The 57,671-nt window shown below is 60.1% G+C and carries 54 protein-coding genes and 1 pseudogene (2 of these 55 running past the window's edge); 10 read left to right on the top strand and 45 right to left on the bottom strand.

The window, feature by feature from the left end; translation table 11 throughout:
* Window positions 1-739 carry the 3' portion of a catalase KatA gene (gene katA / locus L085_RS11745; RefSeq protein ID WP_015378563.1) on the top strand. It extends 698 nt beyond the left edge of the window, so only the last 739 of its 1,437 coding nucleotides appear in the window; its start codon lies beyond the left edge, outside the window; it ends in the stop codon at window positions 737-739.
* 43 nt (window positions 740-782) lie between these two features.
* Here the strand turns inward: katA and menE are convergent, their stop codons facing one another.
* From menE to L085_RS11675, 14 genes and pseudogenes are all read right to left on the bottom strand, one after another.
* Window positions 783-2,168: an o-succinylbenzoate--CoA ligase gene (gene menE / locus L085_RS11740; protein ID WP_044030805.1), complete on the bottom strand. Its 1,386-nt coding sequence runs from the start codon at window positions 2,166-2,168 to the stop codon at window positions 783-785.
* Window positions 2,156-3,139, bottom strand: a complete 984-nt coding sequence (gene menC, locus L085_RS11735) for an o-succinylbenzoate synthase (RefSeq protein WP_044030804.1) — start codon at window positions 3,137-3,139, stop codon at window positions 2,156-2,158. The genes menE and menC overlap by 13 nt, the downstream gene beginning before the upstream one ends.
* Window positions 3,139-3,996: a 1,4-dihydroxy-2-naphthoyl-CoA synthase gene (gene menB, locus L085_RS11730; RefSeq protein WP_033635308.1), complete on the bottom strand. Its 858-nt coding sequence runs from the start codon at window positions 3,994-3,996 to the stop codon at window positions 3,139-3,141. Before menB ends, menC begins: the two co-directional genes overlap by 1 nt.
* An 11-nt stretch (window positions 3,997-4,007) precedes the next feature.
* The gene (gene menH / locus L085_RS11725) at window positions 4,008-4,778 is read right to left on the bottom strand and encodes a 2-succinyl-6-hydroxy-2,4-cyclohexadiene-1-carboxylate synthase (protein WP_044030803.1); all 771 of its coding nucleotides are present in this window, start codon (window positions 4,776-4,778) and stop codon (window positions 4,008-4,010) included.
* Window positions 4,775-6,451 carry a 2-succinyl-5-enolpyruvyl-6-hydroxy-3-cyclohexene-1-carboxylic-acid synthase gene (gene menD, locus L085_RS11720; protein ID WP_044030802.1) on the bottom strand — a complete coding sequence of 559 codons (1,677 nt, stop codon included), beginning with the start codon at window positions 6,449-6,451 and terminating at the stop codon, window positions 4,775-4,777. Before menD ends, menH begins: the two co-directional genes overlap by 4 nt.
* A gap of 380 nt (window positions 6,452-6,831) precedes the next feature.
* Entirely contained in the window at window positions 6,832-7,143 is a 312-nt protein-coding gene (elaB, locus tag L085_RS11715; protein WP_004935964.1) for a stress response protein ElaB, read from the bottom strand.
* 81 nt (window positions 7,144-7,224) lie between these two features.
* On the bottom strand, window positions 7,225-8,256 hold the full coding sequence (gene idnD / locus L085_RS11710) for an L-idonate 5-dehydrogenase (protein ID WP_044030801.1): 1,032 nt from the start codon (window positions 8,254-8,256) through the stop codon (window positions 7,225-7,227).
* 22 nt (window positions 8,257-8,278) lie between these two features.
* The gene (gene idnO / locus L085_RS11705; RefSeq protein ID WP_033632515.1) at window positions 8,279-9,043 is read right to left on the bottom strand and encodes a gluconate 5-dehydrogenase; all 765 of its coding nucleotides are present in this window, start codon (window positions 9,041-9,043) and stop codon (window positions 8,279-8,281) included.
* A 363-nt stretch (window positions 9,044-9,406) separates the two neighbouring features.
* Window positions 9,407-9,916, bottom strand: a complete 510-nt coding sequence (locus L085_RS11700; protein ID WP_004935976.1) for a DUF1097 domain-containing protein — start codon at window positions 9,914-9,916, stop codon at window positions 9,407-9,409.
* 234 nt (window positions 9,917-10,150) lie between these two features.
* Entirely contained in the window at window positions 10,151-11,395 is a 1,245-nt protein-coding gene (locus tag L085_RS11695) for an MFS transporter (protein WP_004935980.1), read from the bottom strand.
* A gap of 137 nt (window positions 11,396-11,532) precedes the next feature.
* Complete coding sequence (locus L085_RS11690) at window positions 11,533-12,069, bottom strand: DUF2938 family protein (RefSeq protein WP_044030800.1); 537 nt, start codon at window positions 12,067-12,069, stop codon at window positions 11,533-11,535.
* 19 nt (window positions 12,070-12,088) lie between these two features.
* Window positions 12,089-12,952 carry a DMT family transporter gene (locus L085_RS11685; protein WP_044030799.1) on the bottom strand — a complete coding sequence of 288 codons (864 nt, stop codon included), beginning with the start codon at window positions 12,950-12,952 and terminating at the stop codon, window positions 12,089-12,091.
* 43 nt (window positions 12,953-12,995) lie between these two features.
* Window positions 12,996-13,421 carry a cupin domain-containing protein gene (locus tag L085_RS11680; protein ID WP_004935988.1) on the bottom strand — a complete coding sequence of 142 codons (426 nt, stop codon included), beginning with the start codon at window positions 13,419-13,421 and terminating at the stop codon, window positions 12,996-12,998.
* A gap of 82 nt (window positions 13,422-13,503) precedes the next feature.
* Window positions 13,504-15,332 (bottom strand): annotated as a pseudogene (locus tag L085_RS11675) (thiamine pyrophosphate-binding protein).
* Window positions 15,333-15,679: 347 nt separating this feature from the next.
* Between L085_RS11675 and L085_RS11670 the strand changes: the two are divergent.
* Entirely contained in the window at window positions 15,680-16,552 is an 873-nt protein-coding gene (locus tag L085_RS11670) for a LysR family transcriptional regulator (protein WP_004935995.1), read from the top strand.
* A 59-nt stretch (window positions 16,553-16,611) separates the two neighbouring features.
* Here the strand turns inward: L085_RS11670 and nuoN are convergent, their stop codons facing one another.
* The 14 genes from nuoN to lrhA form a co-directional block, all read right to left on the bottom strand.
* The gene (gene nuoN / locus L085_RS11665) at window positions 16,612-18,069 is read right to left on the bottom strand and encodes an NADH-quinone oxidoreductase subunit NuoN (RefSeq protein ID WP_004936000.1); all 1,458 of its coding nucleotides are present in this window, start codon (window positions 18,067-18,069) and stop codon (window positions 16,612-16,614) included.
* A 6-nt stretch (window positions 18,070-18,075) separates the two neighbouring features.
* On the bottom strand, window positions 18,076-19,605 hold the full coding sequence (gene nuoM, locus L085_RS11660) for an NADH-quinone oxidoreductase subunit M (protein WP_004936002.1): 1,530 nt from the start codon (window positions 19,603-19,605) through the stop codon (window positions 18,076-18,078).
* A gap of 95 nt (window positions 19,606-19,700) precedes the next feature.
* Window positions 19,701-21,548 (bottom strand): NADH-quinone oxidoreductase subunit L, encoded by a 1,848-nt coding sequence (gene nuoL, locus L085_RS11655; RefSeq protein WP_044030798.1) that lies wholly within the window; start codon window positions 21,546-21,548, stop codon window positions 19,701-19,703.
* Window positions 21,545-21,847 (bottom strand): NADH-quinone oxidoreductase subunit NuoK, encoded by a 303-nt coding sequence (gene nuoK, locus L085_RS11650; RefSeq protein WP_004936014.1) that lies wholly within the window; start codon window positions 21,845-21,847, stop codon window positions 21,545-21,547. Before nuoK ends, nuoL begins: the two co-directional genes overlap by 4 nt.
* Entirely contained in the window at window positions 21,844-22,401 is a 558-nt protein-coding gene (gene nuoJ, locus L085_RS11645; RefSeq protein WP_004936018.1) for an NADH-quinone oxidoreductase subunit J, read from the bottom strand. Before nuoJ ends, nuoK begins: the two co-directional genes overlap by 4 nt.
* A gap of 13 nt (window positions 22,402-22,414) precedes the next feature.
* Window positions 22,415-22,957, bottom strand: coding sequence for an NADH-quinone oxidoreductase subunit NuoI (gene nuoI, locus L085_RS11640; protein ID WP_004936019.1), 543 nt, complete (start codon window positions 22,955-22,957; stop codon window positions 22,415-22,417).
* Window positions 22,958-22,971: 14 nt separating this feature from the next.
* On the bottom strand, window positions 22,972-23,949 hold the full coding sequence (gene nuoH / locus L085_RS11635) for an NADH-quinone oxidoreductase subunit NuoH (protein WP_004936022.1): 978 nt from the start codon (window positions 23,947-23,949) through the stop codon (window positions 22,972-22,974).
* A complete protein-coding gene (gene nuoG, locus L085_RS11630; protein WP_044032018.1) occupies window positions 23,946-26,684 on the bottom strand; it encodes an NADH-quinone oxidoreductase subunit NuoG in 2,739 nt (912 codons plus the stop codon). Before nuoG ends, nuoH begins: the two co-directional genes overlap by 4 nt.
* 77 nt (window positions 26,685-26,761) lie before the next feature.
* A complete protein-coding gene (nuoF, locus tag L085_RS11625) occupies window positions 26,762-28,108 on the bottom strand; it encodes an NADH-quinone oxidoreductase subunit NuoF (RefSeq protein ID WP_044030797.1) in 1,347 nt (448 codons plus the stop codon).
* Entirely contained in the window at window positions 28,105-28,656 is a 552-nt protein-coding gene (nuoE, locus tag L085_RS11620; protein ID WP_015378580.1) for an NADH-quinone oxidoreductase subunit NuoE, read from the bottom strand. Before nuoE ends, nuoF begins: the two co-directional genes overlap by 4 nt.
* 2 nt (window positions 28,657-28,658) lie before the next feature.
* Window positions 28,659-30,455: an NADH-quinone oxidoreductase subunit C/D gene (nuoC, locus tag L085_RS11615; RefSeq protein ID WP_004936036.1), complete on the bottom strand. Its 1,797-nt coding sequence runs from the start codon at window positions 30,453-30,455 to the stop codon at window positions 28,659-28,661.
* A gap of 96 nt (window positions 30,456-30,551) precedes the next feature.
* A complete protein-coding gene (locus tag L085_RS11610; protein ID WP_004936039.1) occupies window positions 30,552-31,226 on the bottom strand; it encodes an NADH-quinone oxidoreductase subunit B in 675 nt (224 codons plus the stop codon).
* 15 nt (window positions 31,227-31,241) lie between these two features.
* Window positions 31,242-31,679 (bottom strand): NADH-quinone oxidoreductase subunit NuoA, encoded by a 438-nt coding sequence (gene nuoA / locus L085_RS11605; protein ID WP_004936040.1) that lies wholly within the window; start codon window positions 31,677-31,679, stop codon window positions 31,242-31,244.
* Window positions 31,680-32,387: 708 nt separating this feature from the next.
* Window positions 32,388-33,332, bottom strand: a complete 945-nt coding sequence (gene lrhA / locus L085_RS11600) for a transcriptional regulator LrhA (RefSeq protein ID WP_004936045.1) — start codon at window positions 33,330-33,332, stop codon at window positions 32,388-32,390.
* Between the two features lie 855 nt (window positions 33,333-34,187).
* On the opposite strand from lrhA, the gene L085_RS11595 reads away from it, so the two are divergent.
* Both L085_RS11595 and yfbR read left to right on the top strand, forming a co-directional pair.
* Window positions 34,188-35,402, top strand: a complete 1,215-nt coding sequence (locus L085_RS11595; RefSeq protein WP_004936047.1) for a pyridoxal phosphate-dependent aminotransferase — start codon at window positions 34,188-34,190, stop codon at window positions 35,400-35,402.
* A 107-nt stretch (window positions 35,403-35,509) separates the two neighbouring features.
* Window positions 35,510-36,109, top strand: coding sequence for a 5'-deoxynucleotidase (gene yfbR, locus L085_RS11590; RefSeq protein WP_015378582.1), 600 nt, complete (start codon window positions 35,510-35,512; stop codon window positions 36,107-36,109).
* Window positions 36,110-36,136: 27 nt separating this feature from the next.
* Here yfbR and L085_RS11585 read toward each other — a convergent pair whose 3' ends face one another.
* The 4 genes from L085_RS11585 to yfbV form a co-directional block, all read right to left on the bottom strand.
* Window positions 36,137-37,987, bottom strand: a complete 1,851-nt coding sequence (locus L085_RS11585) for an SLC13 family permease (protein WP_071841625.1) — start codon at window positions 37,985-37,987, stop codon at window positions 36,137-36,139.
* 78 nt (window positions 37,988-38,065) lie between these two features.
* Window positions 38,066-38,722: a sugar phosphatase gene (locus L085_RS11580; RefSeq protein ID WP_044030795.1), complete on the bottom strand. Its 657-nt coding sequence runs from the start codon at window positions 38,720-38,722 to the stop codon at window positions 38,066-38,068.
* A gap of 17 nt (window positions 38,723-38,739) precedes the next feature.
* On the bottom strand, window positions 38,740-39,234 hold the full coding sequence (locus L085_RS11575) for a YfbU family protein (RefSeq protein ID WP_004936059.1): 495 nt from the start codon (window positions 39,232-39,234) through the stop codon (window positions 38,740-38,742).
* 142 nt (window positions 39,235-39,376) lie between these two features.
* Window positions 39,377-39,832: a terminus macrodomain insulation protein YfbV gene (gene yfbV / locus L085_RS11570; RefSeq protein WP_004936061.1), complete on the bottom strand. Its 456-nt coding sequence runs from the start codon at window positions 39,830-39,832 to the stop codon at window positions 39,377-39,379.
* A gap of 358 nt (window positions 39,833-40,190) precedes the next feature.
* Here yfbV and ackA point away from each other — a divergent pair, with 358 nt between their 5' ends.
* Together ackA and pta are read left to right on the top strand one after the other, a co-directional pair.
* Window positions 40,191-41,393 carry an acetate kinase gene (gene ackA, locus L085_RS11565; RefSeq protein WP_004936063.1) on the top strand — a complete coding sequence of 401 codons (1,203 nt, stop codon included), beginning with the start codon at window positions 40,191-40,193 and terminating at the stop codon, window positions 41,391-41,393.
* 74 nt (window positions 41,394-41,467) lie between these two features.
* Complete coding sequence (gene pta, locus L085_RS11560; protein ID WP_031300545.1) at window positions 41,468-43,630, top strand: phosphate acetyltransferase; 2,163 nt, start codon at window positions 41,468-41,470, stop codon at window positions 43,628-43,630.
* 63 nt (window positions 43,631-43,693) lie between these two features.
* Here pta and L085_RS11555 read toward each other — a convergent pair whose 3' ends face one another.
* The 5 genes from L085_RS11555 to L085_RS11535 all read right to left on the bottom strand — a co-directional run bounded on the left by L085_RS11555 (window position 43,694) and on the right by L085_RS11535 (window position 47,731).
* Complete coding sequence (locus L085_RS11555; protein WP_033632504.1) at window positions 43,694-44,653, bottom strand: transketolase family protein; 960 nt, start codon at window positions 44,651-44,653, stop codon at window positions 43,694-43,696.
* Entirely contained in the window at window positions 44,646-45,497 is an 852-nt protein-coding gene (locus L085_RS11550; protein WP_044030794.1) for a transketolase, read from the bottom strand. Before L085_RS11550 ends, L085_RS11555 begins: the two co-directional genes overlap by 8 nt.
* A 13-nt stretch (window positions 45,498-45,510) precedes the next feature.
* Window positions 45,511-46,890: a PTS ascorbate transporter subunit IIC gene (locus L085_RS11545; protein WP_004936074.1), complete on the bottom strand. Its 1,380-nt coding sequence runs from the start codon at window positions 46,888-46,890 to the stop codon at window positions 45,511-45,513.
* A 23-nt stretch (window positions 46,891-46,913) separates the two neighbouring features.
* Complete coding sequence (locus L085_RS11540) at window positions 46,914-47,195, bottom strand: PTS sugar transporter subunit IIB (protein WP_015378585.1); 282 nt, start codon at window positions 47,193-47,195, stop codon at window positions 46,914-46,916.
* Between the two features lie 92 nt (window positions 47,196-47,287).
* Window positions 47,288-47,731 (bottom strand): PTS sugar transporter subunit IIA, encoded by a 444-nt coding sequence (locus L085_RS11535; RefSeq protein WP_044030793.1) that lies wholly within the window; start codon window positions 47,729-47,731, stop codon window positions 47,288-47,290.
* A 310-nt stretch (window positions 47,732-48,041) separates the two neighbouring features.
* Here L085_RS11535 and L085_RS11530 point away from each other — a divergent pair, with 310 nt between their 5' ends.
* Window positions 48,042-49,061: a LacI family DNA-binding transcriptional regulator gene (locus L085_RS11530; protein ID WP_004936083.1), complete on the top strand. Its 1,020-nt coding sequence runs from the start codon at window positions 48,042-48,044 to the stop codon at window positions 49,059-49,061.
* 55 nt (window positions 49,062-49,116) lie between these two features.
* Here L085_RS11530 and yfcD read toward each other — a convergent pair whose 3' ends face one another.
* The gene (gene yfcD, locus L085_RS11525; RefSeq protein WP_004936086.1) at window positions 49,117-49,662 is read right to left on the bottom strand and encodes an NUDIX hydrolase YfcD; all 546 of its coding nucleotides are present in this window, start codon (window positions 49,660-49,662) and stop codon (window positions 49,117-49,119) included.
* Between the two features lie 99 nt (window positions 49,663-49,761).
* Complete coding sequence (gene yfcE / locus L085_RS11520; protein ID WP_021505564.1) at window positions 49,762-50,313, bottom strand: phosphodiesterase; 552 nt, start codon at window positions 50,311-50,313, stop codon at window positions 49,762-49,764.
* Between the two features lie 233 nt (window positions 50,314-50,546).
* Between yfcE and yfcG the strand changes: the two genes are divergently transcribed.
* The 3 genes from yfcG (at window position 50,547) to L085_RS11505 (ending at window position 52,590) form a co-directional block, all read left to right on the top strand.
* Window positions 50,547-51,176, top strand: a complete 630-nt coding sequence (yfcG, locus tag L085_RS11515; RefSeq protein ID WP_004936091.1) for a GSH-dependent disulfide bond oxidoreductase — start codon at window positions 50,547-50,549, stop codon at window positions 51,174-51,176.
* 111 nt (window positions 51,177-51,287) lie between these two features.
* A complete protein-coding gene (gene folX, locus L085_RS11510; RefSeq protein ID WP_004936094.1) occupies window positions 51,288-51,659 on the top strand; it encodes a dihydroneopterin triphosphate 2'-epimerase in 372 nt (123 codons plus the stop codon).
* A 16-nt stretch (window positions 51,660-51,675) separates the two neighbouring features.
* Window positions 51,676-52,590, top strand: coding sequence for a TIGR01777 family oxidoreductase (locus L085_RS11505; protein WP_044030792.1), 915 nt, complete (start codon window positions 51,676-51,678; stop codon window positions 52,588-52,590).
* Between the two features lie 7 nt (window positions 52,591-52,597).
* On the opposite strand, the gene hisP is transcribed toward L085_RS11505, so the two are convergent.
* The 6 genes from hisP to purF all read right to left on the bottom strand — a co-directional run.
* On the bottom strand, window positions 52,598-53,371 hold the full coding sequence (gene hisP, locus L085_RS11500) for a histidine ABC transporter ATP-binding protein HisP (protein WP_044030791.1): 774 nt from the start codon (window positions 53,369-53,371) through the stop codon (window positions 52,598-52,600).
* 20 nt (window positions 53,372-53,391) lie between these two features.
* Entirely contained in the window at window positions 53,392-54,096 is a 705-nt protein-coding gene (locus L085_RS11495) for an ABC transporter permease (protein ID WP_015378589.1), read from the bottom strand.
* Window positions 54,093-54,779 carry a histidine ABC transporter permease HisQ gene (locus tag L085_RS11490; protein WP_015378590.1) on the bottom strand — a complete coding sequence of 229 codons (687 nt, stop codon included), beginning with the start codon at window positions 54,777-54,779 and terminating at the stop codon, window positions 54,093-54,095. The genes L085_RS11495 and L085_RS11490 overlap by 4 nt, the downstream gene beginning before the upstream one ends.
* A gap of 82 nt (window positions 54,780-54,861) precedes the next feature.
* Complete coding sequence (hisJ, locus tag L085_RS11485; protein ID WP_004936109.1) at window positions 54,862-55,644, bottom strand: histidine ABC transporter substrate-binding protein HisJ; 783 nt, start codon at window positions 55,642-55,644, stop codon at window positions 54,862-54,864.
* Window positions 55,645-55,949: 305 nt separating this feature from the next.
* The gene (locus L085_RS11480) at window positions 55,950-56,522 is read right to left on the bottom strand and encodes a UbiX family flavin prenyltransferase (RefSeq protein ID WP_004936112.1); all 573 of its coding nucleotides are present in this window, start codon (window positions 56,520-56,522) and stop codon (window positions 55,950-55,952) included.
* 139 nt (window positions 56,523-56,661) lie between these two features.
* A protein-coding gene (gene purF / locus L085_RS11475) for an amidophosphoribosyltransferase (protein ID WP_004936117.1) crosses the window boundary here: on the bottom strand, window positions 56,662-57,671 show its 3' portion. The gene runs 508 nt beyond the window's last position; 1,010 of the gene's 1,518 nt are visible here — the last part of the coding sequence; its start codon lies off the right edge, out of view — the gene reads right to left on this strand; it ends in the stop codon at window positions 56,662-56,664.

Here is a 57,671-nt window from a genome sequence, read left to right as displayed (position 1 = left end):
CGCCAAGGATCGCGAAAGCTCACAGCGCGATCTATTCGAGGCGATCAAACGCGGCGACTTCCCGCGCTGGAAGCTGCAAATTCAGATCATGCCGGAACACGAGGCCTCGCAGACGCCCTATAACCCGTTCGATCTGACCAAGGTGTGGCCGCACGGCGACTACCCGCTGATCGACGTCGGCTATTTCGAGCTCAACCGCAACCCCGACAACTACTTCTCCGAGGTCGAGCAGGTGGCGATGAACCCCGCCAACGTGGTGCCGGGCATCAGTTTCTCGCCGGATAAAATGCTGCAGGGCCGTCTGTTCTCCTATGGCGATGCGCACCGCTACCGCCTGGGCGTCAACCACCACCAGATCCCGGTGAACGGCGCCAAATGCCCGTTCCACAACTACCATCGCGACGGCGCTATGCGCGTGGACGGCAACAGCGGCAACGGCGCCACCTACGAGCCGAACAGCTTCGGCCTGTTCCAGGAGCAGCCGGACTTCAGCGAACCACCGCTGAGCATTGAGGGCGCGGCCGACCACTGGAACCATCGTGAAGACGACGATTACTACAGCCAGCCGCGCGCGCTGTTCAACCTGCTGAGCGCCGAAGAGCACCAGCGCATGTTCACCCGCATCGCCGGCGAACTGTCGCAGGTGCCGGAACAAATTCAGCGCCGTCAGGTCGAGCTGTTCACCAAGGTGCACCCGGACTACGGCGCCGGCGTCGCCAAGGCGTTGGGGCTGAAATAACCTCCTGCTGTCATCCACTCAGCCGCCCTTTCGGGCGGCTTTTTTATGCCTGGGAGAGACGCTGCGCCACCCACTGCTGCAACTGGCGGCGCGAAATCTTGATGCCGCCGTTTTTCAGCTCGTCAGGCAGCGGAAGCAATGCCGTCGGGCGTTGGAAATTGGCCAGCTTATCCTGCGACCAGGCGAGCAGCGCCCCCAACGACAGCGCCGGATCGCCGTCGATCACCGCCACCGGCCGCTGGCCGAACTCAGCGTCCGCCATCGGCACCACAAACGCCTGCGTGATCTGCGGGTGCGCCGCCAGCACACGTTCGATATCCTCGGGCTGCACCCCTTCGCCGCCGCTGAAAAACAGGTTGTCCAGCCGGCCGAGAATGCGCAGTTCCCCCTCCGCCATCACGCCGCGATCGCGGGTCGCGAACCAGCCCTGCTCATCGGCCAACGGCTGCAGATGCCCATGACGCCAGTAGCCGAGCGCCAGGCTGTCGGCGCGGATCCAGACTTCTTCGTCCACCAGCTTTACTTCGCGGCCGCCGAGCGGCAGGCCAACGCCCGGCCGCGCATCGGCGCGCTTGGCGCACACCGTGGAGGCCAGTTCGGTCAGCCCGTAGCCGCACCAGCAGTGGATCCCCGCCGCCTCCGCCCGTTCGGTCAGCTCCACCGGGATCATCGCGCCGCCGAGCAGCACCGCCTTCAGCGTCATGCCCGTCAGCGGTTGCGCCAACAGCCGCCAGAGCTGCGTCGGCACCAGCGAAGCATGCGTGCATCCTGCCAACGCCTCGTCCAGCGGGTGCGTCTCGCGCACCGCCAGCCGCGCGCCCGCCGCCAGCCAGCGCCAGACGATGCCCTGGCCGGAGACGTGAAACAGCGGCAGTGACAGCAGCCAGCAATCCTCGCGTTGAAAATCCATCAGCTGCAACACCCCGGCGGCGCTGGCCAGATGATTGGCGTAGCTGTGCGCCGCCGCCTTCGGCATGCCGCTGGAACCGGAAGTCAACGTCAGCGTCGCCAGACGCTGCGCCTCCCACGTCGGCAGGTCTGGCCAACGCGGCTCGGTCGAGGGCGGGGTCAATCGAATCATCTCTTCCGGCAGCGCCGGCAACGAGTCCGGGCCGAAGACAAAGGTCATATCCAATTCCGGCAACAGCTGCGCCAGCAGCGGCGTCGGCAAGGCGGGATTGAGCGGCAACAGGCGTGCGCCGCACTGCAGCAGCGCCAGATAGGCCAGCAGCAGCGGATAGCTGTTTTTACCGCACAGCGCCACACCGCAGCCCGGTTCTACGCCCTGGTGCTGAAAATCCGCCGCCAGTTCATCCACCTGGCTTTGCAACGCCAGCCAGCTCAGCGGCCGTTCGCCGAGCATCAGCGCCGTCGCCTGCGGCTGAAGGCGCGCCCAGTGCCGCCACGGCCAATCGTTCAACGGCGCCATAGACACTCCAGCGCCGAAACATCCAGCAGCGGCAACGCGCTGCCCGGCCACGGGCGCAGCACCTGCGCCTGCATCAATCCCAGCGTGTCCAGGCCCGGCACGGTATCCGGCGTCAGCCAATGGGCAATGCGCGCCAGTTGGGTCAACCCCAGGCTGGATTCGAGGCTGGAACTGATCACCGCCGTCAGGCCCGCCGCGTGCGCCTGCGCCACCAGCGTCTGGCAACGCGCCAGGCTGCCGACCAGCGTCGGTTTGATCACGATGGCCGCCACGCCCGGCTCGGCCTGCACCACAAAATCCGCCTCGCGCACGCTCTCATCCCAGGCGATGGCAATGCCGGTCGCCCGGGCGAAATCACGCGATTCATCACGGGTCTTGCAGGGCTCCTCCAAAAAGGCGATGCGATCGCGCCACGCTGGGTTAACGTATTTGGCGAAGCCGTCGGCCTTGGCGCGGGTCCAGCTGCGGTTGGCATCCAGCCGCAGCCGCAGATCCGGCAGCGCCTCCAGCAGCACGTTGACGATCATGCCGTCCCGCACCGCCTCATACAGCCCTACTTTCACCTTGGCGACTTTCTCGCCCGGCAAAGCGCTCAATGTCTCGAACAGCTCGTCCGGATCGCCGGTGCACAGCGGCGCCTTGCGGAAATCCGCCTGCGTCGGCAAACGCTGCTCCAGCTCGGCCTGCGCACAGCTGAGCCCAAAGGCCACCGAGGGCAGCTCGCTGTCATCCGGTTCGTTGCCCGCCAGCCACGCCTGCAGCCAGTCCAATGCGGCTCGTTCGGCCTGCGCCGGCGTTTCCCGGCTGAACTCCGGCAGCGGCGCGATCTCGCCCCACCCCTCACGCTCGCCCTGACACAGCTGCACCACCCATCCGTCACGCGTTTTCAACCGCTGATTGCGCAGCACCACGCCCGCCTCCATCGGCAGGCTGTAACGGTATAGCGCCGCGCTGCGGCTTGCCCCGCTCATTACGGGTTACGCTTGAATTTGCTGAAATCCGGCTGGCGCTTCTCGTTGAACGCGTTGCGCCCTTCCTGCCCTTCGTCGGTCATGTAGAACAGCATGGTGGCGTTGCCCGCCAGCTCCTGCAAACCGGCCTGGCCGTCGCAGTCGGCATTCAGCGCCGCCTTCAGGCAGCGCAGCGCCATCGGGCTGTTCTGCAGCATTTCGCGGCACCAGCGCACCGTCTCTTTTTCCAGATCGGCCAGCGGCACCACGGTATTGACCAGCCCCATGTCCAGCGCGGCGGCGGCGTCATACTGGCGGCACAGGAACCAGATTTCGCGCGCCTTCTTCTGGCCGACGATGCGCGCCATGTAAGACGCCCCCCAGCCGCCGTCGAACGAGCCCACTTTCGGGCCGGTCTGGCCGAAGATGGCGTTATCCGCCGCGATGGTCAGATCGCACATCATGTGCAACACGTGGCCGCCGCCGATCGAATAGCCGGCCACCATCGCCACCACCGGTTTCGGGCAGGTGCGAATCTGGCGCTGGAAGTCCAGCACGTTGAGGTGGTGTACGCCGCTGTCGTCGCGATAGCCGCCGTAGTCGCCGCGCACTTTCTGATCGCCGCCGGAGCAGAAGGCCTTATCGCCGGCGCCGGTGAGAATAATGACGCCGATGCCGTCGTCGTAACGGGCGTTGGCCAGCGCGTCGATCATCTCTTTGACCGTTTGCGGACGAAACGCATTGCGCACCTGCGGCCGGTTGATGGTGATTTTGGCGATGCCGTCGGCGGACTTGTGATACAGAATGTCTTCGAAATCGCCGGTGCAATCCTGCCAGGCGATGGCGGCATACAGCTGTTCTTCATTCGGATAAAGCATGTTCGGTTCCTTTAACCAGGGTTAACGAGAAAGGTCTGCAGCTCGGCGACGAACTCCTGCGGATTGGCCAGATGCGCGTTGTGGCCGGCCTGCGGCACGATGCGCAACGGCAACCCGGCGTCGCGCGCCAGCCGTTGAAATTTGGGGTCGTTCTCACCGCACAGCACCCGCAGCGGCACGGTCAGTTGGCGCAGCTGCGGCGCCAGATAGGGCTGCCGCCCGAGCGATGTGGCTTCGAGCATGTCGGCGATCGCCGGGCCGCTGTTGACCGAGCGCGCGGCGATCAGCGCCTGGCGGTGCACGTGGCTGAGCTCTTTGAACACCGGTTGCTGATACCAGTCCGCCAGGACTTCGGCAATCGGCTCACTGCGAAAACGCGCCGCCCACCGCGCATCCTGCTCGCAACGATCGCGGCGCTGTTGTTCGTCCTCAAGCCCCGGATTGCCGCCCTCGACGATCACGCCTTGCAGGCCGTCATGGCGGCCGTGGCAAGCGTGATACATGGCGATGCGCCCGCCGAGCGAGTAGCCCACCAGCCAATAACGTTCAATATTGCGCAGTTGCAGGGTCGCGGCGATTTGCGCGCTGATGTCGTCAAAGCCGCGGCAGCTCACCGCCACAGAATCGCCGTGGCCGGGCAGATCGATGGCCAGCGACGGCCATTCCGGGCAACGCGCGGCGATCACCCGCCATTCATTGTTGTTGCCCAGCAGGCCATGCAACCATATCAGCCAGGGGCGGCCCGCTTCGCCCTGTTGCAAAATTCGCGTCGCCAGCATCATTGCACCGCCATCTGTTGCACCAGGAATTGCAGACTCTCGGCCCCTGCGCTCGGCGACACCTGCAGTTCTATCAGCGTGGCGCCGCCGCGCCGCCAGCCTTGTTCAACCGCCTGTTGCAGTTGGCTCCAGTTCTCCGGCCGCGCGTAGCCAAGCAGGAACATCGCCGCCGCGTGGCTGAACTCGACATTTTGCGGCATGCAGTAAAAGCGCTGCCGTTCCTCTTCCGGCGTCGGCAGCAGCGAGAAAATTTGGCCGCCGTTGTTATTAACGACGATCAGCACCGTCGGCGCCGAACCGTGGCGCAACAACGCCAGCGCATTGAGGTCATACAACGCGGAAAGGTCGCCCACCACCGCCAACGTCGGCCGGGCGGTGGCGCGCTGTACGCCGGCGGCGGTGGAAATCAGACCGTCGATGCCGCTGGCGCCGCGGTTGCTGAATACCGGGTAAGCGGCAGGCAGCATCGTTAACGCGTCGATCAGTCGCACCACCAGGCTGTTGCCGAGAAACAGCTGGCCGTTCTCCGGCAGCAGTTCCGGCAGGCGGTGCGCCAGCTGCGCTTCGCCAAAGTTATCGTGCAGATGCGTGGACGCCGCCGTCAGCGCTTTATCCGCCAGCGCCGCCAGCCCGGCGGCCCACGGCGCGCGCGGTTGCGCGGGATGCTGCGCCAACCACTGCGCCACGCCGGCGCGCAGGCGCCGCCCCCGGTGTTGGGCCGGATCGAGCCGCCCCGGCAGCTCGTCGATAATCCAATATTCTTCCGACTGACACTGCGCCTGCCATTGCAGCAGGCGTTTGCCGGTCAGGCTGCCGCCGAACTGCACCACCAGCTGCGCATCTTGCAGTACGCGCTGCGCCTGCGGATGCGCGAGCCACAAATCGGCGCAGGGCAGCGGTTGCCCGGTCTGCGACAGCACATCGCCGATCAGTGGCCAGCCCAGCGTTTCGGCCCAGTCGGCCACCTGCGCGCCCTCTTGTGCGCTCATGCGACCGGCCAGCACCACGCCGCGCTTTTGCCGCCAGGAGAACCAGTCCGGCTGCGGCGACGACGCCGTACGCATCTCGCTTTCCTGCAGCCACGGACGATCGCTCTGCCACCAGTCGCCCAGCGCGGCGGACCAATCGGCATAGTGACGCTCATCGCCGCCGTACAGCGGTTCGGCGAACGGGCAGTTGATATGCAAAGCGCCATGCTGCAGGCGCGCCATCGCGCTGTCGACGCTGGAGGCCAGCCACGCGGCCGGAATATCCGGCGTCGGACGCGGCAGATCGATCGCCAACGTCGGGTGGCTGCTGTAGAGACCGTTTTGACGGATCGCCTGATTGGCGCCGCAGTCGATCAGTTCCGGCGGCCGATCGGCGGTGAGAAACACCAGCCGTTCACCGGTCAGGCCGGCTTCGATCAACGCGGGATAAAGGTTCGCCGCCGCGGTGCCGGACGTAACGATCACCGCCACCGGCTCACGCGCCGCCTTCGCCAGCCCGAGCGCCAAATGACCGAGCCCGCGCTCATCAAAATGGGTATGGCAGATAAACGATCGGTTGGCCGCGGCGGCCAGCGTCAGTGGCGTGGAGCGCGATCCCGGAGCGATACAAACATGCCGCACCCCATGGCGGGCCAGCGCCTCGAGCAGCACAGCCGCCCACCGGCGATTAAAAACACTTGTCGACATAGTTCGCTCACAAGTCAGTTAGCAGAGATCGTCCCCGGCGCAGCCGACGGACGCCGCGCCTGTAGTTACGTTCTGTATTATATGAGGTGTTATTTTCACGGCTTTTGCGCCAGCGCAAGAACGCCGTATATCCCTGGGTGTTTACACCAGATAATTGTTTGATTTAGAACAAAAAACAAACAATTAAAACACAAACACTTTACACTTGCGGCGACGCCGGCTCAATCCGTCCATACAAAAACAAGGGAGATAAAGGCGCTCCAACGGCGGCCAGCGGGAAGTATAGGCGGGATAAGGGAAAGCGATCGGGGAAACGGCGGGATGAACGACACAGTCTGCAGAAAAGCACGAGGCGGCCTGCGCCGCCCCGATGACATGATTTATTTGCGGGCCAGCAGCAGCCCCAGCACCAGCCCGACGGTGGCACCGATGCCTACGCTGTGCCAGGGTTTATCCCGCACGTAGTCGTCGGTGCGGTGCACCGCTTCTTTGGCGCGCGCATAGTAGGATTCGCCGGTGTTCGCCCAGCGCGCCTTGACCTCACTCAGCGCCTGCTCGGCGTGCGACTTGATGTCAATGTAGGCCTGATCCGCGCGATCGCCGGTGTATTGCAACACTTCTTCCAGCGTCTCGGTCAGCATTCTCAGATCGTCATCCAGCGTAGTTTGCTCAGCATCCGAATGTCTTGCCATAGTGAGATCTCCGTGGTTGAAAAATTAAGCGTTCCTACACTATAGACAAGGATCGTCGCCTGCGGCCATCGGACTTTTACCCTAAAACACTAATTGCACCTTGGCGGCCTGGCGCTTGTCGCCGGCAAACTCCAGCGCCTGCGCCAGTTGGTCCCCGGCGAATTCCGCCGACAACAGCGGCAGCGGATCGACCACATCGCCGGCCAGCCAGGCCACCGCCAGCGCGAATTCCGCCACGAAGCGAAACGATCCGAGCAGGTTCAACTCTTTGGCGATCAACAACATCAGCGGGAAATCAGGGAAGCTGCCGCCCATGCCGACCTGCACCACGGTGCCTTTGGCGCGGGTGATCTCCAGACAGCGCTGCAGCGACAGCGGGTGCCCCGCCACTTCGAAGGCGACATCGAAGTAGCCCTTGTCCTGCTGATAGTCGCTAAAATCGTCATCCGCGGCATGCAGGCACCGATTGGCCCCCATTTGGCTGGCGATCGTCAGGCAGCGCGGACTGAGATCGGCGCAGACAATCTCGGCGGCGCCCAGCGCTTTCAGCGCCGCCACCAGCAGACAGCCGATCGGGCCGACGCCGGACACGAAGATCTTTTTCCCCGCCACATCGCCGGGCTGCTTCGCCGCGTGGACAGCCACCGCCAGCGGTTCGGCGAACACCATCACCCTGTCGTCGCGATCGGCGGCGTAAGGAATGCACTGCGCGCTATCCACCACTTTGTATTGGGTAAAAGCGCCGTCGACGTGCGGAAAATACATCGCGCTGCCGAAAAAGCGCATCTCGACGCATTGATTGCTTTGCTGCTCCAGACAGTATTTGCACTGGCCGCAGGGTTTGCTGGGATTGAGCGCCACCTTCTGCCCGGCCGGCAACTGCGGCGAATCGCTGGCGACCACCTCACCGATCACCTCATGGCCCAGCACCATCGGCTGACGCACCTGAAAATTGCCGACCTTGCCTTCCTGGAAGTAATGCAGATCCGAGCCGCAGATGCCGCCGCGGCTGATTTTCACCAGCGTTCCCTGCCCTCGATAATCCACTTCTTGCGCGATCACCGCCACGTCTCGCTTGCCTTTGACCACGCAGGACTGAGTTTGAATTTTCATCGCAAGACTCCACGGAAAAAGATTACACCGCCGCCGACATGCCGCCATCGACAAACAGCAGTTGCCCGTTGACGAAGGCGGAGGCGTCGGCGGCCAGGAACACCGCCGCGCCGATCAGCTCCTGCGGATCGCCCCAGCGCGCGGCGGGCGTGCGTTGGGTCAGCCAGGCGGTGAAGGCCGGATCGTCGGCCAGCGCCTGCGTCATCTCGGTTTTGAAGTAGCCGGGGGCAATGCCGTTGACCTGAATGTTGTAGCGCGCCAGCTCCACGCACATGCCGCGCGTGAGCATTTTCACCGCCCCTTTGGACGCCGCATAAGGGGTGATGGTGTCGCGGCCCAGCTCACTTTGCATCGAGCCGATGTTGACTATCTTGCCGCGCCGGCGCGGCACCATGTAACGCGCCACGGTCTGCGACACGATGAAGACCGCCTTCTGGTTGACGGCAATGATGTCGTCCCAGTCTTGCTCCGGAAACTCGGTGAACGGGTGGCGGCGCTGGATGCCGGCGTTGTTGATCAAAACGTCTATCGCGCCGATGTCCGCTTCGATACGGTCGATGGCGGCATGCACCGCCTGGGAATCGGTGACATCGAACGCCGCCGCCTCGGCGCGCAGCCCCTCTTCGCGCAAACGTTCGGCGGCGTGCCGGGCATGTTCTTCGGTGGTGGCGTTGACCAGAATATGCGCGCCTTGCTGCGCCAGGCCGCGTGCCAGCAGAAAACCGATGCCGCGCGAGGCGCCGGTGATCAAGACGGTCTTGTTATCCAGTGAAAACAGATTGTTCATAGTGATTCCCGGCCATCAGGCCTCCAATCGGACAGGCTTCTATCTCAGCCGATTGTTACCGGTAAAAACGTGATGGAAATCACTGAAAATCATGTTACGAAACCCTGTTACCCTTAACGTGATCTCACGCAGGCAGTCAGCGGGTAAAACTTATCTATCCGATTGAAAAACGGCTATTTTCAATAGAAGTACATTCATTGTTATCGCCAAATCGATGGGTTAACATGCCGCTATCCCCCTTGCCGCGCCGCCCGTGAAGGCCACCGAATGAAACACCTCCGCGTTACGCGACAGGACATCGCACAATGGGCCGGCGTAACCCAAACGCCGGGTAACCAAACGCTGGTGGTGAACTGCCGTCTCTCACTCGGCGGCACCGTTTGAGCCGGCATTCGGGCCAATCGGCGGCGTAGCGCGGGCTTTTTCGCTGCGCGCCGCCCACCACAGACCGCTGTTTTTCATCGCATAGCCGAATAGCAGGCCCACCAGCAGGGAAAGCGTCACCAGCGGCCAATCGCCGCCGCCGGCGAAGGTCGCACAGGCGCCGATAAAGGTGCCGGGCACGAACCCCAGCCACTGCTGTTTGGCCTGAATGCACATCAGGAACGCCACGACGCCGGTCAGCAGATACCCCAGCAGATTCCACTGCGGCGCCAGTTCGCTGCCGTGGATGATCGCCATTGCCCAGAAGACGCCGCTGCAGCAGGTCAACGCGCCGATCAACAGCCCTTTCAGCCCGCCCTGCGGGCAGGCGAAATACGCCGTGCAGCCGAGAAAACCGGCCCAACCGATCAGCCCCAGGCTGACGGCAACCCAGCCCCAAACGCCGGAGAGGATCCCGGTAGTAACGGCAATGGCGAAAAGAACGTTCATAAAGTGACCTGCGGCAAAAATAAAGCGCGCAGTTTACCCGAAGCGATTGATTTTTTCGTGACTAAAATCACGAAAAAAATGCAAATAAGGAAATGTAAATATCAAAAAAGCAATGTGTATCACAAAAAAAGCCAGCGTGACGAGCACGCTGGAATAACACAACACCAGGGAAATCACGATCTCAAATGAAATGCCTACATGCGACGCCTGTCGCCCCCCTCCCGAACGCCGGTTTCAGCGAGGGAAGCCCGCTCGCGTTACCATGACGCTCAACATCAAACAAATCACGGCGCTGCTCAGGAATAACAAGTGGGTCGCCAAATGCAAATCGGCGTGGTCGATCACAACGCCTAACAGGATCGGCACCCAGTTAGCGATATACGCGATCACGTAGAACAGGGAGATCAAACGCGCATGGCTGGCTTTCGGTGAAATCAGATTCACCAGCGTGGCGCTGCCGACGAAGATCGCGCCATAGGCGTAACCGGCGATCACCATGCCTGCGGCGGCCAGCGCCAGCGAATGGATCTGAATCGCCACGGCGAACACCCCGACCGACAAAGCCTGAGCCAGGCAGCCGAACATCAGCGAATGGCGGGCGTTGATGCGACGACTCAAAATCTGGCTGATGCCGGCAATCACCAGATAGACGGCGACCACATAACCAAAGACGCCACGGCTCTGCATATCCAACAGTTTTTCGGCGACGCTCGGCCCTATCGCCAGAATGCTGGCGGCAACCGCCCAACAAATGAACAACGCCCCGGCGCACAGGAAGAATTTACCGCCGGTCGCGCGCAGGCCATCCGCCAGAGAGCTTTTCGCCACCGGCGCGTTATCCGCCGCTGCGCTATCGGCCTGCGCCGCCACCGCCTCTCGCGGCCAGCGCAGCATCACGCCCAGTGCGGCGACGGCGGCAATGGCCATGATGATGATGAACGGCAATGACGTGGTATGAAAACCGGTTTGCAGTGCGACGCCGCTAAAGATCGGGCCCAGGGCCAATCCGGTGGTAAAGGACAGCGTCGCGATCAACGCCGCATTTTTTCCGCCGTCCTGCGGCCCGAAACGCACCAACGCGATATTCGCCGCACCGGTCAGGGCGCCGGTGCCGACGCCGGCCAGCAGCCGTGCCATAAACATCATGAAGAACGACGACGCCACCGAAAACAGCAGCGCGCCAAGCAACACCACCAACAGCGCCGGCACGATCATGCTGCGCAGGTCTTTTACTTTCCCCGCCATATTGCCTACGCCGAACAGCGAAATCAGCACGCCGGCGGCATAAGCGCCGTAGATGATCGTCAGGCTGACTGAGCTCAACGCCAGCTCATGTTGATAAAGCGGATAAAGCGGCGTCGGCGCGCTGCTGTTCAACAGCGCTGACATCAATGCCAACGCCAGAAACAGCAAGATAGCGAAATGCGATGTACCCGCCTTCGCTTTAGCCGTTTCTTCAACGGCGATACTTTCTGACATGTTCAACTCCCGAATCGATCAGGCATTCGCCCTAAATAAATGCGTCTTCCCGCATGCCACGCGGCTTCAGGAAGCGCGCTTATCATAGCGTTGGGCTATCACGCCCAAAATAGCCAAGAATGCATCATCGTGATTCATTAATGCAGCATCGCAGCGTCAGGCATGCATTTCTGCAGCATGCGACGCCGCCAAGCGATGGCGCAACCGCCCAATGCCACGCCATACACTGCATGGTTGGCCAGGCTGGCGATCAGCAAAGCCGGATTTTTGCCGGCCATTCCCCAAAGTCCCAACCCCACCGAGGGATAAATGAAGCACAGCGAGATCAGCGAACAGGCCAGGCCATACGTCAGCGCCCCGACGAACAGGCCGCCCCCCGACTTAACGCGCGGGCAGATCAGGCAATAGAACGGGATCGCCAGGCTAATGCCGGCAAAATAGTGCGCGCCGTAGCCCATCATCAGAGCCTCTGGCACATCGGGAATGTCGCCAGGCCGCAAAAACCAAAATTGCCCCTGCAGCCATTGATTCATCAGTTTGCCGATGAAGGCCAGGTTGAGCTTGCCGATGAGACCGACGCTGGAGGTGACACTGTTCACCCCATCCATCGTCAGCGTCGCCACTATGCCAAACAAGACCGCCATCGCCATGACGCCAATCGGACGCATGTTCATTGTTTCGTTCCTTATCACGTTATGCCACCGCCGCCTGCTCGGACTTGGCCGAAGCACGCTTGCGCACCGCCAACGCGCCGGACAACACGATCAGCGCCATACCGGCGGCGGCGATATAAGACAGCTGCTCGCCAAATATCAGATAGCCAAGCAGCGTAGAGAAAATAATGGTGCTGTAAGAGAGAATGCTGACAATCACCGCATTGCCGCCCCCGTAGGCGCGAGTCATGGCGATCTGCCCCAGACTGCCGAAGACGCCAATGGCGCAGACGCACAGCAGCATTGCGCCGTCCAGCAAGGAAAAGCCCAGCAACGCAGTCATCAGGCCGCCAACCAGCGTTCCCACCAGCGAGAAATAGAACACCACGCGCAGTTCCGGCTCACCGCGCCGCACCAGCTTGCCGACGTTAAAGTAAGCCAGCGCGGTCAACAAACCGGCCGCCAGCCCGACCAGCGTGGCAACGTACTCCCCGTTGGGGGCGTCGGGGCGCAGCAAGACCAAAATGCCGGCAAAGCCCAACAGCACGGAAAACAACAGCCGACCGGTCAGCTGCCCTCGGGTCGTGATGAACGCGATCGCCGACTGAAAGAGGGGGTTGGTATAACCCAACGTGGTGGCGGTGGCGATCGGCAGATGTATCAGCGAATAAAAACCGCAGTACATCGCCGCATTGCCTATCGCCGCCCGCTTCATATGCAATCCGAGATGACGGGTGCGAAAACCGAGGCGCTGGATCTTGATCAGCGCCGCGACGATCAGCACATTGATGAGAGAACGATAAAAAATGATGTCGAAAAATCCGACCGTCGTCGACGCCAACTTGATGCAAGCACCCATCAGCGCAAAGAATCCGCTGGCGACGACCATCCACAAAGCTACCATGATCTTCTCTTATTAACGGCCTTTGGACAGGGCCGCATCAACACTACCCGGCGGCTTTCACCGTCAACGGTTTATCGTCCGCGCAAGCGAAGAACACCAGCATTTCGGCGCCTTGCTCGCCGGAAACGCCCTGATGCACGATATCCACGGTATCGGTAAACGAATCCCCCTGCCGGAACGTGCGGCGTTCACCGGTTTTCCTGACGGTGAGCGAAACGCTGCCGCCGCTCATGTACACTGCGCTGATACAAGGGTGCGTATGCCAGGCCAGTACCTTGTTCGGCTCTACCGTCACCTTCAGCATGGTGATCTGCGGCGCGCCTGCGGGATACTGACGATATGCCGAGCCCTCCCATGCGCTGTCGGTCTTGAGCAACGTCGTTTTGACGATGCCTTCGCCATGCCCCTCGGCAGCCTGAACCGGCCCCTGAAATACTGCCAACAATGCCAAAATGCCCCACTTAACCATCTTATCGCTCCCTGACTGCCGCGAGTAAAAATGCCAGGCGCCGCGCGCGGTGAACCTGGCGAGTTGAAAAAACAGCGTTGTGCTACAGTCCTTTGATGCGCTGCTCGTATTCTGCGATGCTCTCGGCGTAGTAGCGGTTAGGCGCCGCAAAGTTGCCCACCATCACTTCGATGAGGTACGGCCCCGGATGTTTCGCTGCAGCGCCGAGGGCCTCGTCCAGATCCTCCAGCGTCTCCGCCTTCGCGGAGGCGACCCCCAGGCTGTTGGCAAACGCTTTCCAGTCATGGTTGGGCAAGGCGGTATAGTCGGCGGAAATGCCGCGATTTTGCAGCGTGTCGATGTGCATGGCGCCGTGCGCGCTGTTGTTCATCACCACGAACACCACCTTCACGCCATAACGCGCGGCGGTCTGAATTTCGATGCCGTGCATCAGCATGCAACCGTCGCCGGTCACCACGAGGCAATCCCGCTGCGGTGCCGCCAGCTTGATGCCGATGCCCGCGCAAATGGCCCACCCCATCGGCGCCAGGGAGCTGGAGGTGTGATAATCCCCCCGCCCGGCCGCCAGCCAGTGATGCGCCATGAAAATGCGGTGTGCGCCCGAATCGACCACGACGTTGGTATCCGGATTCATGCGGCTGCGAATGTGTTTAATCGCATCGCCGGGATACAGCCGGCTTTCGCCCTGGGCGATGCGCGCCTGCAACGTCGGCTGCGGCTGTTCCAGCGGCAGTGCGCGAACCCCTTCCAACCAGGCGTCACGCAGGTGAGCCGCGTCGCCAAGCCGCGCGTCCTCATCGCCAACCGCGGCCAACAAACAGTGCAACGTACCGCTCAGGCTGGAAAATATCTGCAGATCCGGCTGGTAATGCGAGCTCACTTTGTCGAAGTCTTCGTCGATCGCCACCAGCGTTTTATTGCCGTGCAGTCTCGGGTTCCAGTTCAGACTGTCGCGCTGGCTGAGATCGCAGCCCAGCACCAGCAGCACGTCGACGCCTTCACCGTTGAGGGTTTCTACCGCGCGGGCATGGCCGGCAAAACCGTAGACCCCTAATGCCAGGGCGTGCCCTTCGGGAAACGCGCCCTTGCCGGACAACGTCGTGGCGACAGGCAAGCGGTATTTTTCCGCTACCCGCAACAACAGCGCGGCATCCTGTGGATTGTTCATCCGGTTGCCTACCAGGCAGGCGACGTTGAGGCCGCGCAGCAGATAATCATGCAACAGCTGTTCCACCGCTTGCACATCCACGGCCGCTTCACGGTGCTGCGGCACTCGCTCAGGCTGGTCGCGACGATCGCCGAACGCGGTTTTCTTCTGCATGTCAACCGGCACGCTCAGATAGGCGCGCCCTTTCCGCTGTGGGTTCAGGCTGGAGAGGCTGCGGCGCAGCTCATGCTGCAAGGTCAGGTTGTTTTCGTTTCTATCGCGGCGCAAAGCAACGGTTTGACGATGGTCAGCTCATCGATGCCGCTGTTGCTGCCGTCCTGAAAAGCGCCCTGCGCCTCATGATAGGTGGCGATGCTGCCGGCCAGGTACAGCACGGGGATCTTATCGGCTTGCGCGGCGGCCATCGCCGGCAGGAAATTCATGGTACCGGGGCCTGAAATGCCCAAACAGACGCCAAACTTTCGGCTGGCGCGGGCATAGCCATCGGCCATAAATCCGCATGCGGTTTCATGGGCACCGACGATGCCGACAATCTCGGAACGGTCAATAGAAGTGATTAACGGATAAACCAGTTTGCCAGGGACCAAAAAGATATGTTGAATGCCGCGCGCTGCAAGGCCTTGAATAATGACATCGGCGTTGTTGCGTTCCATCTTCTCGGCGCCTGGCGCCACGGTAACTCTGACTCCGTCCTCCGTCGCCAACGCAACGGGGGGGCACAGCATCTCTGCGTGAGACTCCATTTTTTTATATCCAGTCATATCATCGTGAGCTAACTTGATTCAGAGTCGATCCCACTTGGCGGTCGCCCAGAAATAACGGGAACCGGCTCTTATTCGTATTGCTTATGCATTAGGGTGGCCTTGGTGTAAAATGTGCGTCGGGTCGCAGCATAAGCGCCGATAAGAATAAGCATTACCAGACAAAAATAAAGGTGCAAAACCGCTTCACGGTGATGCATTTATACATATCCTGAAACATTATAAATAATGATGATACGAAGCATTTTTTTCGGTCTCCACACCAGAATAAACACCGCATCACACCGCTTCCTTCCCCCTCCCGCCAGTCTGTACAGAGGAGGTGCGCAATGAACTGGGACGACGCTCGATTTTTTCTCGCCGTTGCGCGCTGCGGCACGCTACGCAAAGCCGCCAGCCAGCTGCATGTCGATCAGGCGACCGTCGGCCGACGGCTCTCCGCTTTCGAAGATGCGCTCGGCTCCAAGCTGTTTATCCGCACGCCGAAATCCTTCGCCCTCAGCCCGCTGGGGGAAGAAATGCTGGCGGACGTGATGAAGATGGAAAATGCGGTGCAGGCGATCAACCGTAAAGCCGCCAGCGGTGACGAAAGCCTGTGCGGCAACGTGCGCATCGCCACCACCGATACCCTGGCCGAAGCCTTCGTGATGCCTGCGCTGCAAGATCTGCGGGAACGCTATCCGGCCATCACCGTCACGCTGCTGACGGCGGTCAACATCGCCGATATTTCTTACCACGGCGCAGATCTGGCGATCCGCGGCGCCCGTCCCGATGACGATGAGCTGATCATCAAACGGTTAGCCACCATCGAAATGGGCCTGTATGCCACTCAGCACTATTTGGCGCGGCGCGGCATGCCGGTCAAGGGCGAACAGTTGCGCGGCCACGATCTGCTGATGTTCCCGCGCGAGCTGGTGCCGCGCCACTGGAACAATTTCTGCGGCGAGGCCCTGCACGAGCCCAACGTCGTGCTGCAATGCAATTCGCAGCTGCTGCTGCGTTCCGCCACCCGCAGCGGGCTGGGCATCGGCCTGCTCTCCGCTTTTTTGGCGGACAAAGACCCGGAACTGGTGCGTCTGTTCCCGGAGAACAAAGACTGGGTGGATATCTGGCTGGTGCTGCATCCCGATTTGCAACGCGCCGCCCGCGTGCGCGCGGTAGTGCAGGCGCTGGAAACGTCGTTTAGCGCCCATTACGGCTGAGTGCCTTTCGCCCATAAAAAAAGGCCGCCGAAGCGACCTTTTTACTGTCTGAAGCGTTATCAGAACGTCGGCTGCGCCATCTGCACCAGCGAAATCAGCGGCTGCGGATAAACCCCCAACAGCAGCACCAGCGCGGCGGAGATCAGCACCACGACGCCACCGGCGGTCAACGCCCAGTTGTTCGGGGTGTCGCGCTGCAGCGATTCCGGCGCGCTGAGGAACAGGCTGACGGTCACGCGCAGGTAGTAGTACAGACCGATGGCGCTGCCTACCACGACTGCGCCGGTCAGCCACCACAGGTGCGCGCTGACGCCCATCGCGATCACGAAGAACTTACCGATAAAGCCCAGCGTCATCGGGATACCTGCCAGCGACAGCATCATCACCGTCATCACCGCGGACAAGATTGGCTTGTGCCAGAACAGACCACGGTAAGAGAACAGCGAATCCGCATCCGGGCCGCGGTATGGGCTGGACATCAGGCTGACCACGCCGAAGGCGCCCAGGCTGCTGAACAGGTAACCGGCCAGATAAACGCCGGCGGTTTCCAGCGACAGCTGATGGGTTTGCACCGCAATCAGCGCCACCAGCAGGTAGCCCAGGTGAGCGATCGACGAGTAGCCCAGCAGACGCTTGATGTTGGTCTGGCTGATGGCCATCAGGTTGCCGAACAAGATGGAGCAGAACGCGATGATCGACAGCACCATGCGCAGCGCTTCGTTGTCGGCGGCCGGGGCATACAGGAACAGACGCATCACGACCGCGAAGATCGCGATCTTGCTGGCGGTCGCCAGGAAGGTCGAGACCGGCGCAGGCGCGCCCTGATACACGTCCGGCGTCCACAGTTGGAACGGCACCAGCGACAGCTTGAAGCCCAGACCGACGATCATCATGCCCATACCGGCCAGGATCAGCGGCTGGTGCATCATGTTTTCCTGCAGGCTCTTGCCGAGGCCGGCCAGCGACAGATCGCCGGACTCGGCATACAGCAGCGCCATGCCGAACAGCAGGAACGACGACGCGGCGGCGGACAGCAGCATGTACTTGATGGCGGCTTCCAGCGGGCGCTTCTGGCGATAGGCGTAGCCCACCAGGCCGAACAGCGGCAGCGAGATAAGCTCGATACCGATGAACAGCGAAGCCAGATGGTTGGCGCTCGCCAGCAGGATGCCGCCCAGGGCGGCGATCAGCACCAGCAGGTAGAACTCTTCGCGGTTATCCGGATAGCCGACCAGCCACGGATAGGCGAAGGTGCAGGTCGCCAGACTCGCCAGCAGCACCAGCCCGGTGTAGAACATCGAGTAGCCGTCAACCCGCAGCAGCGGGGTGACGTCCATTGGGCCAGCCTGGCCGACAAAGTACAGCGAAAGCAGCGCCAGGTTGAGACCGATCACGGTCAGGGTGGCGTTGATAAAGTGGTCGCGTCGCCACGCAATGCCTAGCATCACAACCACCACCGTCAATCCGACGATCAACAGCGGCAGCAGTGCGATCAGTTGTTGAGGAGTTATTGTCATGGCGAATTACGGCCTTGTTGTTGAAATTGCTGAAACTGACGAACCAAACCAGTGTTGCACGTTGCTCATCGCCGCGTTGGAAGTATCCAGAATCGGCTGCGGGTAAACCCCCAGCAGAACCAGCAACACCACCAGCAGCAGAATGATGAACAGTTCGCGCGCGGTCATGCCCTGCAGCGGCTGGTCTGACTTAGGCGCACCGTAGTAAGCGCGCTGCATCATGATCAGCGAGTAAACCGAAGCGAACACCAGACCGAAGGTGGAGATCACGGTGATCACCGGCACCACCTGGTAGCTGCCGAACAGAATCATGAATTCGCCGACGAAGTTACCGGTGCCCGGCATCCCCAGCGTAGCCACGGCGAAGAACAGCGACAGCGCAGGGATGAACTTGATACGCCCCCACAGGCCGCCCATCTGACGCATGTCGCGGGTGTGCAGGCGCTCATACAGCTGGCCGCAGATGATAAACATACCGGCGGCGGACAGGCCGTGCGCGATCATCTGGATCACGGCGCCCTGGTAAGCCAGCTGGCTGCCGGTGTAGATGGCGATCAGCACGAAGCCCATGTGCGAGACCGAGGTGTAAGCGATAAGACGCTTGATGTCGGTCTGCGCGAACGCCATCCAGGCGCCGTAGAAGATACCGACCACGCCCAGCCACATGGCGATTGGCGCGAACTCGTGTGAAGCCTCAGGGAACAGCGGCAGGCTGAAACGCAGCAGGCCGTAGGCCGCGGTTTTCAGCAAGATGCCCGCCAGGTCGACGGAACCTGCGGTCGGCGCCTGGCTGTGCGCATCCGGCAACCAGCCGTGCAGCGGCACCACCGGCATTTTCACCGCGAAGGCGATGAAGAAGCCCAGCATCAGCAGATATTGCACGTTGTGGGACATCGGCGTTTGCAGCAGGTCTTCGTAATCGAAGGTCCACACGCCGGTGGCGTTGTAGTGCACGAACACCAGACCCAGGATCGCAATCAGCATCACCAGACCGCTGGCCTGGGTGTAGATGAAGAACTTGGTCGCCGCGGTGATGCGGGTTTTACCGTCCGACGCCTTGTGGCCCCACAGCGCGATCAGGAAGTACATCGGCACCAACATCATTTCCCAGAAGAAGAAGAACAGGAACATGTCGATGGCGAGGAACACGCCGATAACGCCGCCCAGGATCCACAGCAGGTTAAGGTGGAAGAAGCCCTGATACTTCTGGATTTCACGCCAGGAACAGAGGATCGCCAGCACGCCCAGCAGACCGGTCAACACCACCATCAGCAGTGACAGACCGTCCAGCGCCAGGTGGATGGAGATGCCGAAGCGCGGGATCCACGGCAGCAGGAATTCGCTCTGCCACTGCGGAATGCCTTTCGGCGTGGTCAATGTATAGCCGCCCTGCATCCACAGCTGCAGAGAGAGCGCCAACGTCAGCCCCATTGCGATCAGCGCTATCCAGCGCGGCACCTTAGTACCGAAGCGCTCAAGCTGCCAGCACAGCAGACCGCCGATAAAGGGGATAAGAATTAGCCAAGGTAATAGCATGGCGTTTTGTGTCCCTTATACGAATAATTTCAAACTTTGTACGTAGCGCCTGCCCGGCGCTACGCCCGAAAAATGCGTCTGTTTAAATTATTCAATTAAACCAGAATCAACAGAGCCAATACGACCACTGCACCCACACCCATAGACGCTATATACCAACGCACCTGGCCGTTCTCGCTCACCGTCAGACCGCGGTTCCCCCAGCGGGAGAAGACGGCCGGCAGGTTCATCAGCGAGTTCAGCGGATCGCGTTGCAGCAGCTTCGCAATGCCCAGGTACGGCTTGACGAACACTTTGTCATACAGCCAGTCGAAGCCCCAGGCATGGAACCACCAGGTCGAGAAGAAACGCCCCGGCGCGCTGTTGGCGATGCTGCTGACCAGGCTGCGTTTGCCCAGCCACAGCGCGGCCGCCAGCAGAATGCCGACGATAGCCACCACGCCGGAGGTGATTTCAAGCGTCAGCACGCTGCCGTGCGCCAGTTCAGTCGTCTCCGGCAGCACACCCTGCAACGGCGGCACGATCATCGCGCCGACGAAGGTGGACAGCACCAGCAGAACCAGCAGCGGCAGGTGGTGAGTGATGCCTTTACCGGCATGCGCTTTGATTTTCTCTTCGCCATGGAACACGATGAAAATCATACGGAAGGTGTACAGCGAGGTCATGAACGCACCGACCAGGCCGGCAACCATCAGGTTGATGTGGCCGTTGGCCATCGCGCCCGCCAGGATCTCGTCCTTACTGAAGAAGCCGGCCGTGACCAGCGGCAACGCAGACAGCGCCGCGCCGCCCACCAGGAAGCAGACGTACACCAGCGGGATGCTCTTGCGCAGACCGCCCATCTTGAAGATGTTTTGCTCGTGGTGGCAAGCCAGGATCACCGAACCGGACGACAGGAACAGCAGCGCCTTGAAGAACGCGTGAGTCATCAGGTGGAAGATCGCCGCGTCCCATGCCTGCACGCCCAGCGCCAGGAACATGTAACCGATCTGGCTCATGGTGGAGTAAGCGAGCACGCGCTTGATGTCGGTCTGCACCAGCGCGGCGAAGCCGGCCAGCAGCAGAGTGACCGCACCGACGATGCCCACCAGGTGCAGCACTTCCGGCGCCATCAGGAACAGGCCGTGCGTGCGGGCGATCAGGTAGACGCCTGCGGTCACCATGGTCGCCGCGTGGATCAGTGCGGAAACCGGGGTTGGGCCCGCCATCGCGTCCGCCAGCCAGGTTTGCAACGGCAGCTGCGCCGATTTACCGACCGCGCCGCCCAGCAGCATCAGCGTCGCCCAGGTGATGGCCGTATCGCCCACCGCCAGTTTCTGCGGCGCCAGGATCATCAGCTCGCGGATGTTCAGCGTGCCCAGCTCGTTGTAGAGGATGAACAGCGCGAACGCCAGGAACACGTCGCCCACGCGGGTGACGATAAAGGCTTTCATCGCCGCCGCGCCGTTGGCCGGATCTTTGTAGTAGAAGCCGATCAACAGGTAGCTGCACAGGCCCACGCCTTCCCAACCCAGATACATCAGCAGCAGGTTGTCCGCCAGCACCAAGACCACCATGCTGGCGATAAACAGGTTGGTGTAGGCGAAGAAGCGCGAATAACCCTCTTCACCGCGCATGTACCAGGAAGCGAACATGTGGATGAAGAAGCCGACGCCGGTGACCACCGACAGCATTGTCAGCGACAGGCCGTCCAGCACCAGAGTCACGCCGATATTGAAGTTGCCGACGGCCATCCAGGTCCACAGGCTTTGCTCGAACAGCTGCACGCCGGCGGCTTTCTGGGCGAAGAAATCCATCGCCACATACACCGTGACCAGCGCAGCCAGGCCGATAGAGCCCACGCCGACGGTGGCCGCCGTGTTCTCAGACCAACGACCGCGGGAAAATGCCAACAGCAGGAACCCGATCAGCGGTAGCAGAATTGTTAAATATAATAGGTTCATCCGCGCATCTCACTGACAGTATCAATATTCAGGGTATGACGACGACGGTAGAGCTGCAGCAGCAGCGCCAGGCCGATACTGGCCTCGGCTGCCGCCAGGCTGATCGCCAGGATGTACATCACCTGCCCGTCCGCCTGGCCCCAGTAGCTTCCCGCCACGATAAACGCCAACGCCGCAGCGTTGATCATCACTTCCAGGCTGATCAGCATAAACAGCAGGTTGCGGCGCACCAGCAGCCCGGTCAACCCGAGCACAAACAGGATAGCCGCCAGGATCAGGCCGTGTTGAAGAGGGATCATGCTTGCTCCTCCGATTTTCTTCTCGCCATTTCGCCACCCACCGGCGCGTTGCTCAGCACCTCGCCAGGCTTGTGCTCGCGGCCGATATGGAAGGCGACAACCAGCCCCGCCAACAGCAGCATTGAAGCCAGCTCAACCGCCAGTACGTAAGGCCCGAACAGGCTGATGCCCACCGCCTTCGCGTCGACCATCTCACCGCTGATGCCCTGATCGGATACGCTGCGGATCGCAACGATCAATACCACCAGCAGCGCCAGTGACAGCAGGCCAGGCCCGATCCACACCGTCGGTTTCATCCAGTCGCGCTCTTGCTGCTGCACGTTGCCGAGGTTCAGCATCATCACAACGAACACGAACAGCACCATGATGGCGCCCGCATAAACGATGATTTCCAATGCGGCGGCAAAGTAGGCGCCGAGAGAGAAGAAGACTGCCGAGATCGCCAATAACGAGACGATCAGATACAGCAGCGCATGCACAGGGTTGGTATGGGTGATCACGCGAATCGTCGCGGCCACCGCAATCAAACCTGCCAGATAAAATGCAATTTCCATGCTTGCTGGCTCCTTAGGGCAACAGACCTTTGACGTCGATCGGTTTGGCTTCGTTTTCGGCTTCGCCTTTGGCTTTGCCGTCAATCGCCATACCGGCCATCCGGTAGAAGTTATATTCCGGATATTTACCCGGCCCCGAGATCAACAGATCTTCTTTTTCGTACACCAGATCCTGACGCTTGTACTCGCCCAGTTCGAAATCCGGCGTCAGCTGGATAGCGGTAGTCGGGCAAGCCTCTTCGCACAGGCCGCAGAAGATGCAGCGCGAGAAGTTGATGCGGAAGAACTCCGGATACCAACGGCCGTCTTTCTGTTCTGCCTTTTGCAGCGAGATACAGCCGACCGGGCAGGCAACCGCACACAGGTTACAGGCGACGCAGCGCTCTTCGCCGTCCGGATCGCGCGTCAGCACGATGCGGCCGCGGTAGCGTGGCGGCAGGTACACCGGTTCTTCCGGATACATCTGGGTTTCGCGCTTGGCGAAGGCATGCATGCCAATCATCCAAATGCTGCGCATCTGGGTGCCGAAACCAACCACTAACTCTTTCAATGTCATGGTTTATTCACCCCTTATTGAGCGTTGTACAAAATGACCGCGGCGGTTGCCAGCAGGTTCAGCAGCGTCAGCGGCAGGCACACTTTCCAGCCGAAGGACATCACCTGGTCATAACGCGGACGCGGCAGCGCGGCGCGGATCAGGATGAACATCATCATGAAGAAGGCCGTTTTCAACGCGAACCAGATGAATGGCGGCAGGAACGGACCCTGCCAGCCGCCGAAGAACAACGTCACAATCAGGGCGGACACGGTGACGATACCAATGTATTCCCCCACGAAGAACAGACCGAACTTCATGCCGGAATATTCGATGTGGTAACCGTCGGCCAGTTCCTGCTCGGCTTCCGGCTGGTCAAACGGGTGACGGTGACACACCGCCACACCGGCGATCGCGAAGGTCACGAAGCCGAAGAACTGCGGAATGACGTTCCAGACGTGCGCCTGAGATTCAACGATGGCCTGCATGTTGAACGAATCCGCCTGCATCACCACGCCCATCAGCGACAGGCCGATGAACACTTCGTAGCTCAGGGTTTGCGCGGAGGCGCGCATCGCGCCCAACAGCGAGTATTTGTTGTTGCTCGACCAGCCGGCGAACAGCACGGCGTACACCGCCAGGCCGGCCATCATCAGGAAGAACAGAATACCGATGTTGAGATCGGACACCGCCCAGGTCGGGCTGACCGGCACGATGGCAAATGCCAGCAACAGGGAAGTAAAGGCGATCATCGGCGCCAGGGTGAAGATCACCCGGTCGGAGAATCTCGGCACCCAGTCTTCCTTGAAGAACATTTTGATCATGTCGGCGACCAGCTGCAGCGAGCCGCCCCAGCCTACGCGGTTCGGTCCGTAGCGGTTCTGGAACAGGCCGAGCAGGCGGCGTTCGCCGAAGCTCATGAATGCCCCGCACGCCACGACCACCAACAGGATCACGACCGCTTTAAGAATGGCGATCAAGATGTCGATCACCTCAGGGGTAAACCAGCTCATCGTGCCGCCTCCCGCAGATTGTCTACCTTAGCACCCACCAAGATCGGCGGGATCCCTGGCAAGCCGAGCGGCAAACCAACCTGGCCCTGGGTCAGGGTTTCACTCAGACGCACCGGCAGACGCAGAGTCTGGCCCTCGCAGCTGAACTCCACCAGGCTGCCCGCATTAACGCCAAGCGTCGCCGCATCGGCCGGGTTGACCATCACGTAGGCTTCCGGCATACGCTGCTGGATCACGTGAGAGCGCTGCGACATTTCATCGCTGCCGAACAGGTGGTAGTAAGGCGCGACACGCCAGCCGTCGACCGGATTGAATGCGGCAGGCACGCGGTCGAAGTAACCGAGGCTGCCCTCCCCCGCTTCGATCAGGCGCACGCCCGGATCGCCGTGGCGCAGTTTGCCGCCCACTTCGGCCTGGAACTTGTTCCATGCCTGCGGTGAGTTCCAGCCTGGCGCCCAGGCGAACGGGATCTGCTGACGATCGGCCAGCGGGCTGTTGTTCCCTTCCATCGAGAAGGCGAACATGGTGTCTTTATCCTGCGGCTGACGCGGCTCGTGCACGCTGATGTTGGCGCGCATGGCGGTACGGCCGCTGGAACGGTGCGGCGAACGCGCCAGCTTCTGACCGCGAATGCGGAACGTCGCGTCCGGCGCGGCATCGACAATGCCCTGCAGCTGCGGCAACGCGGCGACGCAAGCGGCGATCACGTCATCGAGCTGGGTCCAGTCCACGTGGCGGCTGGTGTAGGTGGAGTGCAGCGAGTGCATCCAGCGCCAGCTTTCCAGCATCACGGTGAACTGATTCTTCTTGGCGTCGTCGTAGTAAGCCGGATCGTATACCTGGAAGAAGCGCTGCGCGCGGCCTTCCTGATTGATCAGCGTACCGTCGCTCTCGGCAAAGCTGGCCGAGGAGAGGATCAGATTGGCTTTGTCCATGATCGCGGTGCGCTGGTGGTCGGCGACGATCAGGTTATTGACCTTGGCCAACGCCGCGTCCACCTGCGCCGCCGGCGCATGGCGATAGAGATCGTTTTCCATCACGATGGCGGTATCGGCTGCGCCGCTCGCCAGCTGTTCCAGCGCCTGATCGAGCGAACCGCCGCCGATCATCGCCAGGCCCATGCTGTTGGCGGCGCCCGCCACGAAGGTGATGCCGACGTCGGAACCGCGGCCCTTCAACGCTTTGGCGATGTTGGCCGCCGCTTCGATGATGGCTTCGCTGCCGGCGTTGCTGCCGGTAATGATCAGCGGTTTGCGTGCGCCGGTCAGCGCCTGCACGATGATGTCGACTTTCTTGTTCAGGCCTTCGGCCAGATCGTTCACCGCCGGTGCCGCGCTATCCAGCGCGTGCGCGATGGCGAAGCCGAAGCGCGCCTGCTCGTCTACCGGCGCGCGGTAGTTCCAGGCGGCGATGTCATCCAGACGAGTGTTGTCGACGTTGGTGGTGAACAGCGGGTACTTGGCGTGCTGACCGATGTTCTGCACCGCCGCGATCTGCCAGTCGGCCACGCGTTGCGCCGCCGCCATCGCGCGGGCTTTGCCCTTGACGGCCTGACGCACGGACAGCGCGATGCGCGCGCCGGTTTGCGTCAGGTCTTCGCCCAGCACCAGCACCGCGTCGTAATCTTCGATCTCACGCAGCGCCGGCGTATGAACGCCGCCGTTCTTCAGCACGTTCAGCATCAGCGCCAGACGTGATTGCTCCGCCTGAGCGATACCGGTGTAGTAGTTCTCGGCGCCGACCAACTCGCGCAGTGCGAAGTTGCTTTCCAGGCTGGCGCGCGGGGAGCCGATGCCGATGGTTTTCTTCGCCTGACGCAGGATGTCCGCCGCGCCCTGCATCGCCTGCTCGGCGTTCAGGGTGATCCAGTCGTCGCCGCGCAGCTGCTGCGGTTGACGCGGACGATCTTTCTGGTTGACGTAGCCGTAACCGAAACGGCCGCGGTCGCACAGGAAGTAGTGGTTCACGCTGCCGTTGTAACGGTTTTCGATACGGCGCAGCTCGCCATAGCGCTCGCCCGGGCTGGTGTTACAGCCGATGCTGCACTGCTGGCAAATGCTCGGTGCGAACTGCATGTCCCATTTACGGTTGTAGCGTTCGGAGTGCGTTTTGTCGGTGAAAACGCCGGTCGGGCACACTTCCACCAGGTTGCCGGAGAACTCGCTTTCCAGCGTGCCGCTTTCCGGGCGACCGAAGTAGACGTTGTCGTGCGCGCCGTACACGCCGAAGTCGGTGCCGTCCGCATAGTCTTTGTAGTAACGCACGCAGCGGTAGCAGGCGATGCAGCGGTTCATCTCGTGCGAGATAAACGGCCCCAGCTCCTGGTTGTTGTGGGTACGTTTGGTGAAGCGGTAGCGACGGAAGCTGTGGCCGGTCATTACCGTCATATCCTGCAGGTGACAGTTACCGCCTTCCTCACAGACCGGGCAATCGTGCGGGTGGTTGGTCATCAACCACTCGACCACGCTTTCACGGAACTGCTTCGCTTCGCCGTCATCGATGGAGATGAAGGTGCCATCGGATGCCGGGGTCATACAGGACATCACCAAACGGCCGCGCGTATCTTCCGCGTTTTGGTATTGCTTTACCGCACATTGGCGGCAAGCGCCGACGCTTCCCAGCGCCGGATGCCAGCAAAAGTAAGGAATATCAAGGCCGAGGGAGAGACAAGCCTGCAGCAGGTTGTCCGCCCCGTCTACCTCATACTCTTTGCCGTCTACATGAATCGTAGCCATAGTCAGCATGCTTCCAAGTGGCCTGCCTTGCGGCAGGCGTTAATCAAAAATTCTGGCCGTGTTCGGGCGAGTTCGGCTTACCAGCGCTGCTTCAGCAAATTGTTCGGCTGAATGCCGCCAATCGCATGCGCGTTGCCGAAGTGCTGCACGGCGATACCCGCCTCGAACTCTTCACGGAAATATTTAATCGCGCTTTGCAGTGGCTCTACGGCACCTGGCGCGTGGGCGCAGAAGGTTTTGCCCGGACCGAGGGAACGGCACAGCTGTTCGAGGGTTTCGATATCCCCCGGCTGCCCTTCGCCGTTTTCCAACGCGCGCAGGATCTTCACGCTCCACGGCAGACCATCGCGGCAAGGCGTACACCAGCCGCAGGACTCGCGGGCGAAGAACTCTTCCAGGTTGCGCACCAGCGGCACCATGCCGATCTCGTGGTCTACCGCCATCGCCAACGCGGTACCGAGACGGCTGCCGGCTTTGCCGATCGCGCCGTATTCCATCGGCAGATCGAGATGATCGGCGGTCAGGAAGTCGGTACCCGCACCGCCCGGCTGCCAGGCTTTGAAACGCAGACCGTCGCGCATGCCGCCGGCGTAGTCTTCCAGGATCTCGCGCGCGGTGGTGCCAAACGGCAGCTCCCAGACGCCCGGATTTTTCACCCGGCCGGAGAAGCCCATCAGCTTGGTGCCTTTGTCTTCACTGCCGGAGATGCCGGTGTACCACTCCACGCCGTTCGCCAAAATGGCTGGCACGTTGCACAGCGTTTCGACGTTGTTGACGCAGGTCGGCTTGCCCCACACGCCGGCGCTGGCCGGGAATGGCGGCTTGGAGCGCGGGTTGGCGCGGCGGCCTTCCAGCGAGTTGATCAGCGCGGTTTCTTCGCCGCAGATGTAACGGCCGGCGCCGGTGTGCACGATCAGCTCGAAATCAAATCCGGTGCCGAGAATGTTCTTGCCCAGATAGCCGGCTTCGGTGGCTTCCGCGATGGCGCGACGCAGGTGCGTCGCCGCTTCGATGTACTCACCGCGCAGGAAGATGTACCCGCGGTAGGCTTTCAGCGCGAACGCGGAGATCAGCATGCCTTCCACCAGCAGGTGCGGCAGCTGCTCCATCAGCAGGCGGTCTTTATAGGTGCCCGGCTCCATCTCATCGGCGTTACACAGCAGGTAACGGATGTTCATGGATTCGTCCTTCGGCATCAGGCTCCACTTCAAACCGGTGGAGAAGCCCGCGCCGCCGCGGCCCTTCAGCCCGGAATCTTTCACCAGGCTGACGATCTCGTCGGGCGCCAGGCCCTTCAGGGCCTTTTCCGCACCGGCATAGCCGTTTTTGCTGCGGTATTCATCCAGCCACAGCGGCTGCTTGTCATCGCGCAGACGCCAGGTCAGCGGATGCGTTTCGGGAGTGCGTACAATGTGCTTGGTCATTGATACTGCTCCAGTAGCGTCTCGATATCTTCAGGCTTCAGCTGACTGTGCGTGTCGTCATCAATCATCATGGTCGGCCCTTTATCGCAGTTGCCCAGACAGCAGGTCGGCAACAGCGTGAAGCGGCCATCAAAGGTGGTTTGACCCGGCTTGATGTTCAGCTTCTTCTCGATAGCGGCCTGAATGCCTTGGTAACCGGTGATGTGACAAACAACGCTGTCACAATAACGGATCACGTGACGTCCTACTGGCTGACGGAAAATCTGGCTGTAGAACGTGGCCACGCCTTCTACGTCGCTGGCGGGGATGCCCAGCACTTCCGCGATGGCGTAAATCGCACCGTCCGGAACCCAGCCGCGCTGCTTCTGCACAATTTTCAGTGCCTCGATGGAAGCGGCGCGCGGATCCTCGTAATGGTGCTTTTCGTGCTCGATCGCATCACGTTCTTCCGCGCTCAGTACAAATGCATCAACGCCGCTCTGAGGAGCGGCTGCGTTGATGGGCTCGAGCGCATCATTGACTGCGTGATTGTCTTTTTGATCATGCATAGTTAGCGGTCCACATCTGACATTACAAAATCGATACTACCCAGATAGACGATCAGGTCGGAAACCAGGCTGCCACGGATGACCGATGGGATCTGCTGCAGGTGCGCAAAGCTCGGCGTACGTACCCGGGTGCGGTAGCTCATGGTGCTGCCGTCGCTGGTCAGGTAGTAGCTGTTGATCCCTTTGGTGGCTTCAATCATCTGGAATGATTCGTTGGCTGGCATCACCGGGCCCCAGGAAACCTGCAGGAAGTGGGTGATCAGCGTTTCAATGTGCTGCAGCGTGCGCTCTTTCGGCGGCGGCGTAGTCAGCGGGTGATCGGCCTTGAACGGGCCTTCCGGCATGTTGTTCAGGCACTGTTCGAGGATGCGCAGGCTCTGGCGCAGCTCTTCCACCTTCAGCATCACGCGGGTGTAGCAGTCGCTGGTGCCGTCGCCGACCGGCACTTCGAAGTCGAAGTTCTCGTAGCCGGAGTACGGGCGCCATTTACGCACGTCGAACTCAACGCCGGTCGCGCGCAGGCCTGCGCCGGTCACGCCCCACTCCAGCGCTTCTTTGGCGTTATAAGACGCGACGCCGATGGAGCGGCCTTTCAGGATGCTGTTCTTCAGCGCCGCTTTCACGTAGGAGTCCAGACGCTTCGGCATCCAGTCGAGGAATTCACGCAGCAGGCGATCCCAACCGCGCGGCAGATCGTGCGCGACGCCGCCGATGCGGAACCAGGCCGGGTGCATACGGAAGCCGGTGATCGCTTCCACCAGATCGTAGATCTTCTGACGGTCGGTAAAGGCGAAGAACACCGGGGTCATCGCGCCGACGTCCTGAATGAAGGTGGAGATGTACAGCAGGTGGCTGTTGATGCGGAACAGCTCGGACAGCATCACGCGGATGGTGTCGACGCGCTCAGGCACCTTGATGCCGGCCAGCTTTTCAACCGCCAACACGTAAGGCATTTCGTTCACGCAGCCGCCGAGGTACTCGATGCGGTCGGTGTACGGAATGTAGCTGTGCCAGGATTGACGCTCGCCCATCTTCTCGGCGCCGCGGTGGTGATAGCCGATATCCGGCACGCAGTCGACGATCTCTTCGCCGTCCAGCTGCAGAATGATGCGGAACGCACCGTGCGCGGACGGGTGGTTCGGGCCGAGGTTGAGGAACATGAAGTCTTCGTTCTCGGTGCCGCGCTTCATGCCCCAGTCTTCCGGCTTGAAGGTCAGCGCTTCCATCTCCAGATCTTCTTTCTGCTTGGTCAGCACGAAAGGATCGAATTCGGTGGCGCGCGCCGGGTAGTCCTTACGCAACGGGTGCCCTTCCCAGGTCTGCGGCATCATGATGCGCGACAGGTGCGGGTGGCCGTCGAAGGTGATGCCGAACATTTCCCAGGTTTCGCGCTCGTACCAGTTGGCGTTCGGGAACACCTTGGTCGCCGTCGGCACGTGCAGGTCTTTTTCAGACAGCGCCACCTTCAGCATGATGTCGCGGTTGCGTTCGATGGAAATCAGATGGTAGAAAACGGAGAAATCCGCAGCGGGCAGGCCGTCGCGGTGGGTGCGAAGACGTTCGTCCACGCCATGCAGATCGAACAGCATGACATACGGCTTCGGCTGTTTTCTCAGGAACGTCATTACTTCCAGTAACTGGTCAGGTTTAACCCATACCACGGGCATGCCGGTGCGGGTGGCCTGAACAGTAAAGGCTTCCGGCCCAAAACGGTTGCGCAGTTCGCCGATCACCGGGTCGTCAAGGTGATCTCGGGTCTGCCAGGCAGGCAAGGCGTCGTGCGTCGTCAAATCTGTCATAATTTTTTTTCACCACACTAAAGGGTTATTCGCCGCAAGTTTCACTTTTCGCTGTGTTAACCAATAGCGCACTAAGATGGACGTTAAATGAACGTCTTAAATCTCGTCAGGCGTCCGGAGGTTGGTCACCGCGATGCGCTCGCCGTGTTTACGCTCTCTTTCAGACTGCATATTGGCGCGGTAAACGCCCTGATCGCCGACAACCCACGACAGCGGGCGACGTTCTTTGCCGATAGATTCCTGCAGCAGCATCAGCGCTTGCATGTAAGCTTCCGGACGCGGTGGGCAGCCGGGAATGTACACGTCGACCGGCAGGAACTTGTCCACGCCCTGCACCACGGAATAGATGTCGTACATGCCGCCGGAGTTGGCGCAGGCGCCCATCGAGATCACCCACTTGGGCTCCAGCATCTGCTCGTACAGGCGTTGGATGACCGGGGCCATCTTGGTGAAGCAGGTGCCGGCCACCACCATCAGGTCAGCCTGACGCGGGGAGGCGCGCAACACTTCCGCACCGAAACGCGCCACATCGTGAACGGCGGTAAACGACGTCACCATCTCCACGTAACAGCACGAAAGGCCGAAGTTATACGGCCAAATAGAGTTTTTACGCCCCCAGTTCACCATGTCATGCAGCGCATGTTCGAGTTTACCCATGTAAACCGTGCGGTGGACCTGTTGTTCCAGGGGATCGGCGACGATCTCCTGTTTTTGCAGGGGATAACGGTCGTTCTCACCGTTCGGGTCTATGCGGGTGAGCGTATAGTCCATCTTAATGCCTCGCTGTTACTGCGGATGACTGTTGGTGTTAGTGATCGTGCTTGGTTTGCTGCGGCGTTGGGAACGCGCCGGAGTCCAATCCAACGCGCCGATGCGCACCAGATAAACCAGACCGGCCAATAGCACCAAAATGAAAATGGCGGCTTCGATAAAGCCCACCCAGCCGCTCTCGCGAATCGAGACCGACCAGGCATACAGGTATAAGGCTTCAACGTCGAAAATAACGAAGAACATGGCCACCAGGTAGAACTTGGCGGACAAGCGCATGCGCGCCGTGCCGACGGAGTCGATACCTGATTCAAACGGGGTGTGTTTGGCGCGCGCCCGGGCTCTCCCGCCCAAGAAGAACGCACCCAGCAGCATTAAGCCGCAAAGCCCGATAGCCACGACGAGAAATACGGCGAGCGCCCAGTGATGAGCGATAACTTCAGTGGTTGTTGACATACTCTATGCTTACTCATCAAAAGTGGCGTCGATCGCACTGCTCTTGTCACCGGCAGTTAGTGCGCCACATCGATTTAAGGGAAGGATAAATAACCACACAAACAAACTGCTTTTACAGCGAGTTAGGCAGCGTTTTTCTGTGGGCTTTTTACTCCTTTCTATAACCTTTTGTCAACTTTGACAAAAGTATCTACACACTAGTTTACATACGTATCATTTGATTAACATTTGATGCGCCAGGGACAGGCTAAATCGTGTCAGTTAATTTTTGTGTAGAAACAGATAGATATAAACCAACATGCACATTTCAGTTTTACTATACCATTGTCTCAGGAATTCCCTGTTCTTCCACTCACTACCTAGGGGTATTTTTTTGATCCAGGACACGTTTTCAGCATAAATCCTCAAAAAAAGTGTGGCCCTTTAACAATTTTCCTCAAATTAAGCCGCAAAAACGGCCGCCATAAGCTAACAAAATAACCCTGCTATTACCATGCCTTTAACTCATTCAATCTTATTGTTCAAAAAATAAACCCAGCATCTTAAACCCGGTCAAATTCTCTTTTCAGCAACGCTTAAAAGTTAATAAAACAGCCAACTCATAACAAAATCGTCATTAAACCCCTATAACAGTAAAAATCGCCAAAAAAAGGGCAAAAAAAACCTCCGCCGAAGCAGAGGTTTTTCATCAGATATCACGCCGCGGCGTTATTCTTCTTCGTCCACCAGGCTGGCATCATCCTGATCGCCCTGGAGACCGGCTTCCGCGCCGTTGAAGCCATAGCCGTCATTGCCGCCCTGCATCGCGCTGAAGATGGCCATTGCCAGTTCGTTGCTGCACTGCGCGTTTTTGCACAGCGCATACTGGGTATCCGGCAGCGGCGGCAAACCTTCCACCGCGCCCAGCACCCGCAGATCGGGGCTCATCATCTCGATCGGCCGCGCGGTCACACCCAGACCGGCCTTACAGGCCGCCCGCACCGCAGACAGCGTGGAGGCGACGTAGGCGATACGCCACGGGATACCAGCTTCGTCCAACTGTTTGATCGCCAGCGCGCGGAACGGGCTTGGTTCATCCATCACCACCAGCGGGATAGGTTCGCCGGCCTGATAGTGGTAATCGGCAGCGCAGTACCACAGCGTCGGCGACGTGCGCAGCACGATGTGCGGGTGCCCGGCCGGATCGGCCGTGGTCACCGCCAGATCGATCTCACCCTCTTCCAGCAGATCGACCATCGTCGTGCTGCGCTTTACGCGCACGTCAATGGCCAGCTTCGGATAGATGGCGGTCACACGGTTCAACAGGAAAGGCAGAATGGTATCGGCGGTGTCGTCGGAAGCGCCGATGGTCAGAACACCTTTAATATTGTTGTACATCAGCGAGGTACAGGCTTCGTCGTTAAAGCGCAGGATCTTCCTGGCATAACCGAGAAGCTGAATACCATGCTCAGTCAGGAGTTTGTTGCGCCCATGGCGGGCAAACAGTTCTTTGCCGACCAGTTGCTCTAATCGCTGCATTTGTTGGCTGACGGCTGATTGCGTACGGCAAACGGCAACAGCCGCCGCCGCGAAGGTATTCAAATCAGCAACCGCAACAAAGGTTCTTAGCAGATCGAGGTCGAGATTAAGTATCGGACGATTTGCAGTTGTCATAGTGTATTCTTCACTTTTTTAAATTCTAATTTACGAACTACTACCCTGGTGTGTTTCTCAGACGCCGTTGAAAAGGACGGAGCCTGTTATGACAGTACCCCACTCATAAGTGGAGGGCAAAAAAATTACTTATGATTCGTTACCTCTATCGCCTTTTAAAATGCGATCTATCGATGGTGCTTATAGAACGCGGGGGACTGAATACCGGTGGAAAGGGAAAACCCCCACCGAACCTGAGATTTTACTCATTGATACCGCCTAATTTCCACTCCATTCGTGCTACTGAGAATCCTTATCAACCGGCGTTCAGACTGCATTACAGAGTAAGAAAAATAAATAATTAACGGCGCCAACTTCGTGTTATCACTCAATGAATTTAATAAATTCAATCAGTAAGATTTTTACTTTAAATAATAATCCTATAACCACATAAACAATGCTTAAGCTGAAATATAAAGTAAAGCTAATGTAAATATGCCATTTTCTTAGTGTGGTGCGCTAACCGGCAACCCGCTATCAGACAACTCCGGTATTATCGTTCCTTTACAGTTTATTGAAGCCCATTCTCACTTTCGGCTTATCATTTCACTGCTACCGGCCGCGATCGCCGGCACGTCTCGTTTATCGACACGCAATTTAACAGAATAAAACCCTAGTAAAATTATAGTTCATGAAATTATGAACCACAAAATAACTTTACCTTTGCTTATCATAACTAAAATCCCCCTTTACGACATGCATTTGCACCAAAGGCGTGCAAAACCCTTCAAAAGCAACTACGCCAGGAGTACATTGGGCGGGTTGCGGCGTCCCACGGTAGGAGCGCCCCTATCCCAGCAAAAGGCTCAACTTTTTATGTCCCCCATTGAGAAATCCAGCAAACTGGACAACGTCTGCTATGACATTCGCGGCCCGGTGCTTAAAGAAGCTAAACGTCTTGAAGAAGAAGGCAACAAAGTCCTGAAACTGAACATCGGCAACCCTGCCCCGTTCGGTTTCGACGCCCCGGACGAAATCCTGGTCGACGTGATCCGCAATCTGCCCACGGCGCAAGGTTACTCCGACTCCAAGGGCCTCTTCTCGGCGCGTAAAGCGATCATGCAGCACTATCAGGCGCGCAACATGCGTGACGTGACCGTTGAGGATATCTACATTGGCAACGGCGTCTCCGAGCTGATCGTTCAATCCATGCAGGCGCTGCTCAACAGCGGCGACGAAATGCTGGTGCCGGCGCCGGACTATCCGCTGTGGACCGCCGCGGTCTCGCTGTCCGGCGGCAAGGCCGTACATTACCTGTGCGATGAGCAGGCCGGCTGGTTCCCGGATCTGGACGACATCATCAGCAAGATCACCCCGCGCACCCGCGGCATCGTGATCATCAACCCGAACAACCCGACCGGCGCGGTGTACAGTAAAGCGCTGCTGGAGCAGATCGTCGAGATCGCCCGCCAACACAACCTGATCATCTTCGCCGACGAAATCTACGACAAGATCCTGTATGACGAAGCGGAGCATCATTCGATCGCTGCGCTGGCGCCGGATCTGTTGACCGTGACCTTCAACGGCCTGTCGAAAACCTACCGCGTGGCGGGCTTCCGTCAGGGCTGGATGGTGCTGAACGGGCCGAAGAAGCACGCCAAAGGCTATATCGAAGGGCTGGAGATGCTGGCTTCGATGCGCCTGTGCGCCAACGTGCCGATGCAGCACGCCATTCAGACCGCGCTGGGCGGTTATCAAAGCATCAGCGAATTCATTCAGCCCGGCGGCCGTCTGTACGAACAGCGCAACCGCACCTGGGAACTGCTCAACGACATTCCGGGCGTCTCATGCGTGAAGCCGCAGGGCGCGCTGTATATGTTCCCGCGCATCGATGCCAAACGCTTCAATATCCATGACGACCAGAAACTGGTGCTGGATCTGCTGCTGCAGGAAAAAGTGCTGCTGGTGCAGGGGACCGCATTCAACTGGCCCTACCCGGATCACGTGCGTATCGTCACCCTGCCGCGCGTAGACGAGCTGGAAATGGCGGTCGGCAAGCTGGGCCGCTTCCTTGAAGGCTACCATCAGTAATCGCCTGGGGCGCAGCGCCTTGCTGCGCCCTTCTCTCATTGCCCGGTTGCAAAATTCGCCGTCACTGCTTCACAATGGGGCCCTCACTTGCCGTTAAAGAGAGCACCATGAGCCAGAGCCATTTCTTCGCCCATCTGTCCCGCCTGAAACTGATCAACCGCTGGCCACTGATGCGCAACGTGCGTACCGAGAACGTCTCCGAACACAGTCTGCAGGTGGCCTTTGTCGCCCACGCATTGGCGGTGATCAAGAACCGCAAATTCAACGGCAACCTCAACGCCGATCGCGTTGCCCTGCTGGCGATGTACCACGACGCCAGCGAAGTGATCACCGGCGACATGCCGACGCCGATCAAGTACTACAATCCGCAGATCGCCCATGAGTACAAGAAGATCGAAAAGATCGCCCAGCAAAAGCTGCTGGACATGATCCCCGCAGAGCTGCGCAACGACTTCCGCACCATTCTCGATGAGCACTACTACAGCGAAGATGAAAAACAGGTGGTAAAGCAGGCGGACGCATTGTGCGCCTACCTGAAATGCCTGGAGGAGCTGTCTGCCGGCAACAACGAATTCACCCTGGCCAAGGCGCGGCTGGATAAAACCCTGGAGCAGCGCCGCAGCCCGGAAATGGACTACTTCATGGAGGTATTCATTCCCAGTTTCAGCCTGTCATTGGACGAAATCAGCCTCGACAGCTCGCTGTAACCCCGCCGGCGCAGCCTCGCTGCGCCGTTAAAAACCGTAGAGCCACGGCACCACAATCACGCTGACCGCCATCACCAACAGGGTGAACGGCACGCCGAGCCGCACGAAATCGCCGAACTTGTAATTGCCCGGCCCCAGCACCAGCGTATTGACCGGTGAAGAGACCGGCGTCATAAAGGCGGCGGACGCGGCGACGGCGATAATCATCGCGAACGGGTATGGCGATACCCCCATTTCGCGCGCGGCGGCGATGGCGATCGGCGCCATCAGCACCGCCGTCGCGGTGTTGGAAATAAACAGGCCGATGGTGGCACACAAGACGAACAGGCACAGCAGCATCACGCGCGGCCCCGCGCCGCCGGCGACGTCCATCAGCCCGCTGACGATCAGATCCACCCCGCCGGTCTTTTGCAGCGCCTGCGCGAACGGCATCATGCCGACGATCAAAATAATGCTCGGCCAATGGATCGATTTATAGGCGCTCTCCATATCAATACAGCGGAACTTGCCCATCAGCAAACAGGCGATCAGCGCCGCGATTGGGTTGGGGATTTCGTCGGTCAGCATCATCGCCACCATCAGCGCCAGACAAAACAGCGCGTGCGGCGCCTGCGTGATGGCCGGTGCCACTTCGTCCACCTCGGCCGGCAGATTGAGCACGATAAAGTCGTGGGTTTTGGCCTGCAGCTGACGAATCGCCTTCCAGTCGCCGATCACCAGCAAGATGTCGCCCAGTTCCAGCGGCTCGTCCACCAATTTGCCGCCCAGCGTCTCGCCGTGGCGGCGGATACCCACCACGTTCAGATCGTAGCGGCTGCGGAACGCCGCTTCGCGCAGGCTTTTACCCAGCAGCGCCGAGTCCGGGATCAGCGAGACCTCCGCCATGCCGACGTTGCGCGACTGTTCAGAGAAGTAATCACCGCGCAGCACCATCGGCTCCAGCCGCTGTTCGCCGCAGAATTCGCGCAGATCGACCTGGCTGTCCGACATGTCGATCAAGAGGACGTCGCCCTCGCGCAGTTCGGTGCTGCCGGAGGCGCTGACCATCACCCGCCGGAAGCGTTTCCAGCGCTCGATGCCCACCACGTTGGCGCCATAGCACGCACGCAGGTGCAGCTCGTCCAGCGAACGCCCGATCAGCGGCGAAGCGCTGCGGACAGCCAGCCGCCGCGCACGGCCGGTCAGCTTATAATCGCGGATAAGGTCACGGAAGGAGCGGCGCTGCCAGTCGTCGCCGGCTTTGCCCGTGTCACTGCTGCCCAGCCAACGGCGGGCGATCAGCATGTAGCCAACGCCCAGCGCCAGCACCACCAGGCCGATAGGCGTCACGCTGAAGAAACCGAAACCATGGATGCCTTCGCGCACCAGTTCGCTGTTGACCACCATGTTGGGCGGCGTGGCCACCAGCGTCATCATGCCGCTGATAAGCCCGGCGAAACTGAGCGGCATCATCAGCCGCCCCGGCGCGATCTTCATTCTCGCCGTCACGCTGAGCACCACCGGGATAAAGATCGCCACCACGCCGGTCGAGCTCATAAATGCCCCCAGCCCGGCGACCGTCACCATCAGCAGCATCAACATTTTGGTTTCGCTGCTGCCGGCGACTTTGACCAGCCAGTCGCCCACCTGATAAGCCACGCCAGTGCGCACCAGCCCTTCGCCGATCACGAACAGCGCGGCGATCAAAATCACGTTGGGATCGCTGAAACCGACCGTCGCCTCCTGTAGGCTGAGCGTGCCGCTCAGCACGAAAGCGATGATCACCAACAGCGCCACCACGTCCATACGCAGCTTGTTGGTGGTAAACAGCACGATGGCAATCAGCAGTAAACTCAGCACCCACAGTAATTCGCTGTTCAAAACGGCCTCATCCGGCAAATGTCCAAGGGCCTAAAAAATAGCATAAAAAACCCCGCCGAGGCGGGGTCTAATCAATTAGGGTGAAGATAATGCCACTCAGGCCAGCCGGCGAACGATCGCGCCCTGCGCCGTTTTATCGACGGCGATCTGCGCCAGCGAATCCAGCCGCAGGTCGACCTGCTCCAGCTTCGGTGCATCGGCCGGGGCGTTGACCGCAATCACCTGGCAACCCGCCGCCAGGCCGGAGAGAATGCCGGCCGGTGCGTCTTCGACCACCACGCACTCGTGCGGCGCCAGCCCCAGGCGCTCGGCGCCCAGCAGATAGGCGTCGGGCTGCGGCTTGCCATGTTTAACCTGCTCAGCGGTGATGAACACCGCCGGCTGCGGCAAGCCGCCGGCCTGGCGGCGGGCGCTCGCCACCGGCACCGAACCGGAGGTGACGATCGCCCAAGGGATGCCGAGCGCGTTCAAGCGCTCCAGCAATGCAATGGCGCCCGGCAGCGCGCGAACGCCGTCGGTATCCTGCGCTTCCACCTGCTCCAGCAATTGGAATTCACGCTGAATTTCCGCTTCGCTTTCACCCGGCATAAAGTGGCGCAGAGAAGTAATGGCCTGTTTACCGTGAATGAAGTCCAGCACCGCTTGCGGATCGACGCTGCGGCGCTCGGCCCAGTGCGTCCAGGCGCGCTCTACCGCCGGCAGCGAATCCACCAGGGTGCCATCAAGATCGAACAGAAAACCCTTACACTCCACAGAAAACCTCTTCTTAATCAAGCATTGATGATTTGCGCTATCTCAACGGCGCTCAAGTGATACTGGCGCGGGCAGGCCTGCCAAATCGCCAGCATACGCTGATATTTTTCCCACATTTTGGTCTGGGCGTTAAAACCGTGGCTGCCGGAATCAAAGTGAGTATAGCGCCCCTCGGTGCTGACCAGGAAACGTACGTAACTCAGGTAGCGCGCCTCGGTCGCGGCATCGAAACCGAGAAACGCCAGGCGGCGCTCGTCCAGATCCTGCTTCTCTTTCAGGTTGCCCCAGGAAACCTGCAGCGCATGATGCATCTCCATCACGTTGATGATGGTGCGGCACACCTCTTCGCTCAGTTCGCCGAAGTCGCGATCCAGCTCGCGCATTTGCAAACCGAAGCCGCGTTCGACGATGGTTTGCAACCGGCGATAACGATCGCCGTTGTCCGGATCGAGCAGGGTCATCATCTTGTACTGATTCGACAGGATCAGCCGCTGGGCGTTGGTCATTTCCATCAGGATTTCCTCATTTCTGTGTGATGGCGGGAGCATCGCACAGCGCAAGAACGCAGGAAATCACAACTCGACCGTTCTTTGATTTAAACCGGGGTTATTGGCGCTTAGACGAAAAAGGCCGCACAGCGCGGCCTTTTTTCATTTACAGATCGTCGAGGAAGGTTTTGTCCAGCTGCTTGAAGGCGCGCTTGAGCAAATCAGCCAACGTCTGATAGGTCGGCGTGCCTTCGAGCGGCGCCACCGCCTGTCCGGCTTCCGTCAGCTTGTTGCGCACCTCATGGAACCATTGCAGCAGCGTCGGCGGCAGCGGCGTGACCGAACGGCGCCCCAGCCACCACAAGCCCTGCATCGGCAGGCTGCAAGCGAACAGCGCGGTGGCGATCGCCGGGCCGAGCTGGCCGCCGAGCGCGATCTGCCAGGTCAGCGTGAAAATCGCCAACGGCGGCATGAAACGAATAGCGAAACGGGTGGCACGCGCAACGCGGTTCTCCGGAAAGACCGGTGCCAGACGTTTGTCTGACGGCCAGGTTTTCATATAATGCTGCCCGCGCTGGAAGACCTGAAACCAGCTTACGGAACCGGACGGTTTGCTCGTCATTGCGTACCTCAACGTCACGTAAAGAAACTAAAAGCGTGCTGCCAGAGACCATACTAAAAAATTTGAAGCTTTAAATTTATTTTGTGTTTGCACCGGGCTATCGGTATCCTAAGCCGGCCTTGTGGCCGGTAGAAGATGACGTAAATTTTGTCAACTTTTAGCCCTATAAAAATCAAGATTATTTAAACCGCAGAGAAATCATCGGTTTTTCCATCATCCTGTGATTTGTGCACTTCACATGATGTTAATCATAAATGTCATCGGCACTATGCGCTACGCTTGTTGTCTGATTGACGATTAATTCACCACGTGTGTTCGATTTTCTTTTAACAACACGACTATTTAAGTAGGTACTTCCATGTCGAGTAAGCTAGTACTGGTTCTTAACTGCGGCAGTTCTTCTCTGAAATTCGCCATCATCGATGCCGTTAACGGCGACGAATTCCTCTCCGGTTTGGCCGAGTGTTTCCACCTGCCTGAAGCTCGCATCAAGTGGAAAATGGACGGCGCCAAACACGAAGCTGCCCTGGGGGCCGGCGCTGCACACAGCGAAGCGCTGAACTTCATTGTTAATACTATTCTGGCACAAAAACCAGAGCTTTCTGCGCAGCTGACCGCCATCGGCCACCGCATCGTGCACGGCGGCGAGAAGTTCACCGCCTCCGCCGTGATCAACGACGAAGTTCTGCAGGGTATCAAAGATTCCGTGCCGTTTGCACCACTGCACAACCCAGCTCACCTGATCGGCATCGCGGAAGCGCTGAAATCCTTCCCTCACCTGGCTGACAAGAACGTTGCCGTGTTCGACACCGCGTTCCACCAGACCATGCCGGAAGAATCTTACCTGTACGCCCTGCCGTACAGCCTGTACCGCGACCACGGCGTTCGCCGCTACGGCGCACACGGCACCAGCCACTTCTACGTGACTCAGGAAGCCGCGAAGATGCTGAACAAGCCGGTGGAAGAAGTGAACGTGATCACTTGCCACCTGGGCAACGGCGGTTCCGTCACCGCAGTGCGCAACGGCCAATGCGTTGACACCTCCATGGGTCTGACCCCGCTGGAAGGCCTGGTAATGGGCACCCGCAGCGGTGACATCGATCCGGCTATCATCTTCCACCTGCACGATTCTCTGGGCATGAGCGTTGATCAGATCAACAAGATGCTGACCAAAGAATCCGGCCTGCTGGGCCTGACCGAAGTCACCAGCGACTGCCGTTACGTTGAAGACAACTACGACAGCAAAGCCGACGCCAAACGCGCCATGGACGTGTTCTGCCACCGTCTGGCCAAATACGTCGGCGCCTACAGCGCGCTGATGGAAGGCCGTCTGGACGCGGTGATCTTCACCGGCGGCATCGGCGAGAACGCCGGCATGGTGCGTGAGCTGACCCTGAACAAACTGGGCCTGCTGGGCTTCGAAATCGATCACGACCGCAACATGGCCGCTCGCTTCGGCAAATCCGGCGCCATCACCAAAGACGGCAGCCGCCTGGCGCTGGTGATCCCGACCAACGAAGAGTTGGTCATCGCGCAGGACGCATCCCGCCTGACCGCGTAATGCTCTCAAAACACCGTCAGCCCAGGCTGACGGTGTTGTTTTAGCCTCATGTTAATCGTGAAGAGGACTATTCTGTGTCACGTACTATTATGTTGATCCCCACCGGCACCAGCGTCGGCCTGACCAGCGTCAGCCTGGGTGTCATCCGCTCCATGGAGCAAAAAGGCGTTCGTCTGAGCGTGTTCAAGCCTATCGCTCAACCGCGCACCGGCGACAACGCACTCGACCAGACCACCACCATCATCCGCAGCAGCAACTCCACCATTACGGCGGCCGAACCGCTGCGCATGGACTACGTTGAGGGCCTGCTGAGCTCCAACCAGCAAGACGTGCTGATGGAAGAGATCGTGGCGCGCTACCACGAGAACACCAAAGACGCGGAAGTGGTGCTGATCGAAGGCCTGGTGCCGACCCGCAAACACCAGTTCGCCAACGCGCTGAACTACGAGATCGCCAAAACCCTGAACGCCGAGATCGTCTTCGTGCTGGCGCTGGGCAACGACTCCCCGGCGCAGCTGAAAGAGCGCATCGAACTGGCGCGCACCAGCTTCGGCGGCAGCAAGAACAAAAACATCACCGGCGTGATCATCAACAAGCTGAACGCACCGGTCGACGATCAGGGCCGCACCCGTCCTGACCTGTCCGAAATCTTCGACGACTCCACCAAGGCCAGCATCGCCCACGTCGATCCTGCGCAGCTGTTCGCCAACAGCCCGCTGCCGGTTCTGGGCTGCGTGCCGTGGAGCTTCGATCTGATCGCCACCCGCGCCATCGACATGGCTCGCCACCTGAAGGCCCGCGTGGTCAACGAAGGCGACATCATGACCCGCCGCGTGAAGTCCGTGACCTTCTGTGCGCGCAGCATTCCGCACATGCTGGAACACTTCCGCCCAGGCTCCCTGCTGGTGACCTCCGCAGACCGTCCTGACGTACTGGTCTCCGCCTGCCTGGCGGCGATGAACGGCGTGGAAATCGGCGCTATCCTGCTGACCGGCGGCTACGCCATCGACGAGCCGATCAAGAAGCTGTGCGAACGCGCCTTCCAGACCGGCCTGCCGGTGTTCATGGTCGACACCAACACCTGGCAGACCTCGCTGAGCCTGCAGAGCTTCAACCTCGAAGTGCCGGCGGACGACCACCAGCGCATCGAGAAAGTGCAGAACTACGTGGCCAGCCACATCAGCACCGAGTGGATCGATTCGCTGACCGCCACCTCCGAGCGTTCACGCCGCCTGTCTCCACCGGCGTTCCGTTACGAGCTGACCGAACTGGCGCGTAAAGCCGGCAAGCGCATCGTGCTGCCGGAAGGCGACGAGCCGCGCACCGTGAAAGCGGCGGCCATCTGTGCCGAACGCGGCATCGCGGAATGCGTGCTGCTCGGCAACCCGGACGAGATCCAGCGCGTCGCGGCGGCGCAAGGCGTTGAGCTGGGCAAAGGCATCGAAATCGTCGATCCGGTCGCCGTGCGTGAAAACTACGTGCCGCGTCTGGTTGAGCTGCGCAAGAGCAAGGGCATGACCGAAGTGGTCGCGCGCGAGCAGCTGGAAGACAACGTGGTGCTCGGCACCCTGATGCTGGAACAAGGCGAAGTCGACGGTCTGGTCTCCGGCGCGGTTCACACCACCGCCAACACCATCCGTCCGCCGTTGCAGCTGATCAAAACCGCGCCGGGCAGCTCGCTGGTGTCCTCCGTGTTCTTCATGCTGCTGCCTGACCAGGTACTGGTCTACGGCGACTGCGCGATCAACCCGGATCCGACCGCCGAGCAGCTGTCTGAAATCGCCATCCAGTCTGCGGATTCCGCCGCCGCCTTCGGCATCGAGCCGCGCGTAGCGATGATCTCCTACTCCACCGGCAACTCCGGTGCGGGCAGCGACGTCGAGAAAGTGCGCGAAGCGACCCGTCTGGCGCAGGAAAAACGCCCGGACCTGATCATCGACGGCCCGCTGCAGTACGACGCCGCCATCATGGCCGACGTTGCCAAATCCAAGGCGCCGAACTCACCGGTGGCCGGCCAGGCGACCGTGTTCATCTTCCCGGATCTGAACACCGGCAACACCACCTACAAAGCGGTACAGCGTTCCGCTGACCTGGTCTCCATCGGGCCGATGCTGCAAGGCATGCGCAAACCGGTGAACGACCTGTCGCGCGGCGCACTGGTTGACGATATCGTCTACACCGTTGCGCTGACGGCGATCCAGTCTTCCCAGGCTGACGCTGCCGCCGCCAAGGCCTGATATTCCTCAGGTTGAGCGATAAAAAAGCGCCGGTCATTGACCGGCGCTTTTCTTTTGCGTTTCCTAACGCGCCAGCAACTGCCCGGCGGCCTCCAGAATATGTTCGGCGGTCAGACCATACTCCTGCTGTAAAAACGCCTGGGTGCCCACCTGGCCGTAACGCTCCTTCACCCCCACGCGCCGCATCGGCGTCGGGCACTCCTCCGCCAACACCTCCGCCACCGCCGATCCCAGCCCGTTATGAATGCTGTGGTTTTCACAGGTGACGATGCGTCCGGTCTTGGCCGCGTAGGTTTTGATCAGTTCACGGTCGATAGGCTTGAGGGTGAACATATCGATCACCGCCGCGCTGACACCCTGCCGCGCCAGCATCTCCGCCGCCTTCAGCGCCTCCGCCACCATGATGCCGTTGGCGATCAGCGTGATATCGTCACCGTCGCGCAGCAGGTTGCCCTTGCCGATGGTAAAGCGCGAGCCCTCCTGGTAGATGCGCGTCGCCTGCTTGCGGATGGTGCGCACCCAATAGAAGCCGCGCAGATCCATCAGCTGGCGCAGAACGTCGGCGAACATGGTGGCGTCGGTCACCTCCAGCACCACCGAATGCGCCAGCCCGCGCACGATGCCCATGTCTTCGAACGACATGTGGGTGCCGCCGTTGTGGCAGGCGCTCACCCCCGCGTCGGAGGCGATCACCTTGACGTTGTTGCGCTGGTAATCCAGCGACATGAACAGCTGATCGAAACAGCGGCGGCTGGCGAAGGCGGTAAAGGTGTGCACGAACGGCACCCGGCCGGTGAGCGACAGCCCGGCGGCGACGCCGATCACGTTGGCCTCCATGATGCCGCAGTTGATCACGTGCTGCGGGTGATCCTGGTGCACGCCGTCCATCGCCATCGAGCTCATCAAATCCGCCTCCAGCGCGATGATCGGCGCGCCCGCTTCAATCTGCCGCCGCACCGCGCCGGCGTAGACTTTGCGCATTTCGACGGTGTCGTTTTCCAACTGCGTCACTACGTTAAACATGGGCGGCCTCCAGTTCGGCGATGGCTTTTTCGATCTCCAACTGCACGTCCGGCGTCAGGCGCAGGTGGTGTGAGTTCGACAGTTTTTCCAGATAGGTCACGCCCTGTCCCTTGATGCTGTCGAGCACGATCGCCAGCGGCCGCTGTTCACCGCCGCGCGCCGGCGCTACCGCCGCCAGCAGCGCCGCGATGTCGTCACCCTTGACAGTCTGCACCTCAAAGCCGAAGGCGCGGAACTTGGCGGCCAGATCGAACGGTTGGATCACCTCGTCCAGCGCGCCGTCCAGCTGTTGCTTGTTGTAATCGATGAACAGCGTCAGGTTGTTCAGGTTGTGGTGGGCGATAAACTGGAATGCCTCCCAGCACTGTCCTTCATTCAGCTCCCCGTCGCCGAGAATGCTGAACACCCGATTGCGCCGCCCCGCCAGCCGATGGGATAACGCCATGCCGGCGGCGATCGACACGCCCTGCCCCAGTGAGCCGGTGGTGGCGTCCACGCCGCGCGTGCGCAGCCGGTCCGGGTGGCTCGGCAGGCGCGTGCCGTTCTGGTTGAGGGTTTGCAACTCCGCCAGCGGGAAGTAGCCCTTGATCGCCAGCGTGCTGTACAACGCCGGGCCGGCGTGCCCTTTCGACAGCACAAAGTCATCGCGTTCCGGCCAGTCCGGATCCGCCGGATCGATGCGCATCACGCCGCCGTACAGCACCGCCAGCGTCTCCACCACCGACATGCAGCCGCCATAGTGGCCGAAGCCCAGCCCGGTCAGCGCTTTCAGCGTTTCCAGGCGGATCGCGCGCGCCAGGGCACGCAGCTCTTCAATTTCCGTTTCGCTCGTTGTGTCGTTCATCAGTCTGCCCTCGTTATTTCTCGACGCGGTCAGCGGCCGGCGCGCCTTTGCGTTTTCCCAGGAAGTTATGCGCCACCAACAGCGCGAACACGGCGACGATCGCCAACATGATCATCTCCTTCGACATAAAGCGCGCCATATTGCCCAGCAGGATGCCGATCGCGCCGAAGTCGGCGTCGGAGAAGGTGGTGTTGGCAAAACCAAGCGCCCCCAACACCGGCAGCAGCAGCACCGGCAGGAAGGTGATCAGCAGCCCGTTGGCAAAGGCGCCCAGCATCGCGCCGCGCCGCCCGCCGGTCGCGTTGCCGAACACCCCGGCGGTAGCGCCGGTGAAGAAATGCGGCACCACGCCGGGCAGGATCAGCACCATCTTCAGTTGCCCCAGCAGGAACAGCCCGGCCAACCCGCCAAGGAAGCTGAACAGGAAGCCGATCAGCACCGCGTTGGGGGCATAGGGATACACCACCGGGCAATCCAACGCCGGCCGCGCGTTAGGCACCAGTTTTTCCGAGAAGCCGGTGAACGCCGGCACGATCTCCGCCAGAATCAAGCGCACGCCCTGCAGAATGATGAACACCCCGGCGGCGAAGGTGATGGCCTGGATAATCGAATACACCAGGTAGTTCTGGCCGCCGCTGAGTTCGCTTTCCACATAGGCCCGCCCGGCGCAGATCGCCAGGATCAGGTAGATGACGATCATGGTCATCGAGATCGAAATGGAACTGTCGCGCAGGAAGCTGAGATTTTTCGGCAGGTTCATCTCCTCGGTTGAGCGCGAATTTTTGCCCACCTTCGAGCCGATCCAACCGGACAGCACATAGCCCAGGGTGCCAAAGTGGCCGAAAGCGATATCGTCGTTGCCGGTGATGCGGCGCATATAGCGCTGGGCAATCGCCGGGAAGAACGCCATCACCAGCCCCAGGGTCAACGCGCCGGTAAACACCAGCTGCACGCCCTCGAAGCCTGCCACCGTCAGGATGATGCCGATCATGCAGGCCATGTAGAAGGTGTGGTGGCCGGTGAGGAAGATGTATTTCAGCCGGGTGAAGCGCGCCACCACGATGTTTGCCACCATGCCAAACGCCATGATCAAGGCGGTGGAAGCGCCGTATTTCTCCAGCGCGATAGAGACGATGGCTTCGTTGTTCGGAATGATGCCCTGAATATTAAACGCGTGTTCGAACATGCCGCCCAACGGATTGAGCGACCCGACCAATACCGTGGCGCCGCCGCCCAACACGATAAAGCCGAGAATGGTTTTTACCGTGCCTTTCACCACGTCGGAAAAGGATTTCTTTTGCGCCAGCAAACCGATCAGCGCAATAAGCCCGACCAGCACCGAAGGCACCTTTAATATATCCACCACAAACTTGAGCGTTTCCTGGATAAACATATCCACCTCGCCAATCGTTTTATTCAGAGGATTGAGTGGGCTTCGAAGTAAGCGCGCAGCTTGGCTTCCAGCTCATTGATGTCGATGATGTTGCTGATCACCACCAGCTGCTCGGCCGGCACGCTGGCGCTGTCGGCAATATCTTTTGCCATCACGAACACGTCGGCCGCGCCGGGAGTGGCGGACGACAGATCGGAGTGTTCAACCTCGGCCTCCACCCCCATCTTTTTCAGCACCTTTTTAATGTTCATTTCCACCATAAAGCTGCTGCCGAGACCTGAACCGCAAATCGCCATGATTTTCATGATATCCACCTGTTGAATTTAGCGTGTAGGGTAGCGCCGCCGGTCATATTCCCGGCGTTGTTAGCATTAATAATGTTCCTGGTGATTAAACGTTAATAGCGGGCGATAATATCCTCGATTTGCTGTTTATCTTTGGCGTGAAATAACGCCTCCATGGCCTGGTTATCGGAAAATAATTCCGCCAGTTGCGAAATCAATTCGATGTGGCTGTTGCCGTCGGGTGCGGAAAGCATCACCACCACCTGAACCGGATCGTTATCCGCGGAATGAAAGTTCACCCCCTGATGGATCTTCAACAGCGATAACCCCAGCGCGTTGGCGCCCAGCTCTGGCCGGGCGTGTGGCATGGCGATGCCCGGCGCCAGGACGAAGTAAGGGCCGAGCTTCTCCTGCTGATGAAAGATGGCCGTCAGGTAATTCGGCGTAATCACACCGTCTTGCAGCAGCGGCTGCGCGCTCAGCGTTACCGCCTGGCGCCAGTCCTCCACCCGTTCGCACAGCTGTATATGATCGGCGGTCAGCCACTCTTTCAGCACGTTATCCTCCCGAGAGTCGATGATTACGGCCGGTGATTAATTCACCGGCGACGGTAAAACTTTAATCAACCCCTCCTGGCCACACAGTGATGGACATCACAAAGATAGCGCTACCAAAGCGCTATCATGCAGATCTGTGATAGCGCTATCAAAACGCCGTGCTGCGGTATGACGTTAACCACAATTTTTTCTCGCTCTTTCGGGTAACGGGGTAGAATGTGCCGCATACGGGGATCGTCGAAGCCGCGCCGTCGGCTTCCCACCCTCACCATTTTTATGCGCCGCGCGCGCATTTCAGTCGGGATTTGGCATGTCGATCGGTAAAAAACGACGCAGCACGGGCAGGGTGACGTTGGCTGATGTAGCGCAGCTGGCGGGCGTCGGCACCATGACGGTGTCGCGCGCGCTGCGCACGCCGGAGCAGGTTTCAGACAAACTGCGCGAGAAGATTGAAGCCGCGGTGAGCGAGTTGGGGTATCTGCCCAACCTGGCCGCCAGTTCGCTGGCGTCGGCCTCCTCTTACACCATCGCCATGGTGGTGCCCAGCCTGTCCGAATCCGGCTGCGCCGAGATGTTCGCCGGCCTGCAGAAAGTGCTGCAGCCCGCCGGCTATCACATCATGCTGGCGGAGTCGCAGCACCACCTGGAACGCGAGGAGAAACTGCTGGAGACCCTGCTCTCTTACAACCTGGCGGCGGCGGTGCTGCTCAGCGTCGAGCATTCGCAAAATGCCCGCAACGCGTTGATCGCCGCCAACATTCCGGTGGTGGAGATCGGCGCCGTGCGCGCCGATCCGATCGACATGAGCATCGGCATCGATTACGTGGCGGCCATGTATCAGCTGACGCAAACGGTGATCGCCAGCGGCTATCAGAATATCGGGCTGCTGTGCGCCAATCAGGAACAGTGGATTTTCCAGCAGCACCTGCAGGGCTGGCACAAGGCGTTGCTGCGCAACCATATGTCGCCGCATCGGGTGATCAACGCCGCACAGCCCGCCAGCTTCAGCACCGGCGCGCAGCAGCTGCCGGAATTTTTGCTGGCCTGGCCGGAGCTGGACGCGCTGGTGTGTGCCTCGGACGAACTGGCGGGCGGCGCGCTGTATGAATGCCAGCGGCGGCGCATCAAGGTGCCGGACAATCTGGCGGTGGTGGGGTTCGGCAACAGCGAGTTCAGCCGGGTGTGCCAGCCGCCGCTGACCACCATGACCATTCCGCATCGCGATATCGGCATTCAGGCCGGCCAGGCGCTGCTGGCGCGGCTGAACGAGCAACCCTGGCAGCCGGCAGGTTCCCTGCCCGCCACGCTGTGCCGCCGTGACAGCTGCTGAATCCACAGCATAAAAAAAAGCCGGTCGATGACCGGCTTTCTCACGCGTTGGCGTCTCAGTGGTTGTCGAGCGGCTTACCGTAATCCTGCTCGTTGTTGCGCGTCAGCCACAGCGACAGCGCCTTCAGCGAATCCGGGGTAAATTCGTCGCAGCGCGCGGTGATCTCTTCCGGCGTCAGCCAGCACACTTCAGCCACTTCTTCTTCCTGCAGCGCGAACGGGCCGTGCGACACACAGCTGAACAGCGCGCCCCACACCCGGCACTGCTCTTCTTCGAAGTAGAACAGACCGTGTTCGGCGAAAGGCACGCCGGCGATGCCCAGCTCCTCTTCCGCCTCGCGGCGCGCCGAGTCCAGCACGTTTTCACCGCTTTGCACTACGCCGCCCGCCGTCGCGTCCAGCCAGCCCGGGTAGAAGTCCTTGATCTCGGTGCGACGCTGCACCAGAATTTTTCCCATCCCATCATGCACCACAATATAGGTAGCACGATGACGCAGCCGCTCCGCCCGCATCTGTTGACGACTGGATTGCGCAATCACCTCGTTTTGCTCGTCGACGATATCAACCCATTCGGTATCTGCAGCCTGACCCTGTTCCGCCATCCTCTAAAACCTTCTATTTTGGCGCGATGCATCCCGCGCGCTGGTTAATCAATGAGTGTTTTTCAAAGATTTTTATTGTGTGTGTATAAATTAGTGCGTTTAGCGTGTTAACGCCACCTCCGCGACGACCTTGCCGTCGTCGAGCGCCAGCACGCGCAAAGTGCCCCGATCCAACATGCCGTAGCTGGCCGGAAAGCCCCCTTTCGGGATGCTGACCGAGCCCGGATTGAAGCAATAGATCTCACCCTGCCGCTCCGCCTGCGGCAGATGCGTATGGCCGTAGGCCAGGACGTCACCGCGGGATAACGGCGGCAGTGCCGAGGGATGATAAAGGTGACCGTGGGTCAAAAACAATCGTCTTTTTTGCAGTAAAACCTGTTGCCAGGGCGCCTCGATAGGGAACGTCAGCAGCATCTGATCGACCTCGCTGTCGCAATTGCCGCGAACGGCGATGATCTTGTCGCTATAGCGATTCAATCGTTCGGCAACCTGAGCGGGCTGATACCCGGCCGGCAGCGCGTTGCGCGGGCCGTGATTCAGCAAATCGCCCAGAAGAATCAGCCAGTCGGCGCCCTGTTGTGCGAACAATTCCAGCACGCGTTCGGTAGCCGGCAGCGATCCGTGGATATCCGAGGCGAACATCAGCTTCATAACCTTGTCCTATAGAGGGAAATAAGCGCCATTTTACCGCGCCGGCGCCGTGCGGCAAACCGCCGCCCGCCCCGGTGTAGAATTGTGATCCAACTGCGCAGATAGCATCGGACGAATCCCACATAGCCTGCTATCCTTAGCTGCTATTGTTGGATCTCTGATATACCTTTGTGCGCGGCGAAGACCGCAGCAACGTGTAATGAATTACAGATCACCTTACCGCAGGAGGCAACATGATTGACCTGTATTACGCGCCTACTCCCAATGGTCACAAGATCACCTTGTTTCTGGAAGAGGTCGGCTTGCCCTACCGTATCCATCGCGTAAACATCAGCGCCGGCGAGCAGTTCAAACCGGACTTTCTGAGCATTTCTCCCAACAACAAAATCCCGGCGATTGTCGATCAGCAACCGGTGGACGGCGGCGCGCCAATCAGCCTGTTCGAGTCCGGGGAAATCCTGCTGTATCTGGCGGAGAAGACCGGCAAGCTGCTGAGCAAGGGCCTGCGCGAACGCGCCGCCACCCTGCAGTGGCTGTTCTGGCAGGTGGCCGGGTTCGGGCCGATGCTCGGGCAGAATCACCACTTTAACCACTACGCGCCGCAGCCGGTGCCTTACGCCATCGAGCGTTACCATCTGGAAACCAAACGGCTGTACGGCGTGCTGGACGCTGAACTGCAAAAACACCCGTACCTGGGCGGCGATAACTACAGCATCGCCGATATCGCCACTTACCCGTGGGTGGTGTCGCATCCGCGCCAGCGCATCGATCTGGCAGATTACCCGGCGGTGCGCAACTGGTTCGAGCGCATCAGCAACCGCCCGGCGACCGAGCGCGCCTACAAACTGGCCGAACAAGCCTAAGCGCCTCCTCCGACTCCCCGTCGGCCGGGGAGTCACATCGTCCTCACGTTATCATTTCCTTACTTTCCGTGTATTCTGAACGCTAATAATCAGACCTATGGAGAATCTCTGATGTCTTTCAGTCAACCCGACGCCGTTATTCGCATTAAAAATCTGCGGCTGCGCACGTTCATCGGTATCAAGGAAGAGGAAATCAACAACCGGCAGGACGTTCTGATCAACGTGGTGATCCACTACCCGGCGGACAAGGCGCGCAACAGCGAAGACATCGCCGACGCGCTCAACTACCGCACCATCACCAAAGCGATCATCCGCCATGTGGAAGATAACCGTTTCGCGTTGCTGGAAAAATTAACGCAGGATGTGCTCGACATCGTAAAAGAACACGCCTGGGTAACCTATGCTGAAGTGGAGATAGATAAACTTCTGGCTCTGCGCTACGCCGATTCGGTCTCCATGACCATGAGCTACCGCCGGGGCTAACTCAGGGAGGTAGACCATGCGGATCCTGATCACCGGCGCAACGGGATTGATAGGCAGCAGCCTGACGGCAAGACTGCTGGCGCTTTCTCACCACATTACGGTACTGACCCGCGACGAGCGGCGCGCCCGAGCCAGGCTCGGCGATCGGCCGAGCTATTGGCGAACGCTGGACGACCGGCAGTCGCTGGATGACTTCGACGCGGTGATCAACCTGGCCGGCGAACCTATCGCCGACAAGCGCTGGAGCGCGCAGCAGAAAGAGCGCCTGTGCCGCAGCCGCTGGGATCTGACCGAACGCCTGGCGCAGCTGATCAAGGCCGGCAGCACGCCGCCCGGCGTGCTGATTTCCGGTTCCGCCGTCGGCTACTACGGCGATCAGGGGCAGGCGGTGGTCACCGAAGAGGAGCCGCCGCACGACGAATTCACCCACCAGCTGTGCCAGCGCTGGGAAACGCTGGCGCTGCAGGCGCAGAGCGACGCCACCCGCGTCTGCCTGCTGCGCACCGGCGTGGTGCTGGCGCCACAGGGCGGCGCGCTGGCCAAAATGCTGCCACCGTTCCGCTTCGGACTGGGCGGCCCGATCGGCGACGGCCGCCAATATCTGCCGTGGATCCATCTCGACGACATGGTCAACGGCATTATTTATCTGCTGGATCACGCCACGCTGACCGGCCCGTTCAACATGGTCGCCCCCTACCCGGTGCATAACGAACAGTTCGCCGCCCAATTGGCCAACGTGCTCGATCGCCCGGCGTTTCTGCGGGTGCCGGCGTTCGTCATGCGTTTGTTGATGGGGGAAGCGGCGGTGCTGGTGCTCGGCGGCCAGCGGGCGGTGCCGAAACGGCTGGAAGAGGCCGGTTTCCACTTCCGTTATCTGGAGCTGGAACAGGCGTTGGATGACGTTGTCAATCAGCGGGCCGAAGCCCGCTGATCTGAGGTTACTTCAACGCGCCGGACAGGAACTGCTGCAGGCGCGGGCTTTTGGGGTTGCCGAACAGCTCGGCCGGCGGCCCCTGCTCTTCGATCAACCCTTTGTGCAGGAAGATCACGAGGTTCGAAACGTGGCGCGCAAATTCCATTTCGTGCGTCACCACCACCATGGTTTTCCCCTCCTCCGCCAGCTTCTGCATGATGCGCAGCACCTCGCCCACCAGCTCGGGATCCAGCGCCGACGTCGGTTCGTCAAACAGCAGCACCTCCGGCTCCATCGCCAATGCGCGGGCAATAGAGACGCGCTGCTGCTGGCCGCCCGACAGGTGCACCGGGTACTTGCCGCGCGCCCGCTCGTCGATGCCCACTTTATCCAGGTAGCGCACCGCGCGCTCGTGCGCGTCGGCCTTGCTCAGCCCCAGCACCTGCACCGGCGCCTCCATCACGTTCTCCAGCACCGTCATGTGGCTCCACAGGTTAAAATGCTGGAACACCATGGTCAGGCGGGTGCGCAGCAGCTGCAGCTGCTTCTTGTCGAATACCTTCAGCTGGCCGTCCTTGTCGCGCACCATGCGAATATCTTCGTTGTTCAGACTGATCGAACCTTCGCTCGGCTTCTCAAGGAAGTTGATGCAGCGCAGAAAGGTGCTTTTGCCGGAGCCGGAGGAGCCGATGATGCTGATCACATCCCCGGCGTTGGCCGCCAGCGAGACGCCCTTCAGCACTTCGTGGTCGCCATAGCGTTTGTGCAGTTCCGTGACGGCTAATTTATTCTCAGACATGGTTTTCTTCCCGTCATTTATCAGTGACTAACGTGTGCCATCCAGCGTTTCTCAGCTTTGCGGAACAGGCTGATTAACACGTAGGAGATGATCAGATACAGCACCGCCGCGATGCCGAAGGCGTAGAACGGCTGATAGGTCGCGGCGTTGATGTCGCGCGCGATCTTCAGCAGATCCGGCACGGTGGCGGTAAACGCCAGCGCGGTGGAATGCAGCATCAGGATCACCTCGTTGCTGTAAGCCGGCAGCGCGGTGCGCAGCGCCGAAGGCAAAATGATGCAGCGATACATCTTGAAGCGCGAGAAACCGTAGGCGTTGGCGGCCTCGATTTCACCGTGCGGCACCGAGCGGATCGCCCCGGCGAAGATCTCGGTGGTATAAGCGCAGGTGTTGAGCGTCAGCGCCAGGATGGTGCAGTTGAGCCCGCTGCGGAAAAACGCATTGAGAAACTCGCTGCCGCGCACGATCTCGAGGCTGTACATGCCGGAGTAGAACACCAGCAGCTGCACGTACAGCGGCGTACCGCGAAACACATAGGTGTAGAGCCACACCGGGAAACGCACCCAGCGCAGGGAAGACACGCGCGCCACCGCCATCGGGATCGCCAGCAGCCCGCCCATCACCACTGAAGCGATCAGCAGCCACAGCGTGATCGCCACGCCGGTAAAGCGGTAGCCGTCGCTCCACAGCAGCGACTGCCAGTACTGTTGCAGGATATCGATCATAGCTCGGCCCTCTTGACGCCCAGTGAGTAACGCCGTTCAAGCCACAGCAGCACGCCGTTGGAAACGGTAGTGAAGACCAGATACACCACGCCGGCCACGATGGCGAAGAAGAACGGCTGATAGGTGCCTTTCCCCGCCAGCTGCGTGGCTTTGACCACGTCGTTCAGGCCGAGAATCGACACCAGCGCCGTCGCCTTCAGGATCACCTGCCAGTTGTTGCCGATGCCCGGCAGGGCAAAACGCATCATCGCCGGGAACAGAATGCGCCGGAAGATCTGCGCGCCGCTGAAGCCATAGGCTGTCGCCGCTTCGATCTGCCCTTTCGGCACCGCCAGATAAGCGCCGCGGAAGGTCTCGGTAAAATAAGCGCCGTAGATAAAGCCGAGGGTTATGATGCCGGCGCCGAGCGGATCGATATCGATCTGCGCGAAGCCCAGCAGCGTAGTGATATTGTTCAGCGCGATTTGCAGACCATAAAAGATCAGCAGCATCAGCACCAGATCGGGCACGCCGCGGATCAGCGTGGTATAGGCGCCGAACAGGCCGGAGATAAAGGGGTTATGAGACAGTTTGCCACCGGCGCCGATCAGGCCGATCACCACCGCCAGCAGCACGGAACTGAGGGCCAGCTCCAGCGTCACCAGAGCCCCCTCGAAAATCAGTTGGGAATAGCCTTGCAGCATCTACTTCACCCTGTGGTCTAGGATCCGAACCATCGGGGCCGGCACGCCGGCCCCACAGTCACAGCATGGAACGGTAAGCGGATTACCCGCCGTAGACGTCAAAGTCGAAGTACTTTTTCGCGTATTTGTCGTAGGTGCCGTCTTTGCGCATCTCGGCGAAAGCTTTGTCCAGCGCCGCCTTCAGCTCGGTATCGGTCTTGCGCAGCCCCATGCCGGTGCCGACGCCGAAGAACTTGTCATCCTTCACCGATTCGCCGGCGAACGCATAGTCTTTGCCCGGCGGCTGTTTCAGGAAGCCGTCGCTGCCCGCCACTTCATCCTGGAAGGCGGCGTCGATACGCCCGGAAGCCAAATCGGCGTAAACCAGATCCTGGTTCTGGTAAGGCACGACGGTGATGCCCTTCGGCTGCCACATGGCGTTGGCGTAGGCTTCCTGGGTAGTGCCCTGCAACACGCCCACGCTCTTGCCTTTCAGGGCGTCCACGGTAGGCAACAGCTTGGATCCTTTCGGCGCGATCAGACGCGCGTTGGCGGCATACAGCTTGTCGGTAAAGGCGATTTCCTGCTGGCGTTTTTCGGTGATGGACAGCGAAGAGATGATGGCGTCGATTTTCTTCGCCTTGAGGGATGGGATCAGCGCGTCGAAGTCGCTCTCCACGAAGGTGCATTGGGTATTGATGCGTTTGCACAGCTCTTTGGCCAAATCGATGTCAAAGCCAACCAATTCGCCTTTGGCGTTTTTGGATTCAAACGGTGCGTAAGTCGGATCGGTGCCAATCTTCAGCGTGGAAGGAATGGCGGCAAAGGCGCTGCTGGCGGCGCTCAAAGCCAGAACTAACGGCAAAATCAAAACCCGCTTTTTCATAAATTACCCTCAAATTGATTTTTTTTGATGCCACTACGGGCATTACTTTTCCCCACCAAATCAATTTGCAGTAATCGTGCCACATTAGGTGCTACGGGCGGAGGGAACGGCTCCGGCCTTCACAATACTGTTTCCTAGGACGATAACCGCAAAATTAAATCGGCCGCTCGGGGCCGCGCCACTGGCAGCCGCGATAAGGCGGCGCCATGAAACAGTGAACGTGATGAAGTGGGATCATTATGGTGCATGCGCCGCCCTAATTCAGTGCGGTGTTGCACAAATGTACCAATTTGGGGATGAAAATGTTAATCAGCGCCCTGCCAGCGGGTGAACAGATCGGCCGGCAGTTCGATATCAAACTGATCGATCACCCGATTGACGGTCTGATCGATGATGTCTTCCACGCTTTTCGGCTGGTGGTAAAACGCCGGCACCGGCGGCATGATCACCGCCCCCATCTCCGCCGCCTGCGTCATCAGCCGCAGGTGCCCAAGGTGCAGCGGCGTTTCCCGCACGCACAGCACCAAACGGCGGCGCTCTTTGAGCACCACGTCGGCGGCGCGGGTCAGCAGCCCGTCGCTGTAGCTGTTGACGATGCCGGACAGGGTTTTGATCGAGCATGGCAGGATCGCCATACCCAGGGTTTTGAAAGAGCCGGAGGAGATGGCGGCGGCGATATCGCGCGCATCGTGCACCACGTCGGCCAGCGCCTGCACTTCACGCAGGCTGTACGGCGTTTCCAGCGCCAGCGTCTGCCGTGCAGCGTTGCTCATCACCAGATGGGTTTCCACCTCTGCGACGTCGCGCAAAACCTGTAACAGGCGCACGCCGTAGATCGCGCCGCTGGCGCCGGAAATGCCGATGATGAGTCGTTTCATGAAGAATGGCCTCTGCCGTAAAAAAGTAAAAATAAGATCAGGCAGACTTTGCCGCAATGGCGAGGGATAAGCAAGTTCACAGGAGCAAGGCGCACCGCCGCAGACGCGGCGATGCCCCCTGATGGATCAACGCGGCCGGTTAGCCTTCGTTGTGCAGTTCCAGATTTTCCGCTTCGGTTTGCCCTCGCAGCGCCTTGGCGTCGTCGCTGCGCAGCGACTCCAGGTATTCCAGATAGCTTTGATCGACGTCTTTGGTCACGTAGATGCCGTTGAATACCGAGCATTCGAACTGGGTGATGTCCGGGTTCTCTTCGCGCACCGCTTCGATCAGATCGTCCAGGTCCTGGAAGATCAGCCCGTCGGCGCCGATGATCTGGCGGATTTCATCCACTTCACGCCCGTGGGCGATCAGTTCGTTGGCGCTCGGCATGTCGATGCCGTAGACGTTAGGGAAACGCACTTCCGGCGCGGCGGAAGCCAGATAGACGCGCTTGGCGCCCGCTTCGCGCGCCATTTCGACGATCTGCTCCGAAGTGGTGCCGCGCACGATGGAGTCATCCACCAGCAGCACGTTCTTGTCGCGGAATTCGGCGCGGTTGGCGTTCAGCTTGCGACGCACCGACTGACGACGCGCCTGCTGGCCCGGCATGATAAAGGTGCGGCCGACGTAGCGGTTCTTCACAAAGCCCTGGCGGTAGGGCTTCTCGAGAATACGCGCGATCTCCAGCGCGATGTCGCAGGAGGTTTCCGGGATCGGGATCACCACGTCGATGTCCAGATCTTCCCATTCGCGGGCAATCTTCTCACCCAGCTTCTGGCCCATGCGCACGCGGGCGCTGTAGACCGAGATCTTGTCCATAAAGGAGTCCGGGCGCGCGAAATAGACGTATTCGAACAGGCACGGGTTGGTTTTCGGGTTCTCTGCGCACTGGCGGGTGAACAGCTGGCCCTTGGTGGTGATGTACACCGCTTCGCCCGGCGCCACGTCGCGCAGGAACTCAAAGCCCAGGGTATCCAGCGCCACGCTCTCGGAAGCCACCATGTACTCGCTGCGGCCATCCTCCAGCGTGCGCTTGCCGATCACCAGCGGGCGAATGCCGTTCGGATCGCGGAACGCCAGCAGGCCATGGCCGATGATCATCGCCACGC

Source organism: Serratia sp. FS14, assembly GCF_000695995.1.
GTDB lineage: Bacteria > Pseudomonadota > Gammaproteobacteria > Enterobacterales > Enterobacteriaceae > Serratia > Serratia nematodiphila.
Note: the sequence above shows the minus strand (reverse complement) of the source record. Positions and strands in the feature narration are given on the sequence as shown.

Bases quoted from the DNA above. Each gene is read 5' to 3' on its own strand.
- menE (WP_044030805.1), bottom strand. From the start codon at position 2,168: ATGGCGCCGTTGAACGATTGGCCGTGGCGGCACTGGGCGCGCCTTCAG.
- menC (WP_044030804.1), bottom strand. From the start codon at position 3,139: ATGAGCGGGGCAAGCCGCAGCGCGGCGCTATACCGTTACAGCCTGCCG.
- menB (WP_033635308.1), bottom strand. From the start codon at position 3,996: ATGCTTTATCCGAATGAAGAACAGCTGTATGCCGCCATCGCCTGGCAG.
- menH (WP_044030803.1), bottom strand. From the start codon at position 4,778: ATGATGCTGGCGACGCGAATTTTGCAACAGGGCGAAGCGGGCCGCCCC.
- menD (WP_044030802.1), bottom strand. From the start codon at position 6,451: ATGTCGACAAGTGTTTTTAATCGCCGGTGGGCGGCTGTGCTGCTCGAG.
- elaB (WP_004935964.1), bottom strand. From the start codon at position 7,143: ATGGCAAGACATTCGGATGCTGAGCAAACTACGCTGGATGACGATCTG.
- idnD (WP_044030801.1), bottom strand. From the start codon at position 8,256: ATGAAAATTCAAACTCAGTCCTGCGTGGTCAAAGGCAAGCGAGACGTG.
- idnO (WP_033632515.1), bottom strand. From the start codon at position 9,043: ATGAACAATCTGTTTTCACTGGATAACAAGACCGTCTTGATCACCGGC.
- L085_RS11700 (WP_004935976.1), bottom strand. From the start codon at position 9,916: ATGAACGTTCTTTTCGCCATTGCCGTTACTACCGGGATCCTCTCCGGC.
- L085_RS11695 (WP_004935980.1), bottom strand. From the start codon at position 11,395: ATGTCAGAAAGTATCGCCGTTGAAGAAACGGCTAAAGCGAAGGCGGGT.
- L085_RS11690 (WP_044030800.1), bottom strand. From the start codon at position 12,069: ATGAACATGCGTCCGATTGGCGTCATGGCGATGGCGGTCTTGTTTGGC.
- L085_RS11685 (WP_044030799.1), bottom strand. From the start codon at position 12,952: ATGGTAGCTTTGTGGATGGTCGTCGCCAGCGGATTCTTTGCGCTGATG.
- L085_RS11680 (WP_004935988.1), bottom strand. From the start codon at position 13,421: ATGGTTAAGTGGGGCATTTTGGCATTGTTGGCAGTATTTCAGGGGCCG.
- L085_RS11670 (WP_004935995.1), top strand. From the start codon at position 15,680: ATGAACTGGGACGACGCTCGATTTTTTCTCGCCGTTGCGCGCTGCGGC.
- nuoN (WP_004936000.1), bottom strand. From the start codon at position 18,069: ATGACAATAACTCCTCAACAACTGATCGCACTGCTGCCGCTGTTGATC.
- nuoM (WP_004936002.1), bottom strand. From the start codon at position 19,605: ATGCTATTACCTTGGCTAATTCTTATCCCCTTTATCGGCGGTCTGCTG.
- nuoL (WP_044030798.1), bottom strand. From the start codon at position 21,548: ATGAACCTATTATATTTAACAATTCTGCTACCGCTGATCGGGTTCCTG.
- nuoK (WP_004936014.1), bottom strand. From the start codon at position 21,847: ATGATCCCTCTTCAACACGGCCTGATCCTGGCGGCTATCCTGTTTGTG.
- nuoJ (WP_004936018.1), bottom strand. From the start codon at position 22,401: ATGGAAATTGCATTTTATCTGGCAGGTTTGATTGCGGTGGCCGCGACG.
- nuoI (WP_004936019.1), bottom strand. From the start codon at position 22,957: ATGACATTGAAAGAGTTAGTGGTTGGTTTCGGCACCCAGATGCGCAGC.
- nuoH (WP_004936022.1), bottom strand. From the start codon at position 23,949: ATGAGCTGGTTTACCCCTGAGGTGATCGACATCTTGATCGCCATTCTT.
- nuoG (WP_044032018.1), bottom strand. From the start codon at position 26,684: ATGGCTACGATTCATGTAGACGGCAAAGAGTATGAGGTAGACGGGGCG.
- nuoF (WP_044030797.1), bottom strand. From the start codon at position 28,108: ATGACCAAGCACATTGTACGCACTCCCGAAACGCATCCGCTGACCTGG.
- nuoE (WP_015378580.1), bottom strand. From the start codon at position 28,656: ATGCATGATCAAAAAGACAATCACGCAGTCAATGATGCGCTCGAGCCC.
- nuoC (WP_004936036.1), bottom strand. From the start codon at position 30,455: ATGACAGATTTGACGACGCACGACGCCTTGCCTGCCTGGCAGACCCGA.
- L085_RS11610 (WP_004936039.1), bottom strand. From the start codon at position 31,226: ATGGACTATACGCTCACCCGCATAGACCCGAACGGTGAGAACGACCGT.
- nuoA (WP_004936040.1), bottom strand. From the start codon at position 31,679: ATGTCAACAACCACTGAAGTTATCGCTCATCACTGGGCGCTCGCCGTA.
- lrhA (WP_004936045.1), bottom strand. From the start codon at position 33,332: ATGACAACTGCAAATCGTCCGATACTTAATCTCGACCTCGATCTGCTA.
- L085_RS11595 (WP_004936047.1), top strand. From the start codon at position 34,188: ATGTCCCCCATTGAGAAATCCAGCAAACTGGACAACGTCTGCTATGAC.
- yfbR (WP_015378582.1), top strand. From the start codon at position 35,510: ATGAGCCAGAGCCATTTCTTCGCCCATCTGTCCCGCCTGAAACTGATC.
- L085_RS11575 (WP_004936059.1), bottom strand. From the start codon at position 39,234: ATGGAAATGACCAACGCCCAGCGGCTGATCCTGTCGAATCAGTACAAG.
- yfbV (WP_004936061.1), bottom strand. From the start codon at position 39,832: ATGACGAGCAAACCGTCCGGTTCCGTAAGCTGGTTTCAGGTCTTCCAG.
- ackA (WP_004936063.1), top strand. From the start codon at position 40,191: ATGTCGAGTAAGCTAGTACTGGTTCTTAACTGCGGCAGTTCTTCTCTG.
- L085_RS11555 (WP_033632504.1), bottom strand. From the start codon at position 44,653: ATGTTTAACGTAGTGACGCAGTTGGAAAACGACACCGTCGAAATGCGC.
- L085_RS11550 (WP_044030794.1), bottom strand. From the start codon at position 45,497: ATGAACGACACAACGAGCGAAACGGAAATTGAAGAGCTGCGTGCCCTG.
- L085_RS11545 (WP_004936074.1), bottom strand. From the start codon at position 46,890: ATGTTTATCCAGGAAACGCTCAAGTTTGTGGTGGATATATTAAAGGTG.
- L085_RS11540 (WP_015378585.1), bottom strand. From the start codon at position 47,195: ATGAAAATCATGGCGATTTGCGGTTCAGGTCTCGGCAGCAGCTTTATG.
- L085_RS11530 (WP_004936083.1), top strand. From the start codon at position 48,042: ATGTCGATCGGTAAAAAACGACGCAGCACGGGCAGGGTGACGTTGGCT.
- yfcD (WP_004936086.1), bottom strand. From the start codon at position 49,662: ATGGCGGAACAGGGTCAGGCTGCAGATACCGAATGGGTTGATATCGTC.
- yfcE (WP_021505564.1), bottom strand. From the start codon at position 50,313: ATGAAGCTGATGTTCGCCTCGGATATCCACGGATCGCTGCCGGCTACC.
- yfcG (WP_004936091.1), top strand. From the start codon at position 50,547: ATGATTGACCTGTATTACGCGCCTACTCCCAATGGTCACAAGATCACC.
- folX (WP_004936094.1), top strand. From the start codon at position 51,288: ATGTCTTTCAGTCAACCCGACGCCGTTATTCGCATTAAAAATCTGCGG.
- L085_RS11505 (WP_044030792.1), top strand. From the start codon at position 51,676: ATGCGGATCCTGATCACCGGCGCAACGGGATTGATAGGCAGCAGCCTG.
- hisP (WP_044030791.1), bottom strand. From the start codon at position 53,371: ATGTCTGAGAATAAATTAGCCGTCACGGAACTGCACAAACGCTATGGC.
- L085_RS11495 (WP_015378589.1), bottom strand. From the start codon at position 54,096: ATGATCGATATCCTGCAACAGTACTGGCAGTCGCTGCTGTGGAGCGAC.
- L085_RS11490 (WP_015378590.1), bottom strand. From the start codon at position 54,779: ATGCTGCAAGGCTATTCCCAACTGATTTTCGAGGGGGCTCTGGTGACG.
- hisJ (WP_004936109.1), bottom strand. From the start codon at position 55,644: ATGAAAAAGCGGGTTTTGATTTTGCCGTTAGTTCTGGCTTTGAGCGCC.
- L085_RS11480 (WP_004936112.1), bottom strand. From the start codon at position 56,522: ATGAAACGACTCATCATCGGCATTTCCGGCGCCAGCGGCGCGATCTAC.